45 protein-coding genes and 2 tRNA genes are annotated in these 57,231 nt (G+C 54.2%); 12 read left to right on the forward strand and 35 right to left on the reverse strand.

The window, feature by feature from the left end:
• The first annotated feature begins 329 nt into the window (after window positions 1–329).
• Window positions 330–1,208: a hypothetical protein gene (locus BOW52_RS06345; protein ID WP_078483254.1), complete on the forward strand. Its 879-nt coding sequence runs from the start codon at window positions 330–332 to the stop codon at window positions 1,206–1,208.
• Window positions 1,209–1,274: 66 nt separating this feature from the next.
• On the opposite strand, the gene BOW52_RS06350 is transcribed toward BOW52_RS06345, so the two are convergent.
• The 12 genes from BOW52_RS06350 to BOW52_RS06405 form a co-directional block, all read right to left on the reverse strand.
• Window positions 1,275–2,525 carry an ATP-binding protein gene (locus BOW52_RS06350; RefSeq protein ID WP_078483255.1) on the reverse strand — a complete coding sequence of 417 codons (1,251 nt, stop codon included), beginning with the start codon at window positions 2,523–2,525 and terminating at the stop codon, window positions 1,275–1,277.
• The gene (locus BOW52_RS06355) at window positions 2,426–3,574 is read right to left on the reverse strand and encodes a PAS domain S-box protein (protein ID WP_172840209.1); all 1,149 of its coding nucleotides are present in this window, start codon (window positions 3,572–3,574) and stop codon (window positions 2,426–2,428) included. Before BOW52_RS06355 ends, BOW52_RS06350 begins: the two co-directional genes overlap by 100 nt.
• A gap of 121 nt (window positions 3,575–3,695) precedes the next feature.
• Window positions 3,696–4,988 (reverse strand): Hpt domain-containing protein, encoded by a 1,293-nt coding sequence (locus BOW52_RS06360; protein WP_078483257.1) that lies wholly within the window; start codon window positions 4,986–4,988, stop codon window positions 3,696–3,698.
• A complete protein-coding gene (locus BOW52_RS06365; RefSeq protein WP_078483258.1) occupies window positions 4,985–7,069 on the reverse strand; it encodes an EAL domain-containing response regulator in 2,085 nt (694 codons plus the stop codon). The genes BOW52_RS06360 and BOW52_RS06365 overlap by 4 nt, the downstream gene beginning before the upstream one ends.
• 12 nt (window positions 7,070–7,081) lie before the next feature.
• On the reverse strand, window positions 7,082–8,347 hold the full coding sequence (locus tag BOW52_RS06370) for an ATP-binding protein (RefSeq protein ID WP_078483259.1): 1,266 nt from the start codon (window positions 8,345–8,347) through the stop codon (window positions 7,082–7,084).
• 124 nt (window positions 8,348–8,471) lie between these two features.
• Window positions 8,472–9,452, reverse strand: coding sequence for a histidine kinase dimerization/phospho-acceptor domain-containing protein (locus tag BOW52_RS17875; RefSeq protein WP_078483260.1), 981 nt, complete (start codon window positions 9,450–9,452; stop codon window positions 8,472–8,474).
• A gap of 207 nt (window positions 9,453–9,659) precedes the next feature.
• A complete protein-coding gene (locus BOW52_RS06380) occupies window positions 9,660–9,893 on the reverse strand; it encodes a hypothetical protein (RefSeq protein WP_078483261.1) in 234 nt (77 codons plus the stop codon).
• An 18-nt stretch (window positions 9,894–9,911) separates the two neighbouring features.
• A complete protein-coding gene (locus tag BOW52_RS06385; RefSeq protein ID WP_078483262.1) occupies window positions 9,912–11,720 on the reverse strand; it encodes a Na/Pi cotransporter family protein in 1,809 nt (602 codons plus the stop codon).
• A 91-nt stretch (window positions 11,721–11,811) separates the two neighbouring features.
• On the reverse strand, window positions 11,812–13,395 hold the full coding sequence (locus BOW52_RS06390; RefSeq protein WP_078483263.1) for an inorganic phosphate transporter: 1,584 nt from the start codon (window positions 13,393–13,395) through the stop codon (window positions 11,812–11,814).
• 179 nt (window positions 13,396–13,574) lie between these two features.
• Entirely contained in the window at window positions 13,575–14,144 is a 570-nt protein-coding gene (locus tag BOW52_RS06395) for a hypothetical protein (protein ID WP_172840211.1), read from the reverse strand.
• Between the two features lie 122 nt (window positions 14,145–14,266).
• Window positions 14,267–16,420, reverse strand: coding sequence for an EAL domain-containing response regulator (locus BOW52_RS06400; protein WP_078483265.1), 2,154 nt, complete (start codon window positions 16,418–16,420; stop codon window positions 14,267–14,269).
• A gap of 48 nt (window positions 16,421–16,468) precedes the next feature.
• Window positions 16,469–18,565, reverse strand: coding sequence for an HDOD domain-containing protein (locus tag BOW52_RS06405; protein WP_078483266.1), 2,097 nt, complete (start codon window positions 18,563–18,565; stop codon window positions 16,469–16,471).
• 197 nt (window positions 18,566–18,762) lie between these two features.
• On the opposite strand from BOW52_RS06405, the gene BOW52_RS06410 reads away from it, so the two are divergent.
• Window positions 18,763–20,196 carry a MinD/ParA family protein gene (locus tag BOW52_RS06410; protein WP_078483267.1) on the forward strand — a complete coding sequence of 478 codons (1,434 nt, stop codon included), beginning with the start codon at window positions 18,763–18,765 and terminating at the stop codon, window positions 20,194–20,196.
• A 4-nt stretch (window positions 20,197–20,200) separates the two neighbouring features.
• On the opposite strand, the gene galU is transcribed toward BOW52_RS06410, so the two are convergent.
• The gene (gene galU, locus BOW52_RS06415) at window positions 20,201–21,025 is read right to left on the reverse strand and encodes a UTP--glucose-1-phosphate uridylyltransferase GalU (protein ID WP_078483268.1); all 825 of its coding nucleotides are present in this window, start codon (window positions 21,023–21,025) and stop codon (window positions 20,201–20,203) included.
• A 349-nt stretch (window positions 21,026–21,374) separates the two neighbouring features.
• Between galU and BOW52_RS16970 the strand changes: the two genes are divergently transcribed.
• The 7 genes from BOW52_RS16970 (at window position 21,375) to BOW52_RS06445 (ending at window position 30,806) form a co-directional block, all read left to right on the forward strand.
• Window positions 21,375–21,566: a hypothetical protein gene (locus tag BOW52_RS16970; protein WP_172840213.1), complete on the forward strand. Its 192-nt coding sequence runs from the start codon at window positions 21,375–21,377 to the stop codon at window positions 21,564–21,566.
• Between the two features lie 145 nt (window positions 21,567–21,711).
• Complete coding sequence (locus tag BOW52_RS06420) at window positions 21,712–23,448, forward strand: PilZ domain-containing protein (RefSeq protein WP_172840215.1); 1,737 nt, start codon at window positions 21,712–21,714, stop codon at window positions 23,446–23,448.
• The gene (locus BOW52_RS06425; RefSeq protein ID WP_078483270.1) at window positions 23,448–23,966 is read left to right on the forward strand and encodes a hypothetical protein; all 519 of its coding nucleotides are present in this window, start codon (window positions 23,448–23,450) and stop codon (window positions 23,964–23,966) included. Before BOW52_RS06420 ends, BOW52_RS06425 begins: the two co-directional genes overlap by 1 nt.
• 82 nt (window positions 23,967–24,048) lie before the next feature.
• The gene (locus BOW52_RS06430; RefSeq protein WP_078483271.1) at window positions 24,049–26,862 is read left to right on the forward strand and encodes a DUF748 domain-containing protein; all 2,814 of its coding nucleotides are present in this window, start codon (window positions 24,049–24,051) and stop codon (window positions 26,860–26,862) included.
• Between the two features lie 81 nt (window positions 26,863–26,943).
• The gene (locus tag BOW52_RS06435; protein WP_078483272.1) at window positions 26,944–27,846 is read left to right on the forward strand and encodes an AAA family ATPase; all 903 of its coding nucleotides are present in this window, start codon (window positions 26,944–26,946) and stop codon (window positions 27,844–27,846) included.
• A gap of 4 nt (window positions 27,847–27,850) precedes the next feature.
• Window positions 27,851–28,840, forward strand: a complete 990-nt coding sequence (locus BOW52_RS06440) for a DUF58 domain-containing protein (RefSeq protein WP_078483273.1) — start codon at window positions 27,851–27,853, stop codon at window positions 28,838–28,840.
• Window positions 28,833–30,806, forward strand: a complete 1,974-nt coding sequence (locus tag BOW52_RS06445; protein WP_078483274.1) for a transglutaminase TgpA family protein — start codon at window positions 28,833–28,835, stop codon at window positions 30,804–30,806. Before BOW52_RS06440 ends, BOW52_RS06445 begins: the two co-directional genes overlap by 8 nt.
• Before the next feature lie 4 nt (window positions 30,807–30,810).
• Here the strand turns inward: BOW52_RS06445 and BOW52_RS06450 are convergent, their stop codons facing one another.
• The 8 genes from BOW52_RS06450 to BOW52_RS06485 all read right to left on the reverse strand — a co-directional run bounded on the left by BOW52_RS06450 (window position 30,811) and on the right by BOW52_RS06485 (window position 42,169).
• Complete coding sequence (locus tag BOW52_RS06450) at window positions 30,811–31,830, reverse strand: 2Fe-2S iron-sulfur cluster-binding protein (protein WP_078483275.1); 1,020 nt, start codon at window positions 31,828–31,830, stop codon at window positions 30,811–30,813.
• Window positions 31,831–32,031: 201 nt separating this feature from the next.
• Window positions 32,032–32,397 (reverse strand): TusE/DsrC/DsvC family sulfur relay protein, encoded by a 366-nt coding sequence (locus tag BOW52_RS06455; RefSeq protein ID WP_078483276.1) that lies wholly within the window; start codon window positions 32,395–32,397, stop codon window positions 32,032–32,034.
• 101 nt (window positions 32,398–32,498) lie between these two features.
• Window positions 32,499–33,194, reverse strand: a complete 696-nt coding sequence (gene narI / locus BOW52_RS06460) for a respiratory nitrate reductase subunit gamma (RefSeq protein WP_078483277.1) — start codon at window positions 33,192–33,194, stop codon at window positions 32,499–32,501.
• 10 nt (window positions 33,195–33,204) lie between these two features.
• Window positions 33,205–33,720, reverse strand: a complete 516-nt coding sequence (gene narJ, locus BOW52_RS06465; RefSeq protein ID WP_078483278.1) for a nitrate reductase molybdenum cofactor assembly chaperone — start codon at window positions 33,718–33,720, stop codon at window positions 33,205–33,207.
• A gap of 14 nt (window positions 33,721–33,734) precedes the next feature.
• Window positions 33,735–35,297: a nitrate reductase subunit beta gene (gene narH, locus BOW52_RS06470; RefSeq protein ID WP_078483279.1), complete on the reverse strand. Its 1,563-nt coding sequence runs from the start codon at window positions 35,295–35,297 to the stop codon at window positions 33,735–33,737.
• Window positions 35,298–35,329: 32 nt separating this feature from the next.
• A complete protein-coding gene (locus BOW52_RS06475; RefSeq protein ID WP_078483280.1) occupies window positions 35,330–39,088 on the reverse strand; it encodes a nitrate reductase subunit alpha in 3,759 nt (1,252 codons plus the stop codon).
• Between the two features lie 160 nt (window positions 39,089–39,248).
• Window positions 39,249–40,853, reverse strand: a complete 1,605-nt coding sequence (locus tag BOW52_RS06480; protein ID WP_078483281.1) for an MFS transporter — start codon at window positions 40,851–40,853, stop codon at window positions 39,249–39,251.
• A gap of 53 nt (window positions 40,854–40,906) precedes the next feature.
• Window positions 40,907–42,169: an MFS transporter gene (locus BOW52_RS06485; RefSeq protein WP_078483282.1), complete on the reverse strand. Its 1,263-nt coding sequence runs from the start codon at window positions 42,167–42,169 to the stop codon at window positions 40,907–40,909.
• 295 nt (window positions 42,170–42,464) lie between these two features.
• On the opposite strand from BOW52_RS06485, the gene BOW52_RS06490 reads away from it, so the two are divergent.
• Both BOW52_RS06490 and narL read left to right on the forward strand, forming a co-directional pair.
• A complete protein-coding gene (locus BOW52_RS06490) occupies window positions 42,465–44,378 on the forward strand; it encodes a type IV pili methyl-accepting chemotaxis transducer N-terminal domain-containing protein (RefSeq protein WP_078483283.1) in 1,914 nt (637 codons plus the stop codon).
• Window positions 44,371–45,030 carry a two-component system response regulator NarL gene (gene narL / locus BOW52_RS06495; protein ID WP_078483284.1) on the forward strand — a complete coding sequence of 220 codons (660 nt, stop codon included), beginning with the start codon at window positions 44,371–44,373 and terminating at the stop codon, window positions 45,028–45,030. The genes BOW52_RS06490 and narL overlap by 8 nt, the downstream gene beginning before the upstream one ends.
• A 63-nt stretch (window positions 45,031–45,093) precedes the next feature.
• Here the strand turns inward: narL and BOW52_RS06500 are convergent.
• From BOW52_RS06500 to BOW52_RS06545, 10 genes are all read right to left on the reverse strand, one after another.
• A tRNA-Glu gene (locus BOW52_RS06500) sits at window positions 45,094–45,169 on the reverse strand.
• Between the two features lie 32 nt (window positions 45,170–45,201).
• Window positions 45,202–45,277: transfer RNA gene (locus BOW52_RS06505), tRNA-Ala, on the reverse strand.
• Window positions 45,278–45,337: 60 nt separating this feature from the next.
• On the reverse strand, window positions 45,338–47,038 hold the full coding sequence (locus BOW52_RS06510; protein ID WP_078483285.1) for a glutamine--tRNA ligase/YqeY domain fusion protein: 1,701 nt from the start codon (window positions 47,036–47,038) through the stop codon (window positions 45,338–45,340).
• Window positions 47,039–47,050: 12 nt separating this feature from the next.
• Window positions 47,051–48,466 carry a glutamate--tRNA ligase gene (gltX, locus tag BOW52_RS06515; RefSeq protein ID WP_078483286.1) on the reverse strand — a complete coding sequence of 472 codons (1,416 nt, stop codon included), beginning with the start codon at window positions 48,464–48,466 and terminating at the stop codon, window positions 47,051–47,053.
• Between the two features lie 115 nt (window positions 48,467–48,581).
• Window positions 48,582–48,836: a hypothetical protein gene (locus BOW52_RS06520; RefSeq protein WP_078483287.1), complete on the reverse strand. Its 255-nt coding sequence runs from the start codon at window positions 48,834–48,836 to the stop codon at window positions 48,582–48,584.
• A gap of 120 nt (window positions 48,837–48,956) precedes the next feature.
• Complete coding sequence (locus BOW52_RS06525) at window positions 48,957–50,405, reverse strand: dynamin family protein (RefSeq protein ID WP_078483288.1); 1,449 nt, start codon at window positions 50,403–50,405, stop codon at window positions 48,957–48,959.
• A 46-nt stretch (window positions 50,406–50,451) separates the two neighbouring features.
• Window positions 50,452–50,949, reverse strand: a complete 498-nt coding sequence (locus tag BOW52_RS06530; RefSeq protein ID WP_078483289.1) for a methyl-accepting chemotaxis domain-containing protein — start codon at window positions 50,947–50,949, stop codon at window positions 50,452–50,454.
• Between the two features lie 97 nt (window positions 50,950–51,046).
• Window positions 51,047–51,925, reverse strand: a complete 879-nt coding sequence (locus BOW52_RS06535) for a tetratricopeptide repeat protein (RefSeq protein WP_078483290.1) — start codon at window positions 51,923–51,925, stop codon at window positions 51,047–51,049.
• Window positions 51,926–51,944: 19 nt separating this feature from the next.
• The gene (locus tag BOW52_RS06540; RefSeq protein ID WP_078483291.1) at window positions 51,945–52,577 is read right to left on the reverse strand and encodes a nucleotide-binding protein; all 633 of its coding nucleotides are present in this window, start codon (window positions 52,575–52,577) and stop codon (window positions 51,945–51,947) included.
• Window positions 52,578–52,652: 75 nt separating this feature from the next.
• On the reverse strand, window positions 52,653–52,964 hold the full coding sequence (locus tag BOW52_RS06545) for a hypothetical protein (RefSeq protein ID WP_135622108.1): 312 nt from the start codon (window positions 52,962–52,964) through the stop codon (window positions 52,653–52,655).
• A 342-nt stretch (window positions 52,965–53,306) separates the two neighbouring features.
• Between BOW52_RS06545 and BOW52_RS06550 the strand changes: the two genes are divergently transcribed.
• Window positions 53,307–53,567, forward strand: coding sequence for a hypothetical protein (locus BOW52_RS06550; RefSeq protein ID WP_135622110.1), 261 nt, complete (start codon window positions 53,307–53,309; stop codon window positions 53,565–53,567).
• 525 nt (window positions 53,568–54,092) lie between these two features.
• On the opposite strand, the gene BOW52_RS06555 is transcribed toward BOW52_RS06550, so the two are convergent.
• The 4 genes from BOW52_RS06555 to BOW52_RS06570 form a co-directional block, all read right to left on the reverse strand.
• Complete coding sequence (locus BOW52_RS06555; RefSeq protein WP_078483292.1) at window positions 54,093–54,875, reverse strand: hypothetical protein; 783 nt, start codon at window positions 54,873–54,875, stop codon at window positions 54,093–54,095.
• Window positions 54,876–54,980: 105 nt separating this feature from the next.
• Window positions 54,981–55,376 carry a sulfur globule family protein gene (locus tag BOW52_RS06560; protein WP_078483293.1) on the reverse strand — a complete coding sequence of 132 codons (396 nt, stop codon included), beginning with the start codon at window positions 55,374–55,376 and terminating at the stop codon, window positions 54,981–54,983.
• A gap of 194 nt (window positions 55,377–55,570) precedes the next feature.
• Entirely contained in the window at window positions 55,571–56,200 is a 630-nt protein-coding gene (locus BOW52_RS06565) for a chromosomal replication initiator protein DnaA (protein WP_078483294.1), read from the reverse strand.
• 685 nt (window positions 56,201–56,885) lie between these two features.
• On the reverse strand, window positions 56,886–57,231 hold a 346-nt coding region (locus BOW52_RS06570), incomplete at its 5' end, for a hypothetical protein (RefSeq protein WP_078483296.1).

The following is a 57,231-nucleotide window of genomic DNA, read 5'->3' on the forward strand; positions in this document are numbered from 1 at the left end:
TTCGTCGTTCGCTCGCGCTCTCAACTACGAATATGCAGACGGCGTCGACTATCGCGGACTAACCGCCTTCGCTTCGCTATCCATGGCGGTCAGCGATGGAGCGCTGTGGCTTTAACCGCTCATTTACTCTAACACCGAATCGATGGCGTGAGTCTATTAGTCGAGCTGTTCTAAAGCCAATGAAATCGGTACCCATGCATATAGATACTAGTCATATGCAACATGCCGTTCTCGACCCACCCACTCGTTCAGCCTCCGTTCAGCACCGCAGGGATAGATTGAAGGCGTGCATGGGGCAGAGTGTCCCGATAACGATAAGGAGGCACGTCATGATCAAGCTACTTCTACCTGCAATGGGTGCGCTGCTGGTGCTCAGCGGCTGCAATGTGAATCCGACCCACTCTGAGGTGCGTGTCTACAAGGAGCAGGCCTACGACTACTACGACACCGAGGTGGTGGATGACTACTACGATCGTTATGCCGATCGCTACGACTACGATGAGCCGCCTGTGGTGGTGCACAGGACGAAGGTGATCCACAACCACATCCACACTCCTCCCCCGGTGAAGAGGGTTGTGAAGGTGGTGCATAAGCATCCGCACCACGGCAAACATACCGATCACCATCATGACAAACACCCCCACGCTGATAAGAAGGGATTCATTCACAAGACGAAGCATCGACACGATGGAAAAGAGCTGAAACGTGCCGTGCATATCGATAAGCGGGGGCCTGTCATTGGTAGCAAGAGCGTCACCCATATTAAGAAGAGATCCACCACACACCCTAAGAAGAGGGCCGTAACAACCAGAACAGTCGTGTCAAAAAAAGCGGTCGATAAACGTGATCACGCTATCAAGAGCAGAAAAGTGGTACGCACTAAACGTGTGATACCCAACCCTATCAAGGGCAAGAAGAGTGTGAAGGTGACTACGACTCAAGCATCGAAGCAGGTAAAGGGTAACGGCCGTGTGGTGAAGAGGAGCGTGAAGGTTGAACGTGAACTGAAGCGCAATGGCACCAGGAAGGTTACCAAGGTTGAGCGCAAGACGGTGAAGAGCAAGCGAGACGCGGAGCGTAAGGCCAGGAAGGCGGCACAACAGAAGAAGCGTCAGGAGAGAAAGGATGGCGGCCTGACGGCGGTCAGTGTCGATGCGGAGCAGATTGATCGTAATGGAAAAAGGGAGCGTCGTTATCGTCACTACTAGTCGTGATGACTAGCGAAGACGCTCTTATCTTTTCAGCCGCTAACAGGGATGTTGCGGCTATTTTTATTAATTCAGCTGCAGCGCCTTTTCAACGACGCCGTAGAAGTGCCGGATATCGAGCGGCTTGGTGAGGTAGTCGGTAAAACCCGCCTCAATACCCCGTTCGATATCCTCCTGCATGGCATTGGCGGTGATGGCGATGATGGGGGTGGTATCGAACTGTAACTTCTCTTGCAGATACTCCATCACCTGATAACCATCCATCTCGGGCAGATTGATATCGAGCAGAATGAGATCGGGCTGATGCTCTATAGCCAGATCGATACCGCGCCTGGGCGCCTCGGCCGTTAGTAGTTTGATGTTTTTACAGCGTGTCAGCAGCTGCTGTATGAACATCAGATTGACCGGATTATCTTCAATGTAGAGCACCGTGCGTGCGCCCACCTTACTCAGAAGTTCCATTTCAATGGGTAAGCTCAGTTTCTGATCGATCTCTTTCTGCTTGCTCACGTCACCTGCGGGCAACTCGAACCAGAAGCTACTCCCTTTGCCGAGTTCACTGACCACATCGAGCGTGCTTCCCATCAACTCAACGATATGGCGCGTCAGGGTAAGACCGATGCCTGAGCCTTCAATGGTACTGTTCTCTGCGCCGAGTCGATTAAAGGGCTGAAACATCAGCTCCAGATCGCCATTGGAGATGCCCGTTCCGGTATCTGCAATTTCTATACGTATCTGCCGCTCACCTCTGCTCTCAACCGTCAGGCGAACCTCTCCCCCCTTGTTGTTATATTTGATCGCGTTGGAGAGCAGATTTAATAAAACTTGTTTAAGGCGTGTCCTATCGCTGAGGACAACCACACCTTTATCACACTGCACATCAAGTGAGATTTGGTACTGCTCTGCCAACGCTCCTACCAGTGCCAGACACTCGTCGAGCACCTCATTCAGCTCAACCTCCTGCAGTGTCATATCGATATTTCCCGATTCGATCTTGGCGATATCGAGCACCTCGTTTATCAGCTCCAGCAGATGGTGGCTGGCACCGAGAATCTCCTCGACATAGTTGCCGTGCATCTCTTCCAGACCACTATCAAGCTTAAGCAGCTGCGCGAAGCCGAGCACCGCATTGAGTGGGGTACGCAGCTCATGACTCATGCGGGAGAGAAACTGGCTCTTCGCCTCATTGGCATGCTCGGCGATAAGCAGTGCGGCATTTAGATCTGCGGCGCGCGCCTCAACCTGGTTCTCAAGCTGCTCATTAAGATCACGCAGCTCCGCTTCAATCTGTTTCTGCGCGGTGAGGTCGATAAGCACATTGGCAAAGGCAGCAGGATTTCTCTCTTCATCCCTGAGTAGGAATACGTTATGGATAGTGGGTGTAAACTGGCCATCCAGCGACCGCAGATCCAGCGACCACGCTCTACCACCTCTGGAATTATGGAGGTTTGCAGCCTGTGAAGGTGCTCTTCACTGTAGAAGTCGTTGAAGGTAAATTGGCTAACATCATCATCCACCCCAATACCCAACATGCGTTTGATCGCCGGATTAAAGTAGCGAACCGATGCGTTCATATCGGCCCAACCGATACCCAGATCGGAGTGGTCTGCGAGCCTTTGTAGCATCTCGGCACGTTCATAGAGCGAACGCTGTTCTGTGATATCGAAGTTGACGCCGATCATACGCACCGGCTGACCGCTCTCATCCCTGATGACCTCGCTGTTGGCCTTGATGTAGCGAACTTCTCCTGCTGGCGTAATAATCCGAAACTCGGAATCAAATTCTTTCTCACCACGCAGTGCAACCTCAACCTCCCCATTCATTCTGTCTCGGTCATCGGGATGAAGCCCCTGCTCCCACGCCTCATAGGCGCCCGTAAAGCTCTCTGGCTCGATCCCATAGAGGCAGAACATCCTGCTATCCCAGATCAGTTCATTGCTGATCAGATCCCATTCCCAGATACCGATACTCGCTGAATTTGCAGCCACACTCATGCGTCGAGAAGCACGCTTTAACTCGCTCTCAGCACGTTTGCGTTTTCCAATATCGTGAGCAAGGGCACAGACGAACTCCTGCCCCTCTTGTTCAAACAGCGAGAGGGTGATCTCCACATCGATCAGTGCACCGCTCTTTTGTCGGCACTGCGTCTCGTAGATCCTCTTCCCCGCACTTCTTAATTCGCGGAAAAAAGAGCCCCACTGTTTAGCGGGAATATTGATATCAAGATCTGAGACTCTAAGAGCAAGTAGCTCTTCATGAGAGTAACCAAGCGCCTGACAGGCGGCGGGATTCGCTTCGACAAAGCAGCCAGACTCGTCAATCCAAAACACCTGCATCGGCGTATTTTCGAGCGCAAACTGTGCCATCTCCTTGTGCAGCATCTGATTTCCTTAGTTTTTTTCTTAATACCAGCAGTGGTCACCAACCAAGTGAATACTAATACAACCATATCCTGACAAATAAGATAAGGTAATCGGTCACACTCTGTTACACCCTACCCCTAATGACACCATCGACGGCCACCCTGGCCTGATCATAGCCCTTGGTCACTACCGCGGCGTGATGCTGCAGCTCCTGCTCTGAGGCGGCCTGTTTGGCGGCTGCTTCGAGGTCTTTAAAGCTCGCAGCAAGTGCCAACAAGCCCAGGTTTCCAGCGCTGCCTTTAAGTTGATGGGTCAGTCGGCCCAATGCGTCATACTCACCCACCGCGATCATGGAGAGAATCTCAGAAACCGTCTCATCTCGTGCATCGAGAAGCTCATAGTAGAGTTCACGCGCATCAGGTCCGATCGTCTCGACCAGCCCATCAAGCACCGTCTTATCAAGAACCTCTGGCCCCACGGCAACACCGCTCGCCGCTACGCCACTGGGTAGATCTTGTGCCGATCGAACAGCCGTCTCCTTGCGTGCATCACGATTTGCACAGCGCATAAACCAGTAGAGTGAGAGCAGCGCCGTCAGTGCATAGATCAAGACAACAACAAACTCAGCACTCATTAGCCGGGGTAACACTCCGACCCCAGGCTCCTTGCTACGAATGGCCAACAGATGCCAACGGGTGTCTGGGATTGCAGCGCGATAGCCGATGCGTGTTAACTCCTGCGCTTCAAGGCGGAAACTTCGTTTGAGTGAAGAGCGCACCCCCCCTGCACCAACCTCGATTAGCTGACTGGCCTCTTCACGGACCAGATAGAGGTTGAAGTCGTGGTGCTGATTGTCAGAGAGGATATTCGCGAAGCGCTGCGGTTTAACGCTGACGAAGACCAGCCCCTGTGCACCATGCTCACCCGCGACGCCCATATCGAATGGCACCATGATATCGATGTGGTACTCACCGGGCCCCGGATGAACATAGGGTGCCGCGCTCTTCTCTCCCTCCATGGTGTGGCGCATATCGATTCGACAGAGATCACCGATCGCCTCTTTAAAGGGATCAAACAGCACCTCACCATCAGGCGGTGCCACTGAGAAGGCGTAGAAGTCAGGGATATAGACCTCAATTCTATTTTTCAGCCGCTTGTAGAGCTCCTCATTGCCACTCTCCGTCATCAGCTGGATGATCTCTTCACGATACTCTTCAGAGAAGAGTCTGACGTGACGGCGCAACTGCTTGAGCTCACGATTAATCTGACTTGAAGCCGCCTCGCCCATATGGTGAATCACCATTTTGGCAGCCGTCTCTTCTCGCTGTTTCTCTTCGGCGTTAATCCAGTAAACCACCAGCGCTACCGTTACCACACCGAGGATATGAATGAGTGATAGCAGTAACAGTCGACTCACGAAGCTTGCTCCTGCATGGTTCTGATCAGATCTTCAATCGGCATCGGACGTCCCATCAAGTACCCCTGCCCCTCATCACATTCGAGCTGCTTGAGGTGGCTCATCTGCTCTTCACTCTCGATACCCTCTGCCAATACGTTAAGATCGATACTCTTGCACATGGCGATAATTGCCTTAACCAGCGACCAGTTGGTGCTCTCGATATCTGAGCCACCGAGGAAGGAGCGATCGATCTTGATACCGGCAATCGGCAGCTTCTGAATATAGGCAAGCGAACAGTAACCGGTACCAAAATCATCAATCACTGTGCCGATACCGATTCCCTTCAGCGCCAGCAACACGCGTGTGGTCAGTGCAATATCGTGCATCGCCTGGGTTTCGGTGATCTCCACTTCAATCAGCTCGGAGCGAAGTCCCGCCGCCTTGGTGGCGGCGTGCAGCATCGGCACCAGCTCAGGATCAGTGAACTGCATCGCAGAGACATTGATCGCCAGACGTAGTTCGGTGCCGGTCTCACGACTGAGCTTCGCCCAGCGGCGCATCGACTCCTCAGCCACCCACTGTCCCAGCTGACCGATCAGGCCGCACTCCTCAGCGATGTGCACATACTCGGGCGGTGGAATGTAACCCAGCTCAGAATGGGTCCAGCGCAGTAGTGCCTCGGCACCAACCACGGCACCCGACTCGATATCGATCTGCGGCTGGAAGTGGAGATCGAGTCCGATCTGCTCGATGACCTTGTGCAGTTCCTTGTGCAGTTCTTTCTCGATGGTGAGGCGACGCTGAATCTTGCTCACCACATCGTCAGCGTAGTAGCCGAGCTGGTTACCACCTTGGGTCTTGGCCAGCGAGAGCGCTGCCTCCGCCTTTTGTAGCAGCACATCATCGCTCTCTGCATCAAACGGATAGAAGACGACGCCGATACTGACCGTCACCATATACTGCTCTTTGCCGAGTGGATAACCGCCACCCAGCTGCTGACGTAGCGCCTCCAGCGCGCTATGGGCCGCCTCGGCACTCTCCCAACTGCTACAGACCACAGCAAACAGACCCGCATCGATACGTGCCACCATATCGACCTCTGCCTCCAGATTGCGCAGGCGGTTAGCCATCGCCTTCTCTAACCCCTCGCCCATGCGCCGGCCGAGGCCTTCGTGAATCTGCTTCAACTGATCAACGCCGATATAGGCGACACTGATCATCCCATCGTTCTCAATGTAGCTCTCAACCAGCTGTGCAATGTGTGTATCAAACAGAGTACGGTTGGCCAGCCCGGTGACGTGATCGTGGTTACGCTGAAACTCCACCAGCATCTCGGCCTGTTTCTGTGCGGTGATGTCCTGCAGTGTTCCGGCCACACCGATGATACGGTTCTGTCGATCGTGCATCGCCTCGCCGTGCTGCTGCACAATCAGCACCGAACCGTCATCGAGAATCAGTCGGCCGGTATGCACAAAGGTGCCACCACTCTCACCCAGACTTTCGAGCCGCTGACGGAAGTCGTCACGATCGACCTCATCCAGCAGACCGATAAAGCGTTCCACCTCGATACTGTCGTCCTCCTTTGGCCCCAGCAGCAGTCCAGCCAGATCACCCGCACAGACCACGCGACCTGTTTCGAAGTTGTACTCCCAGTAACCGAGTCGGGCCAGTAGCTGCGCGTGGGCAAGGCGTTTCTGTTGCAGTTGCAGTTTGTCTAGTAGTTGGGCTGAACGCAGCGCATAGCGCACCCGCTGGCTGAGCAGCGCGTAGTTGATCGGTTTGGTAATAAAATCGGTAGCGCCTGCATCGAAGGCTCGCCCCACGGCAGCAACATCATTAAGGCTGGTGAGCATAATCACGGGTACCCGATCACCGTAGCGGCTTCGCAGCTCGGCACAGATATCGATACCATCACGCCCCGGCATCATCACATCCATCAGCACAAGATCGGGCTCAAGTTCGGTGAAGAGATCGAGCACCCGTTCACCCGTATCGACATCCGTGATTTGATAGCCCTCACTCTGCAGCACCTTGGTCACGGTCTTGCGAGTGATCGCATCATCATCGGCCACCAGGATCGTGCTCTCTCTCTGACTCACGCCACCACCTCTCTACGCCAGCTCACTATCCTGCCCTCTCTTCTCAAGCCAGAAGAGCGCCTTACGCTGCAACTCATCTGGTGCATAGGGTTTACCGATATAGTCGTTCATACCAGCCGACAGACAGCGGCTACGCTCTCGTGCTGAGACATTGGCCGTCAGTGCTATCACCGGCACCTTGGCAATCTTTCCCGCCAGACGGCGAATCGCACGGGTCGCCTCATAACCGTCGAGCACCGGCATCTGACAATCCATCAATACCAGGTCGTAATGTCCGACCGAGGCACTGGTCAACGCCTCCTGACCATTATTGGCTACATCGACCGCAAAGCCGAGGTACTGCAAGATACCGGTGGCCACCTTCTGATTGATCGCATTGTCTTCGACAACCAGCACCGACCACTTCTCACCGTCGGGTCGCCTGGTCGTTTCGCGCGCAGAGAGATCGATCGTCTCACTACTGACACCGTCAAGAATTTCAGCCAGGCGTTCGAACAGTTCTGAGAAGTTAATCGGTTTATTGATGCAGAGCTCTATATCGAGACGCTCTTTTTCACAGCCACCAGCGCAACAACCTGAACCACTCATTAGTACGATATGACTACCTGTCGCCAGCCCCTGTGAGTGAAGGGCATGGAGAAACATCCGATCACTATCGGTACTGGTCATATCTGCGATGATGACGTCGTAGTGGGTTCCATGCGACTCGGCATCGACCACCTTCTGCTGTGCATCCTCCACACTCACCGCTGAGTCGCAGAGACCGCCCCATGCCGTGATGTGTTCGGCCAGCACGTTGCGTGCGGTCTGATTCTCCTCCACCAGCAGGAATCGGTAGCTCCCTTTCAGATGATGACTCGATAGTTTTTTATCCGTTGCATCGGCCGTTTTCAGCGGCAGCCTGACCCAGAAGGTACTACCCTCACCCGGTGTCGATTCAACACCAATCTCACCACCCAGCAGTTCAACCAGCTGCTTGCAGATCGCCAGGCCTAAGCCGGTACCGCCATAGCGGCGAGTTATGGTTGAGTCCTCTTGAGCAAACGAATCGAACATACGGCCCTGCTGCTCTGGCGCAATACCGATACCGGTATCGGTCACCTCAATACAGATCACATAGTCTCTCTCTCGCTCAGTTTCGAGCCTAGCACGAACCACCACCTCGCCGTGATCGGTGAACTTGACCGCATTGCTGGTCAGGTTGCCAACGACCTGTCGTAGCCGGACCTGATCACCACTGATCTGTAGTGGCATCTCCTCGGCGATATCGAGAATCAACTCAACCCCTTTCTCCTGCCCGGGGAGTCGCTATTTTTGCGGAAGCTTGTTTTGGGCATCCAAGCCCAAGCAAGCGGCAAATACTTAACGCGACCGTTTATGCCTACGGCGCCCCGTCGCTTCGCTATCCATGGCGGTCAGCGGCGGTATTGGAGAAGAGCGCCACGGTATCGGCAAGGGCTCTGTTTAAATCGAATGATTGATACTCGACACTCATCTTGCCTGCTTCGATCTTCGAGTAGTCGAGCACATCATTGATAACCGAGAGCAGAATTTCACCGGAGACATAGGCGGTGGTTAGATAGTCACGCTGCGGTTCTGAGAGTGGTGTCTGCTTGAGCAGATTGAGCATGCCAAGCACACCATTCATCGGTGTGCGAATCTCATGACTCATGTTGGCCAGGAACTCGCTCTTTGCCTCGGAGGCCTGCTCCGCCTCCTCTTTCGCATCACGCAGGTCTCGCTCGATCGTCGAGGTGCGGCGAATCGCAACCGTGGCCACCATCACTGAGAGCATCACCACACCAAAGGAGATTGCGGTGTAGGCGATACGTGCATTCTCATAGCTACGCCGCACCTCGGCCACTGCCTGCTCGGTCGCTCGCTCCTGATACTCCACCAACTGACTCAGACTGTGCAGCACCTTGTTCTGTGCCGGTAGTGCGAGACTGAGCTGGAGACGGTTCGCCTCTTCGAAGCGATCCTCAAACAGTGCATCGAGTAGTTTCTGCTGCGCGGTCGCGCCTTGCGCGGCCATCTCACGGGCGAAGTCGATGTAGGAGCGCTCTTCAGAGGAGAGCGGCATCTGTTCAAGTTGATCGCGTGCCGCCATAAATTCACTGGCCGCCTCATGAAAACGCATGCGCAGATCATCGCGAAGGAAGGGATCCTTCTCATCCAGCATCATGAAGGTAAAGATGGAACGTTCACGGGCTTTGTGGCGCATGGTAGAGACGAGGGAGACCTTAACGTTGCGCTCTCCAACGATATATTCGAGCCGATCGTCCAGGCGCTGCATCTCCGTCAGGCCGATCACGCCGAGCGCAAAGATCAGCAGGACGATAATGCCAAAGCCCAGAGCGAGCCTGAATTCTGATGCATTCACTATTATTCTTACCGCACCATTTGGGTCACACGATTCATACCGAAGATATCTACCCGCTTCCAGCCCTCGAGTAAATTTCTTAGCACTTCCAATATATTATGTAGCACACTTCGTAGTGCACCATTACCCACTTGCGTAAGGGTTTATTACCGAATGGAACTTCGGCGTGGAAAAATAGAACGGGGAGAATGAGGGAAATATAAAAGGTTAATCTTCGATCAGCCTCTCGGCCTTTTTACGCTGGGCGTGCAGCACCTTAATCTGTTTTTGCAGCAGTTTAACCTCATCTTCCTCGGTCGCAACAGCGAGCTTACCGTTTAGCTTCTGCTCCTTAGCTGCCAGTCGTGCAATCACCCCCTGCAACGACGCCTCTTTCTTCAGTTTCTTTCTGAATCCCTTGCTGAAGTAAGCCTTGAGCTTTTTGATGATCTCGTCTTGCACGTCAACTCTCCCACCGCTTCAGCGGCTATCACCTTCATCAAGAATATCGTCGATTTCTTCATCACTGAGCGCCACATCGCGTTCGGCCTCTGCCACATCCTCATCACGATGAACAAACAGTGTCTCACCCATCTCCAACAGATTGCGACAGGCATCCAGTGCATAACCACTGTCATTCATTAGTGAGGTTGCCATCGCAGGCGTTATCCGCTCATCACGCAGTAGACCCACCAGTCGTTCGTTGAGCTGATCGTCACTCTCCTCGACCATCAGTTTGAGCGCATCGATAGAGAGCAGCGGCATCTCATCACCCTCGGCACGACGTGCCAGATCAAGTTCGCGCAGTACCGAGGCGACTAATACACGTAGGCGATTATATTCACCACGAATCGTTGCATTATCGGTAACGATAAAGCGCAGCAGGTTTTTACGCAGATGTTTTATATCCTTAATCGAATCGACGATATTTCGATTGGCGTTGCGCAGCCAGTGGATCTTTCCAGTCTGCTCCATCTCCCAGCTAAAGGTTGCCTGACTGGTAAAGGAGACGATCTCGCTATAGATCCCCTTGATGCTGCGCTCGTAGAGATCATCAATATCGACCTCAATAATCCGCGCCTGCCGCGCCACCGCCTTGTCCAGGGCTCTATCTGAGAAGATCAACTCTCGCGGCATACTGATACCGTTGGCGATCAGTTTCACGGCGTTATCGTAGATGTGCAGCGTTTCGTTGCGTACCGCCTCGAGTGCCGTTTCGGGGAAATCGACCGAGGCATCATTGAGATATTTTACGCCCAGTATCGAGGGCTCACGGGTCTTGATAAACCACTCGAAGAACTGCACCAGCTTGCCGATGAAGGGTAGCATCACCAACACACCGACCAGGTTAAAGAGGGTGTGGAAAACGGCGAGCTTAAGCGTGTAGTCGGCATCCCGGATACCGACCCAGAGTGAGATAGTATCAACGGCACGAACAAACTCGGCAATGAAGATGATCGCTATCAATCCGGTCACCACATTGAAGACCAGATGGGCACCGGCCAGTCGCTTGCCCTGTTCGTTGGCACTGAGTGACCCGATGATGGCGGTAATGGTGGTGCCGACGTTGGCACCAATAGCAAGCGCCAGGGCGTTCTCATAGGTAATCTGCCCCGCCGCCAGGGCAGTAATAATCAGCACCAGGGTGGCGTGACTCGACTGCATGATCACCGTAGCCGCGATGCCAATCAGGGCGAACAGGAATAGTCCGGGATAACCGCCGACGGCATATTCGGCCAGATCGATCGTCTCACGGAATGCCTCAAAACCCTCCTTCATATGGTGAATACCGAGGAACAGGAAGCCGAGGCCAGCCAGCACGTAACCGAGCCCCTTCACTACCTTAGGTTTCTGGAACAGCATGATCACACCGAAGACCAACATCGGCATCGCGTAGGAGGATATCTTTACCTTGAGTCCCAGACCCGCCACTAGCCAGGCACCCGTGGTAGTGCCGAGATTGGCGCCAAAGATGATTCCGATACCCTCAGAGAGTCCAAGCAGACCGGCGCTTAAGAAGGAAATGGTGATGACCGAGACCAGTGAGCTCGACTGCATCAGGGTGGTGCTCAGCACACCAAAGCTGACGCTCTTCCACAGTCGATCGGTTGAGAATTTAAGAATACGTTCGAGGATACCGCCGGTGAAGGCGCGAAAGCCCTCCTCCAGCGAGAGCATGCCGAAGAGGAAGATTGCCACACCGGCAGCAATCTCTTTGAAGTCAGGGCTAATCCAGAAACCGTAGCCGAGAACGACAAAGATTGTGGGTAGAAATATCTTTCTTAGCACCGGATAACCTTTCCCACCTTTTATCGGAGGCGTTCATCCACAGTGCAGATGCAGACCGGGATGATTATCACCCCCGCCTCGCGGATGAACCTTACGGAAGCATTATGCCGCGTATCATGAAGAATATCATTGCGGCGATTGCGGCTGAGACCGGCACGGTAATAATCCAGGCCGCAGCAATTTTCAGCAAATGAGAACGCTTCACCAGCTCCTGACGATAGACCTTGCGCAGATCCTTGCGCTCACGTTTGGTCAGATGTGCGGGATCGGTCTGCTCCTTGGCCCGCTGTTTCAGTTCCGCCAGCATACGTCCCTTCTCATCGACCGAGGCATCCTTAAAGTCGATCAGGAACGCCTCGATAGCCGCCTGATCACCATCGGGATGGTGCGCCTTGATATCCTCAACCATGCGCGCATAGGAGGCCTTTATGTACTCCCGCAGGAAGCCGACACCAAATACGCCACCGACAGCAATGTGCGTTGATGAGACCGGCAGCCCCATCTGCGTGGCGATAATCACGGTGATCGCGGCCGCCATTGCGATGCAGTAGGCGCGCATCTGATCCATTTCGGTAATTTCAGTACCAACGGTACGAATCAGCTTGGGACCATAGAGGGCGAGACCAACGGCGATGCCGATCGCACCAACCATCATCACCCACAGCGGAATTGCCGCCTTCGTTGACACCTCGGCACCGCCGTGTGAAATAACATCGTAGATCGCAGCCAGCGGACCGACCGCATTGGCGACATCGTTGGCGCCATGGGCGAAGCTAAGCAGCGCTGCCGCGAAGATCAGTGGCAGGGTGAAGAGTCGGTTAACACTACTCTTCTCATTCGGGTAGAGCTCTGCAGCACGAGCAACCAGTGGACGAACAACAACGATGGCCAGGACGGCGATCGCCAGACCGATGGAGAATGCCGTGACAAAATCGACCTTCCAGATCTTCTTCAAACCCTTGAGGATCAGGTAGGTGGAGAAGGCCCAGACCATAACGCCAACCAGCAGCGGCACCATTCGCTTGGCCGCGACGAGCATCTCCTTTTTATAGGTAATTGTTCGTTTGACCAGAAGCAGGAAGGCAGCAGCAATCAGGCCTCCCATCAGCGGTGAGATTATCCAGCTCGCAGCAATCGCGCCGACCTTACCCCAATCAGCGATTCCCCAGCCGCCAGCCGCAATACCGGCTCCCAGAACACCACCAACGATTGAATGGGTGGTGGAGACAGGTGCACCCATAACGGTCGCCACATTGAGCCACAGCGCACCGGCCAGCAGCGCGGCCATCATCAACCAGACAAAGGTATTGGGATCACTGATCAGCGCCGGGTCGATAATCCCCTTACGGATGGTACCGACCACCTCGCCACCTGCGATCAGCGCACCAGAGGCCTCGAAAATGGCTGCGATGACAATGGCACCTGTCAGGGTCAGCGCCTTGGAACCAACCGCAGGGCCGACATTATTGGCGACATCGTTGGCACCGATATTCATCGCCATGTAACCGCCGATCATTGCGGCGATCACCAGCATGTAGTTGACCGGTGCCTCACCTCGCACGCCGGTATAGAGCATTACACCAACAATAAACAGCAATGCCGTACCTAGTCTGAAGAACTCACCCCGACTTTCAGTGGTTGCCGCTTCTATCTTGTTGATGTTCTTCAGTTCCATAACCCGCCCCATTGCTGTCACAAAAATGTATTTCAACCGTCATATTTCGATGCGGAATGTACCACAGGCAGAGACTTCGGTGGAATTTAGAATCAGTCAAGCCAAAAAGACTTGTAGCGACGCGCTTTACACCCCACAGGGGGGTGATATCGGTATGTGGAAAACGGCTTTTGCGCCGATTAGCGGGTGTGTCTCTGGTAGGAGAGGTTGAGCAGGAAGCGTTGTGGTTCGCGGGTATCGTTACACGACATCTCAACCTGAACATTGCCAAAGTTGAGCGAGCGACGCAGCACGCGCCTGATGGTGCGATTGGTGTTGTTCTCGACCTGATTCTCGGTGAATTCACCGTGCTTTCGCGACATCTCAGTGGTGAGCTGTCCCATTACGATCATGCAGGCCGCCATACTCTCGTAGTCACCCTTGGCGGTGATACGGGCAATCGAGTCATCCTTGTGGTCGATATTGAGAAAGTAGTGTTCGAAATAGTAGATCGGCTGCGGCGGGACGACCTCAATCAGACGGGTACCCGGCATATGATCGACCCCCATCGCAACCTCCTCAAGCACAACCACTCCGGAGCCGGCCAGCGGCCCAAAGTGAATGCCGTAGGCCCCATCAAGTTCCAGAATCTTGGCCGCCTGAACGGACAGCACGAATAGAGAGAGGAGAAACAGGGAGAGAGCAAGTGGACGTATCGTCATATGGAAACCTGTTAGCGAAATCGAAGATCGGTTACGACTACTTTCCATAATAGACGCAAGCGATTAGTTGTCACCCAGACTAACAGTCGATTCAGCACCGGGACAAGCCTTCTGGGGAGTGTCTTTCAGGCTACCGGAGCAGTCCCCGGCACGCCAGAGACCGCCGCTGCTCAGGCCCGCTTCTTTACACTATTTAACAGAATCTCGGTGACCTCAGCAGACGGTACCGGCTTGGAGAAGAGGAAACCCTGCAGCTCCTCACAACCAACCTGCGCCAGATAACTGCGCTGAATATCGGTCTCTACTCCCTCGGCAATCACCTCCATGCCAAGACCACTCGCCATTGAGACGATCGCATTGATAATAGAACTCTCAGTTTCGGTCTCACCGATCACCCTGACAAAGGCGCGGTCGATCTTGATACGCTGAATCGGCAGGCTGTGCAGATAGCTAAGCGAAGAGTAACCGGTACCAAAGTCATCAATGGCGACCGTCACCCCCTCTTTCACCAGCACGCCGAGCTTCTCTGAGACGCTATCCATGTCGCTCATCAATACATTCTCGGTGATCTCCACCTCAAACATCTCACCCGGTAGATTGTGACGATTGAGGGCAATGAGGATCTTCTCCGCAAAGTCACTCTGAGCAACCTGGATTGAGGAGAAGTTGATCGCCATTCGAACCTGATTAAAACCGAGTTCACGCCACTCGACCATGGCAAGACACGCCTGTTCCAACACCCAGTCACCGAGCATGATAATCAGCCCCGACTCCTCGGCGACCGGTACAAATTCAGAGGGCGGCACATTACCGAATTCAGGATGGTTCCAGCGCACCAGCGCCTCGACACCGATCAGACGGTTGCCATGCTCACTGCTGACCTGAGGTTGGAAGCAGAGCGAGAACTGGCCGCTATCGAGACCGGTGCGGATACCGCGCTCGATCGCAAGGTGACGGGAGAACTCACCGTCCATATCGGTGCTGTAGATACCGTAGCTACCACGCGCCAGATCACGACCGTGATACATGGCGATATCGGCATGGGTCAACAGCGCATCCACGGTAAGACCATGCTCGGGACAGATCGCAATACCCATGCTGACACTGGCAAACAGTTCATGTTCACCCAGACGCACAGGCTCTTTGAGGATCTCGATGATTTTCTCTGCCACCCGTTTGGCATCCTCAACACCGGAGACCTTGGGTAGCAGCACGCCAAACTCATCACCACCAATACGTGCCAGCGTATCACTCTCACGCAGGCACGCCTTGAGGCGTGTCGCCAGGGTACAGAGCATCTCATCACCGTAGAGGTGGCCGAGCTGATCATTGACAATCTTTAAACGATCGACATCGACATAGATCACCGCCAGGCGATCATCCTGATCCTGAATCCGGCGTAGTGCCGCTTCAAGATACTCTTTAAATTGGGTCCGATTGGGCAGCTGAGTGAGCAGATCGTGATAGGCCTGGAAACGGATCGTCTCCTCGGCCTGTTTACGTCCAGAGATATCGCGCGCGATGCCGTAGGTACCGACAAAGCGACGATCGCCATCCTCAGGGGAGGAGTACATGCCCCAGGCGTTGAGCTCAACCTGAATCGCCGAGTTCTCAACCACCACCGGATTTGCGCCCCCCTGCTTACAGCGCAGCGTCATCTCCACGCTTTTACTGCGACGGCTATCGCCACGACGTTCATCGAAACGGTCCTTAGCCGGCACCTCGCCCTCAGGGAGCAGTGCCGTATGGTGCTTACCGATCAACTCACGCGGAGAGAAACCAAGCAGGCTCTCAACACGATCATTAATGAATTTAAAACGCCCTTCGGAATCGAGCAGATAGATGATATCGGGTGACTTGTTAACCATATAACGATGCAGCTGTTCGGAGCGCTCCATACGACGCTGCATCTGCTCCCGCTCCTGCCCAAGACGACGCTGCTCAAGCGCATTCTCAACCGCATGCAGCAGCACCTCAGGTGCATAGGGTTTACGCACAAAGTCGTAGGCGCCGGCACGCAGCACCTCAATCGCCACATCGACCGAGCTGTCACCACTAACGACGATCACCGAGGTGTCGATATCGCGCTCTCGCAGTCGGCGCATCACGCCAAAACCGTCCAGATCGGGCATCATCAGATCGAGCATCGCAACATCGAAGTGCTGTCGCTCCAGCCACTCCTGTGCCTGCACACCGCCGTCGGCAAGTTCTACTTCATAGCCATGTGCCTCCAGTAGTGCGGCGAGGCTCTTGCGCATCCGTTCATTGTCATCGACGACCAGAATTCTGGCGCTATCGCTCTTAATTGTATTTGAGGCAACCATCTTGCACTCCCGGCTTACTACGCTAATAGGTTTGGGACTCCGCCCGATCTAACACTCCAACTCCCTTGGTAGAAGAATCTGAAATTCGGTACCACCCTGTCCACTGCGACAGCTGATCTTGCCACCCAGCTCATCAACAAGGTTTTTCACAATAGAGAGCCCCAACCCTGCATGCCCCCCACCCTTGGTGCTATCAACCGGCTGGAACAGATTGGCCAACACATGCGGAGGCAGGCCACTGCCACTGTCGATCACCTTCAACTCAACAAAGGCCTTATCGTCGAAGTAGACATAGTCACGACTGGTAATCATCAGACGACCGGTGCTACCCATCGCCTCAATCGCATTTTTACTCAGGTTGAGCAGAATCTGTTTGAGCGCATTGATACTGGTCAGCAGCGGCGGTATCGCCTCATCAAGCTCTGTCACCAGTTCAATCGAGCGGTTGGTCAGCATGCCGTTCTCGATCAGGCGCAGCAGATTTTTCACCACCGTGTTCACCTCAACCGCACCACTCTCCTGCTCCTGAGCACCACTGACATCGGGAAGAGTGGCAATAATTCCAGCGACTCGATCGATCTCCTCACGGATGATTTTCAACTCCTCCTGAGCATCGGCCACAGGATCGAGTTTGGTGCCGAGCAGCGCCAGGTAGTTGCGCATAATCGCCAGCGGATTGTTCGCCTCGTGTACCACCTTGCGGGCATGGAGATTATAGCGGGCGGCATGCTCCTCCTCGAAGGTCTCTTTACTGCGCCGACGTTGTCGCAGGGCATGCCAATGGGCGGAGAAGTCACGGGCGAAGTCGATCAGTAGCGACTGGCTTCTGTTTAGACGTTCGGCCTGAACAGGTGTCACGCCGATGACCAACACACCAATGGTCTCATCGGTAGCAATCAGTGGCACAAATAGCGCAGCCGGTCGGCCCAGCATGCGTACGATCTGACGATCAAGCACATTGGCATCGGTATCTGCACCGCTCTCAATCACTGAACGGGTCAGTAGCGCCTGAATCAGCTGGCTCCTACCCGCCTCGACAGGCAACTCAAGCTCTTCGATACGCTGTACACCATTTCTTGAAGAGCGGCCACGCAGGCGACGGGTGTTGTGATCAAAATCGAATAGCAGCGCCCGATCGGCGTCGAAGACGATATTAATACTGCGAAGAATCGCATCAACCACCTCGCCCTCGTCGGCACCGTCACGGAACTGCTCATTAACCGTGTTACGTAGCGCCTCGCCCATCACCTGTTCGGCCAGCGGACTCTGCACGGCGGCAGCACCATCATCCGTAGCCTCTGGGGAGAGTTCGATGCCCAGTGCTGTGAGGGTGTTATTTACCTCGATCAGTGCACTACTGCGCAGCTCATCGAACATATCAACAGTAAAACCAAACAGGTTGGCCGCACCGGCCGTCTCTTCACTACCTGATTGATAATTGTGTTGTGCCGCGATGTTGGCCAGCCATGTGATCTTCACCAGATGGTGGGCATCCTGAAGTGTTGAGACCGGTTCGTGATGGTAACGAACCGCATCGACTATAAAGGTTGGCAATCCCCAACTCTCCAGCACGTGGGCGCCCACCTGATCGTGCGAGATATCCAGTCGCTGCTGCTCAAGGACAATCAGGTCTCGACCACCCTGCGCCTGATCGGCTATCTCGCGATACTCCGCACTGTGGCTAAGTGCCAGTACCATCTTGCCGAGATCGTGAAACAGACCAGCCATATAGGCCTCATCGGGCTCGGCATAACCACTCACCTTGGCCAACGAACGAGCCACCACGGCCGTGGTAAGCGCATGTTGCCAGAGGCGGTTGAGCTGATGTGGCGGAATCGCCTTAATGCCATAGAAATACTGGTAGACAGAGGCGGTCACCGAGATCGATTTGACCGTCTTCATGCCAAGCGTGATCAGTGCCCGTTTGAGCGAATTGAAGTTACCGCTACGGTAGTAGAAAGGTGAGTTGGCAACGGCCACCACCTTGGCGCAGAGCGCCGCATCCCGCTCGATCAGGCTCGCGAGCTCATCGAAACTCGCCTCATCACCCGCAAACGCCTCAATCAGCTTCTGCAGCACAACGGGAGGCGATGGCAGTCGACTTACCTGAATCTCTTCCAGAGCTTTATTAGGATTAGTTGTCATCTACTTAATTTATATGGATTTATGAGACAAAAGTAGCAGAGTTACCCCATCGACACAAGATTCGTCTGCCCTCTCCTATCAACAGACGGGAATAAGCACCGATCGCGAACCCTGCCTCAGCAGCGACTCTGCTATGATCAGCAGCTATTCGGTTGCACCGCGAGCAACCTGTTGAGAGAAAAGAAAATAGAGCATTGATGAGCCAATCCACCTCTCCAGCACACAAAACCGAGGTCATCGTCATCGCCATTACCAGTGGCAAGGGTGGCGTCGGAAAGACCAGCGTCAGCACCAACCTCGGCATCGCCCTCGCCTCACGCGGTCAACGCGTCTGTATCTTCGACGCCGACACCGGCATGGCCAACATTAACGTTCTGCTTGGGAAGAGCCCCGAACTGACCCTGGAGCACCTGCTCAGCGGTGAGCACACGATTGATGAGATCTTGATCGAAGGTCCACATGGGGTACAGATCGTGCCGGCCGCCTCCGGTATCGCCGATTGCGCACAGCTCAACCACAGCCAGCATCAACGATTGATTGAGGCGCTACGCGAGCTGGAGTCACGTTTCGATTATCTGCTGATCGACACCGCTGCGGGTGCCAGTGACACCGTGCTGGAGTTTCTACGCGCGGCCCAACAGATGGTAGTGGTGATTACTCCCGATCCCACCTCGATGACCAACGCCTTCTCGCTGCTGAAGATCGCCAAGAATCGTCACATCGACACCCCGGCCTACATTCTTACCAACCAGGTACCGAATCATCAGAAGAGTCTGGAGATTTTTCAGCGCTTTCAGGATGCCACTAAAAAGTATCTGAAGGTCGACACCTACTACCTGGGCCACATCCTTCAGGACGAGACACTGGTACGGGCGATTCGCCTGCAACGGCCACTGATCCTGCTCGACCATGAGGCCCCCGCCAGTCGCTGCTTCTATGCCCTCTCCGAGGCGGTCACCAACCACCTCGGCAGTGCAGAAGAGAGCGGTGGTTTCAGCAGCTACTGGGCAAAACGTACCGAGAGTGCGAAAGCACCCAGCCAGATCTCAGCGAACACAACGCAACCTGCAACGCCTGTGGAACTCCTTGAGCAACTCACTGCGATGATCGAGAAGTCAGCCTTCGGCGAACAGCAGATCCGCCCCGCCCTGGCCACACTGCTTGAGCGCTACAACAACCGTTTCGGCTCGATACCCTTTAACGAGCAACGCGCCCTGCTGCGTTGGTTGGAGCGTAACGACTTCCCCGCGCAGGAGACGTTGACCCTGTCGCTGACCCTCGAGGAGTTGTTTGAAAAGCAGCACCGACAGCCGCTACACGACAACGAACGTCTGCTCGCCAAACTGGTCGCACAAAACCGCGACAGCGCTTCCGCAGTCGAGTCACTGCTGCATGGACTGATCAACGCCTATCAATCCCACAACAACCGACCACTGGATAATCTACAGGCCCCGCTACAGAACTCGCTGCTGAACGGGAGTTTGAGTGAAGCAGACGCACGCGATGCGATCGCATCACTGACGGAGAGTTTTAGGGATCGTTTTGGACGTTCACCCTTTGAGCGTGAAGAGTCAGCATCAGTAAGCCATATCGACTCGGCAAGACTCGCCAGCCACGACGAGTCAAATTAGCGGCCTATTCGCCCTTCGTCTGTTCGTAGAAATAGTTGGTCGCCTCGACAAAGCCGTCGATGCTACCGCAGTCGAAACGCTTCCCTCGAAACTTACACCCCACCACCATGTTCTCACTCGCCTGGGTCTGCAACGCATCGGTAATCTGCAGCTCACCATTTTTTCCAGTCGGAGTACGACGCAGCACATCGAAGATATCGGGAGTCAGGATATAGCGGCCAATCACCGCCAGATTACTCGGCGCCTCCTTTGGCGAGGGCTTCTCCATCATTGAGGAGACCATATAGGTGTCTTCATCGATCGCACTACCTCCGATCACACCATACTTATCGACCTCACTCTGATCGACCTCCTGGATCGCAACCACGCTACAGCGATACTTCTCATAGGTTTTGAGCATCTGCTTCATCACCTCGTCACCGTCACCGACACAGAGGTCATCGGCAAGAATCACCCCAAACGGTTCATTACCGATCAGCGTCTCACCGGTGAGGATCGCATCACCCAGACCACGCATCTCAATCTGACGGGTGTAGGAGAAGGTGCACTCCTTGATGATCTTGCGGATCTCGGTGAGATGGTTCTCCTTATCGGTACCGCTAATCTGATGTTCCAGTTCATAGCTGATATCGAAGTGATCCTCGATGGCACGTTTGCTACGACCGGTAATAATCGCGATATCGTACATACCCGCATTAAGCGCCTCTTCGACACCGTACTGAATCAACGGTTTGTTGACGATCGGCAACATCTCCTTCGGCATCGACTTGGTCGCAGGCAGGAAACGGGTACCGTATCCGGCAGCTGGGAAGAGGCATTTACGAATCATGATTCTCGAATCCTTGTAATAAATCCTGAACGGGATGTTACCGCAATAGTATTAAAGGTACAGACGCCATCCACCGATAATTGGCCTGATTCCAATCAGGCCGCTGCCGCGCACCACTACCGCACACTTTTTCTGAATCAGCACAAAACACCCGCTATTCACACGCAGCAGCAGCTGATATATGCTCAAGCACAACATATACTTACATTCGCCATGGATTATGTCCGCCCACAGCTTGGGGACATCGGCTGACAATAATAATGATTGCCTAGTCACTGATGAGCGCCAACGTCCTGCTAAAAAAAGAAACAGAGTATACGACTGCCCCACTTCTCGTGGAGCCTCACCTATGAGCAGTGCTTCTCAAAACCGCGTCATCTGGCACTACATGCGCACCGCGCCCAGCGACGGCAGTCAGGAACTGGTGGCGGAGCATGTTGAAGAGGGTTCCAAGACCGACCAATTTATTCAACGCGCTGAAAAGCGGAGACGCTCACAGGAGTGCCACCGCGGCATCGATATGCGCGGCAAGACCAAATAGGGGAGTCGCTATTTTTGCGAGAGTTTGTTTTGGGCATCCAAGCCCAAGCAAACAGCAAAAACTTCACGCGACCGTTTATGCCTGCGGCGCCCCGCCATGGCGGTCAGCGGAGGAGTGTCGTGCCTACCTCTATCGCAACCTCTCGATGCACCTCGACCGTGATACCTACCAGGCCTTCGTCGAGGCGTTAAAAAAGAACAACGGTCTTTTCACTGTCGGCATGTATGAAGATATCCAGGCTCGCCATAAAAAGGGGAGCGAGAAACGTGCTGCTGCGAAAAAACCGGCGGTTGCCAAACCACGCCAGCTCACTGGCACATCCGCTGCAACCGAACTGACCGCAGAAGAGATTGAGCAGATGATGCTCGAGCAGTGGCGCACCCTCGATATTGATCAACCCGAACCGCTCTCGATGCAGTACTTCTCTGAACGCACCGAGGCGCGTCTAGAGATGTCCACAGCCGCACTACTGCATCATGATGAGGGTGGCGTGGAGCTGACCACACGCGACATCTCTCCCAGCGGTCTCTGTGCCATCACCCGCACGCCGATCTTCTTAGATGAAGGCAGCGTGGTCGATATCGAGATTCCCGCCATTGAGGGCAAGATCGGCACAGTACGCTCGGGCTACACCATCCTCAACGTCGACCACACCAAGGCGGGAATCCAGCTACGGCTGCAGCATAGTGAGAGTGATCCAGACCATCGCAAAGCGATCGATGCCTTTATCGATGCCAATAATTCACGCTACCGGGTCGATGTCAGTGATGAGCTGCTGACTGCCAATGCACTTCTCACCGAACGGCTCTACACCCTCTCCAGCGCTCTGCTGCCACTCTTCTTCTGCGGTGACACCGACGGAGCACGGGTCGGTCTGGTTGGCGTGAGTGATGGTAACCGGGCCATGCTCGAACAGTTTAAGAAGGGTGAGAGTGGTTTCGACCTCAGTCCCTTTATGCAGCCACACCGACTCCAACACTTCTTGAGTTGTAACACGGAACAGAGCTGTCCCGAACCGCTGATGATGATCTATCGCGACGCCGCCAGTGGATCACTGATTTCAGCTACCGATTTTGAGTTTGCCACTCGTAGTGATTGGGTAAACTTTGTTATCTCTCACCAGAAACACCCCGGCTTTCAGCTCTTAAAACTGGTGATATCCCCTTACCACAAACCCTCCTGTCGCAAGATGATCGCCTGCCTGAATCAGGTGGCAGAGAATAACTACGACAGCGCTGAGAACATCCTGAAGATGGTCGATGAAATCAGTGCGGTCGGCATCGTCTCCGACATGACCGAGGTCGCTGAACAGTGGATGTTCAGTGATGCGATCCCTGACGCGGTTACCATACCCAACAAAGTGCTAGAGCTCGGTCAGGGTGAGTTACCCAATCAGCCCGAGATTGTCACCCTCGGCCGCGATATTCAGCGCCGAGAACCGCGATACCTGATCAAAACCAGCGTGGTACTCACCATTGGTGAACAGCGCATTGAATCCAATACCGTCAATCTATCGGTTGGTGGTGTCAGCATTGCACTTGATGAGCACGAACTCGAGATTAATCCACGACAGATCGTTGAGATAAGCTTCCAGCGTTACGCTGAGCAGACAGGCAAAAACTTTCTCAAGCACGTTAGCTACCAGGTTGTCAGCCTCAGCGGAAATCCCCGTTGCCTACACCTCAGCCGCCTCTTTGATCGCGACAGCAACGCCGCCGTCGATCAAGTCGACAAGTCGACAAGTCGGTCACCGACTTTTTCCGCAACGTTTTCAAACGCAATGCCGAAAAGCTGCAGGTCGACTATAGCGACACCATCTCCACCGCTCAGACCCGCACCCTGGAGGCGATCGCAACCGCCAGCACCTCGACCATTCCGTTGATGATTGGCAAAAACGCACAGGGTGCGATGCGCCTAAGTCAGATCGTGATGCCCGATGATGACGAGGGATTAATTCGCTTCTTCGAGGTCGCTCCAGGTGAATTCGACTTCTCACCCATCGCCGAACATCGCCGCATTGCGCGTATCGGAAATGAGCTTCGTAGCAGTGCCCAGGCCAGCCTGCCAATCTACATGTTCAAGCAACCGATCATCGATGAACCGGGGCGTTTTGAGATCCTCTCCGCCACCGATGCCGAATTTAAAAACGAGACCGAGCGACGCCGCTTTTTTGAACACGCCATGCTGCAGGAGCAGTGCAGTGTAAAAATAGTTATCTCCAAGGCCGCAAAACTCCCCATCCACTTTGTCGACAGTGTCACCGACAAACTGCAGCAGCACTCCTCACACCGTGCCCACAAGCTGCGTGAAGCAATTGGTGACATCGAATTCATCGGTGACATGGTCAATATCACCCGCGAATCGACCGAAATGTTTATCGACCAGATCAACCGCCGTTAAACAGATTAAATAGCACCCTCCTACCAGCGCCCCTTGCTAACCATTTCGTTTATCATGCTCCTCTGATTGATAGGAGTCCCCAATGAACGACACCGCTGTTGCACCTGAGTCCAAATCGCCCCCCATCTGGCAGCGCCGATGGCTGCAGATCACCGCAGCCATCGTGTTGCTGGTTGCACTCATGCTGGCAGCTCTCCCCTTCGCTCTCGGCCATAGTCTCGAATCGTGGTTGAAGGATCAGGGGGCGTCCACAGCAACCGTTGAGAACATCGATCTCAATCTTTTTACCGGCCAATTGAGGATCGACCAGCTCAACTACCAGTTTAGCGATGGTGCACCACAGCACCTTGAGCAGCTAACCACCACCCTTAATGTTCGTGACCTATGGCAGCGGCTAATCCACATCGAGTCACTCACCATCAACAACAGTTCGATTGCACTCTCGGTCGATAGTGAGGGCAGATTAACCGTCGCCTCACTTGCACTACCAGCAACCAAGAGTGACGCTAGCACCCAGCAGCAGAACCCATGGGGTTTCACTCTCGACCAGTTAATTCTGGATAGCGCCTCTATCAGCTACAGCAGTAGTCAGCTCAACGGCCAGCTCACCCTCGAGCAGCTGAAACTTGAACACCTCTCTAACCGTAATCTTGATCGAGCGGCAAACCTCACCCTTACCGCCACACTCAACGACACTCCACTACAACTGGCTGCTGAGCTACGCCCCTTCAATGAGACGCAACGCTTCGAGACCCAGTTACAGCTTGAGCAGTTCGATCTGCAGAGCATCGCCCCACTACTGAACAAGCAACTAACGGCCCTAAGTGGTGCGCTCTCCGCGCAGACCACACTGATAGTCGAGATCGATGCAAAAGAGCTGCGTGCCAGCCAACTGGGTGAAATTAACTTAGGCGGCCTCTCCCTCGCCAACGACACACTATCCACCACACTGGCCAAGGGACGCTTTGGTGGTCGCATCGACTTCAACCTCGACCTGAATACCAAACAACCCTCAGTCGATCTCATCGGCACCTTGACGACCGAGCAACTGGCGACAACGATTGGAACCGAGACCAAGAGCGGCATTGATCAGCTGACGATCGATAGCACCACCAGCCTCAGTCACTCCGAGGTTGGTGCAATGAAACTCGATTTTGACGGCACCATTGATGCCAGGGGGGCGCGTTATCGGAGAGCCGATATCGCCTACCGAAACCAGCAGCTCACCTATAAGGGTAATGCACAAATCACTCTGCCAGTGGAACACTCACCCAGCGTCGTGATCAATGGTGACATTAGCCACAAGCAGCTCGCCCTTGCACTCGCCGAGAACCATCTCAATGTGTCACAGCAACAGGGGGCGTGGTCGGGCAACATCTACGTTAAAGAGAACAAGCCATCAGCAACCGGTTCGCTGAGCAGCGGAACCACCCAAATCGATGACAGCAACAAACAACTTACCCTGGCGCGTTATCACCATTTGAACGCAAAAGAGATCGAACTCAGGGCCATTGATGATCTCACCATCGGCTCACTCCGCAGCGAACAACTTACACTGTTAAAGCCACATACAACCAACAGCGATGAGAAGAGTGAGCAACTCTTTAATAGCGGCTCCCTCACACTCGATAACCTTCACTATCAAGCCGATCAGATAACCGCGATCAACTCGATTACGCTCGATAACATGGCGCTACTATTACGCCGTACAGCAAAGGGTGAGATTGCCTTAATCAATCAGTTACAGAGCGGCAAATCGGACAAGTCAGATCCCGGCAGCAAGCAGCAGATACCGATCAAGATCCAACAGATCAAGGTAACTGGTAAGAGTCATCTCGACTTCGTCGACGAGGCGATCACACCAAACTATAAAAACCGAATCACTTTAAAGCAGCTTGCGGTTAATCAGATCGACAGCAGTACACCCAGCACGGGTAGTCCCTTCGAGCTTAAGGCCAATATCGGTAGCTATACACACCTCGCCTTCGGCGGTGAACTCTACCCCTTCGCCGAACACCCCACTCTCAAACTGAAGGGTGATATCGACACCCTCGACCTGCCACCGCTCTCCCCCTACACCATCCAGTCACTCGGATATGAGCTGACCAGTGGCCACGCCAGCGCTGAGATCGAACTCGAGATCGACGCCGGCAAACTCAAGGGTGAGAACAGGGTAAAACTCAACAACCTCGAGGTCGATGCCGCCGACCCGGAGAAGATGGAACACCTGTCCAATCAGCTCTCGATGCCTCTAGATTCGGCCCTCTCGCTGCTGCGTGATGATGAGAACAACATCAAACTGAAACTACCTCTAGGCGGCGATCTTGCCCATCCCGAGTTCAGTCTCGCCAACACCATTAATCAGGCGCTCGGCAAGGCGATGAAGACCACCGCCATGACCTACCTGAAATACTACTTCCAACCCTATGGCACCCTGATCGCCATCGCTGAGCTAGCAGAAGCGGCAGCCTCGGCGGTACGACTCGATCCAATCACCTACCCAGCCACGATCTCTTCGCTTAACCCTGAGCAGATCAAATACCTGGAGAAGGTCGGCAAGCTGATGCAGGAGCACAAGCAGATCCGTGTGCGTCTCTGCGGCAAGGCCAACGAAAGTGAGATAAAAGCGCTCCTGGCGGCTAAACAGAAGGCAGCCGCTAAGGAGAGTGGGGAGCCATCAGCTGCCAAAACAGCCGAAGAGAAACAGCCTGTCGTTGCACCGCAGATGACGCCTGAACTGGAACAGCAGCTGACCGAAGTTGCCCGAGCGCGTGCCGAGACGATCCAGAAACACCTGATGGAACACTACCAGATCGAGGCCGAGCGGCTGTTTGTCTGCAATCCCAAGATTGAAACGGATAGCGACGAGAAGCCTCGGGTTGAACTACTGATATAGGCGCTGAATGAGAAGGGTTTCACACCGGCGTTAATTCGTTCTCTGCTAGAGTGCAGTGAAGAATCATTATCAAGGGATGTTATGAAGCAGACCATCGACACCATCGTCGCTCAGGCGAGTGAGGTTATCCTCGGTAAGCAGGCGCAGATCCGCCTTGCCCTCGCCTGCCTGCTGGCACGCGGCCACCTGCTGATCGAGGATCTGCCCGGTATGGGCAAGACCACCCTCTCCCATCTACTCGCACAGCTACTCGGCCTCTCATTTCAGCGCATTCAGTTCACCAGCGATCTACTCCCGGCCGATATTCTCGGCATCTCCATCTACGACCGTGAACAGGGCAGCTTCACCTTCCACCCCGGCCCGATCTTCTCGCAATTCATCCTTGCCGATGAGGTCAACCGCGCCACACCCAAGACCCAGAGCGCCCTGCTCGAGGCGATGGAGGAGCACCAGGTGACCACAGAGGGCGAGACACGCAAATTGGCTGAGCCCTTCTTTGTCATCGCCACGCAGAATCCCGGCCACCATATCGGCACCTTCCCACTGCCCGAGTCGCAGCTAGACCGCTTTTTGATGCGTATCGATATGGGTTATCCCGATCGCGAGGCCGAGCGCGCCCTACTGCGCGGTGAGAGTCGTCGTGATCTGCTCACCGCCATTCAACCGGTCACCACCGCCGAAGAGCTGCAGGCAATGCAGCGTCGGGTTCCCGAGATCCACGTATCAGATGCACTGCTCGACTACCTGCAGGCGCTGGTCGAGTTCTCACGTGAAGCACCACAGTTTGAGAACGGTCTCTCACCTCGCGCCTCGCTGGCCCTGTTGCGCGCCTCACAGGCGTGGGCATTGATCGATGGCCGTGACTACGTCATCCCCGAAGATATTCAGAGCGTACTGCCCGCCGTTGCCGGTCACCGTCTCAGTGGTGGCGATCCGGCCCTTTCGGCGAGCGAACTGCTGCTCACCTCCGTGGCTATTCCCTGAGCCGATGCTCGGCGAAAAGCTGCTCAACTCCGGCTACTTCTCCGACCGCTTTATTAATCGCGGTAGCGATCCCGATGCGGTCGAGATCGACAACCGTCATCTCTATATCCTGCCGACCCGCCACGGGGTACTGTTCGCTGGCGTGCTGCTGGTGATGCTGATCGGCTCGATCAACTACAGCAACAACATGGGCTTTATGCTCACCTTCCTACTCGGCAGCCTCGCCACCGCCTCGATCCTGCACACCTACAGCAACCTGAAAAACATCACCGTGCGTAGCGGTCGACTGCAACCGGTCTTTGCCGGTGAGCAGGTGGAATTCATCTTCCACCTCGACAATCCGGGTAGAAAATCGCGTCACCTGATCCTACTCAACTGCAACCAATATGACGGCGATGTTGAGGAGATCGAACCGGGCAAACACAACACTATCAATCTACTCATGCCAACCGAGCTGCGTGGCTGGCGCTATCCCGGCAGAATCAAGGTCGAGACCACCTATCCACTCGGTCTGTTCCGCGCCTGGAGCTGGATCGAGCTGCGCAGCCGCTGCCTGGTCTACCCCAAACCGGAACACAATCCGCCCCTGCCGCCGCTTGAGGCGGGTGAGGCAGAGCACGGCGCCCGGCAGGGTGAGGGAATGGAGGACTTTGCCGGCTTTCGTAACTACCACAGCGGCGACCCGCTGCGTCACGTCGCCTGGAAGGTGGTGGCACGGGGTCAACCGATGATGCTCAAGCAGTTCTCCGGCAGTGCCGGCGGTAGTGTCTGGTTCGAGTGGGAAGAGATGGTGGGTCTCAGCACCGAACAGCGCCTCTCCCGCCTCTGCCGCTGGGTGGTCGATGCCGATCGTGAAGGCGTTGAGTATGGACTGAAAATGCCCGATCGCCACTTCGCCCCGGCCAGCGGTGAGCGCCATCGTCGCCAGATCCTCGAGCACCTCGCCCTCTACGGTCTTGACGACTCCGACGGGCGCTTAGCTGAGCATGCGTAACTACCACTCGCCGATCCACCACGCCACCATCGCCTGGCTGATGCTCTCATTGGTGCTGGTAATCGCTCCACACACGACCCGGTTACCAATCTGGATACCGCTGGTTGGCCTCGGCTTCGGTCTGTGGCGTTGGCTCGCAGCCAAGCGACGACTGCCGTTACCGGGCACCCTGTTACGCGTGATCATGTTGGTGGCAATCGCGGTGGGCGTCTTTCTCAGTTACGGCCGTCTCTTCGGTCGCGATGCCGGTACCGCCTGGCTGATAATTCTCATCGCCCTGAAGCTAATCGAACTACGCACCCACCGTGATGCGGTGATCGTGGTACTGCTAGCCTACTTCCTGGTAATCACTAACTTCCTGTTTACTCAATCAATTCCAACCGCGATCTATATGATATTAATTGTAATCGTGATCACCTCGACACTGATTGCGATCAACTACATGGAGCGCGATCCGCTGCCGATCAAGCGGCGCCTACGTATCTCCGCCACCCTGTTGGCCCAGGCGGTACCGATGATGCTGGTGCTGTTTGTACTCTTTCCCCGCGTGCCGGGCCCCCTCTGGAGCCTGCCTAAGGATGCCCACAGCAGCCTCAGCGGGCTGGATGATTCGATGAGTCCCGGCTCGATCAGTGAGTTGATCCAGTCGGGTGGCACCGCCTTTCGCGTTGAGTTCATCGACCCAGCTCCGCCGAGCGAGCTGCGCTACTGGCGCGGACCGGTGCTGTGGCACTTCGACGGCCGACGCTGGAGCGGCGGTTTCAGTAAACGTGATCTGCCACACGATGACTTCACCCCGGTCGGTGACCCAGTGCGTTACAGCGTCACCCTCGAGCCCCACAACCGGCGTTGGCTCTTCGCACTGGAACTCCCCGACACACTTCCGCTCAATAGCAGCCTCAGTGGTGACTATCGACTGCTGGCCGCTTCCCCGGTTCGGGAACGGCTGCGTTATCAGCTCAGCTCCTATCCCGCCTTCAAGTTTGGTGAACTGATCAGCCACGAGGCGAAACTAGCCGCACTGCAGCTACCCGATAACGGTATCAGCCGCAGCCGCGCACTGGCTGCGCAGTGGCGAGCCGCCTCGAGATCTGATCGCGAAGTCGTCAATCGTGCCCTCAACCACTTCAATCAACAGCCCTTTGTCTACACCCTGCGTCCACCGCTGCTCGGTAACCGCCCGGTCGATCAGTTCCTGTTCGATAGCCAGCGCGGTTTCTGTGAACACTACGCCGGTGCCTTCACCGTGTTGATGCGTGCCGCCAGCATTCCGGCTCGGGTGGTTACTGGCTACCTGGGCGGTGAGCGGAATCCGCTCGATGAGTTCTACACCGTACGCAACTCCGATGCCCACGCCTGGTCGGAGGTGTGGCTTGAAGGTGAAGGTTGGCGACGCATCGATCCAACCGGCGCCGTGGCCCCCGAACGCGTCGAAGAGGGCATTGAGGCCTCACTGCCCGATGACGCCCCCCTGCCGATTCTGCTACGCAGCAACAATACCCTGTTGAAGCAGTTCCGATTCTCGATTGATGCGCTCAACAACGGCTGGAATCAGTGGGTACTCGGTTACGGCGATAAGACACAACGCGAGTTTCTGGCGAAGCTCGGCATTGGACTCGATAGCTGGGAGGGAATGGCGATTGGGCTACTCACCTCGATGGGAACACTCTTTGCCATCATCACTGCGCTGATGCTCTGGCGTCACGGGCGCCAGCATCACGTCACTCCACTGCAACGCCTCTATCGGCGTTTTTGCGCAAAACTAGCCAAGGCAGGTATCAACCGGAATCCCTATGAGGGTCCGGAAGATTTTGCTCAACGAGTGATCAAGCAGCGCCCCGATCTTCGTCAGGCTGTCAGGTCGATTACCAAACGCTATATTCAGCTCAACTATGCGGGCAGTAGCGATGCGTCACAGTTAAAGGCGTTACAGATAGCGGTGACTCGCTTCTCCGCTAGCCGATAATCGATCAACTCACTAATGCAGCGTTGATTTCGCCTCGCGGTTCTCTTCTCCACTGCAGCACACGGATCGCATCCTGTTCACCTCGTCGTACGAGAATCGATTTAACCAACAGTTCAGCATGCACCTCATCCATGGCGACATAGATATCGTAAGCCTCGTCAGTAGCGAGCTGCATGAGCAGCTCTAAAGATAGATCGATGCCGTTGCCGTCATGGGTTGTTATCGGTTGGTAACTAAAGTGGTCTAGCGTCTGCACCCAGGAGCGACAGTAGTTATCGAGGTAGTGACCCTGTTCACCCTCTGCCAGCCAATAGAGCCATATGGACTGTGTCATATCGAGATTGATCGCCTGCTCGATCAGACTCTTGATCGGCGCGAAGTTGGTTCCTTCAGCAATCAAGACAATCGGACGATCCGAATCACCATCAAGCGTCACCTCCCCGAAGGGGCCGTTGATCTCGATTCGGTCGGAACTACCCAGTTGCTCAAAGATAAATTCATAAAAGGGATCACCCTCTCTTCGCTGCAGATGAAACTGAAGCACCATGCCGTTACAGGGACAACTGCCGATAGCGAGATCACGCTGCAATCCGTTCGGTAGTTTGAGTGATATATGTTGCCCAGGAAGAAACTGTAGACGCTGCGTACGCGGCGTGCGCAGCTGCAGCAGAATGATCTCATCTCCAATCCGCTCGATCTTAGATACCTTAGTCGCGACTCGCTGTAACGGCACCTCGCCGGTATCGATAATCTCAGCGGCATCAAGCAGCAGATCACTTCCTGCCGAAGCCCTGCAGAGCAGTACCGTGTTCTCTTTAAGTTCAGCCTCGCTGAGGCGGTAGTCGTGGTGTTTTATCTCGGCCAACTCGCCCGACAATAGCCGTGCCTTACATTCACCGCAGTTACCGCTGCTACAACCAAAATGGAGATGGATACCTGAACGCAATGCAGCATCGAGTAGCGAGTCGCCAAATTCAGCCACAAACTGATGACTACTATTAGCCAGCTTTACCGAGTAACCCATAAATATCACCCTTCATGACCTGCACACAGAGAAGCGTCATTAGGGTGAATATAGCCAGCAGTGCAGAGTAATACTATTTACCACAGTGCCCACACTGACATTGTCGATCGACTCGACAAATAGAGATTCGATAAAAAAAGGCCCGTATCGAAAACTCGATACGGGCCCTGTTTTTTACCGTGTAAATATAAGGATTGGCGGTTAATGCTCACCCTTGGTACGACGGATTCCTGCCAGACGGTTGCCCTGTTTCTGTGGGCCGCCGTAGGGAAAGAGGTCGTGCAGATGATGGTTATTACCACGCTCTGGTCCCCATAACTTGGCAAAGTACTTGATCATCTTTCGTACCTCTGCCTGGACGCAGTGTTCTTCGTAGTAATCGCGGATATAGCGAATCACATCCCAGTGCTCATCAGTCAGTTCCAGCCCCTCTTTAGCGGCCTGCGCCACTGCAAAAGACTCTGACCAATCATCCATATTCTGGATGTAACCCTCTTGATCGGTGATGATCTCCTGACCATCAACTATCAACTTCTCATCACGAATTGCAAACGGATTAGTTCTCATCACTCACCTTTATGAAAAATTATTTCGATTTCCATCCCATAAGGGTTATCAACGCTAATCTTCTGCACCATCCCGCCTGTATGACGGGATGGTGCATCCGATTAATTATTTGATACGTGTTTACGACGTACGACCTGATAGGCACGGCCGAGATAGCCAATCGGCACACTCCACACATGGACCAGACGGGTGAACGGGAAGAGCAGGAACACCGTCATACCGAGGAAGATGTGCAGCTTGAAGACCGGCTCCACACCTGCGAGCAGACTTGGATCTACCTGCAGTGTCGCGACGCTCTGTACCCACTGGGTCAGTGCAATCATTACATCGGCGTTGCCGTGGCTGGCATGGCCGTAGGAGACGATGGTAGTGCTCAGACCTACGATCACGGTGACCAGCAACCAACCGATGATGAAGGTATCACGGGTACGCCCAGCCGCCTTGACCCGTTCATTGGTGAGGCGACGCAGGAACAGCATCAACGCACCAACGAAGCACATGGAGCCAAAGATCAGTCCAGCGTAGATGGCAACGTATTGATGCGCCACATCCGAGACACCCATCGCCAGGAACCAGCTATGGGGAGTCAACAGACCGACCATGTGGCCGAAGAAAATCGCGATAATGCCCACATGGAACAGATTACTCGCCACCCGCATACCCTTGTTACTGAGTAGCTGGCTGGAGTCGGTTTTCCAGGTGTACTGCTCGCGGTCGTACCTGATCCAGTTACCGAGTAGGAAGATGGTTCCTGCCAGGTAGGGATAGGCGCCAAATATAAAATCGTGCAGTGTCATGACTCTCTCCTCAGGCTGCTTGGGCCAGACGGCCACGGTTTTCGATAATCCGCATCAGGCTGGCGTAGTTGCTGCCAGCCTTCTCCAGATTCTCAGCCAATACAGTGATTACCTTGGCCGCATCTCCAAGGAAGATGGTGGCCTGCATCTCATCGAGCGTGGAGACGTACTCGAGAATCAACGGTAGGAAATCGGGGATCTCCTTGCCGTCGAAATCAAGTCCCGCCGCCTTGTAGTGCTCGGAGAGATCAACCAGTGCCGGACCGCGCCCCCGGTCATCACCGAAGAGGTGATGGGTCAGGTGCAGATCGTGTTCCGGAACCATATCGAAGGTATTCACATAGAGCTGCTGTAGCCCGATCAGATCGTGCAACTGCAGCCAGGCAATTACGCTACCCAACTCGGTGCGCTCCTGTTCGGAGAGCATCGGGTCGTCAGCAACGAGTGTTGCCATCTCTGGCAGGTGCTCGATCAGCTCCTCGGTTGGATAATCGAGGATGCGAGCCATTATTTTGTAGATACGCATATTGATATCCTCCCTTAGGACTGTTTGTTACCGCGTGGATGCGGGAACGCCTGCTGCGGCGAGGCAGAGTTCTGGCGACGTGACGGGAACAGTGTGAAGCCCTGCCCCGACTCGGAACCGTGACCACTGGTATTGCCGGGTCCGAAGCCGTTCTGACCCTGGAACGCGTAAGGGTCTTCGTGACGAAGCTCCTCGTGCGAGGTAGGGATCACGAAACGATCTTCGTAGTTGGCGATACCGAGCATCTGATACATCGCATCCGACTCTGCCTCGGTCATACCAACGGCATCGAGTGCTGCGGTATTAGACTCGCCATCGACCGCCTTGGAACGCTGGTTACTACGCATCGCCATTAGACGATTGAGCGCCGAGATAATCGGTGCGGTATCGCCTGCGGTGAGCAGGTTGGCCAGGTACTGTGCCGGGAAGCGCAGCGCATCGGCCTTCGGTATTACACCGTCAGCTTCAGTTGGCAGATTGCCCTGATCGATCTGGCTCTGTACTGGCGAGAGCGGTGGTACGTACCACATCATCGGCAGGGTGCGGAACTCAGGATGGATTGGGAAGGCAATCTTCCACTCCATCGCCATCTTGTAGACCGGCGACTCCTGTGCAGCTTCTAGCCAGGTATCGGGTACACCGTCCTTACGTGCCTGTTCAATGACGGCAGGATCGTTAGGATCGAGGAAGATATCCATCTGTGCGTTGTAGAGGCCCTTATCGTCGGTCGCAGCAGTTTCACTGATGCGATCGGCGTCGTAGAGCATTACACCGACGTAGCGGATACGACCTACACACGACTCGGCACAGGCCATCGGCATGCCCGACTCGATACGAGGGTAACAGGCGATGCACTTCTCAGACTTGCCCGACTCCCAGTTGTAGTAGATCTTCTTGTAAGGACAGCCACTGACACACATGCGCCAGCCGCGGCACTTATCCTGATCGATCAGAACGATGCCATCCTCGTTACGCTTGTAGATCGCACCCGATGGGCAGGAGGCGACACAGGCAGGATTGAGACAGTGGTTACAGAGTCTCGGCAGATACATATGGAAGGTGTTCTCGAACTCCTTGTAGATATGTTTCTGGATACCGTCGAAGTTCTTATCCTTGGAACGATGTTCGAACTCGCCCGCCAGATCATCCTCCCAGTTCGGTCCCCAGTGGATCTTCTCCATCCGCTTACCGGTAATCTGCGATACCGGACGTGCAGTCGGGGCCGCTTCGGAAAGCGGTTTGTTCTGCAGCTTGGCGTAGTCGAAATCGAACGGCTCGTAGTAGTCGTCGATCTCAGGCATGTCGGGGTTGGCGAAGATGTTGAGCAGCTTGCTCATGCGGCCACCGGCCTTGAGCTCGATGCCACCGTTCTTCTTCTCCCAGCCGCCTTTCCATTTATCCTGGTTCTCCCACTCCTTAGGGAAACCGACACCCGGCTTACTCTCAACGTTGTTGAACCATGCGTACTCGACGCCCTTTCGGTTGGTCCAGATGTTTTTGCAGGTTACTGAACAGGTATGACAACCGATACATTTATCCAGGTTCAGAACCATTGCGATTTGTGCGCGAACTTTCATAAAAATCTCCTCAAATCTCGGTTAGGACCCAATCAGTTGTTGATTCCGGGTGGGTTGAGCTGTGCTTCGCGCTCAGGTGTTAGCGGACCTTCCAGCCAATCGACATCAGCATCTTCGATCTTGTGAACGATGACGAATTCGTCACGCTGCGACCCTACCGTACCGTAGTAGTTGAAGGCGTATGAGAGCTGCGCATAACCACCGATCATGTTGGTCGGCTTGACCACCACCTTGGTGACCGAGTTAAGAATACCGCCACGTTTACCGGTGGTGTTCGAACCCGGTACGTTCACGTTCTTCTCCTGGGCGTGGTACATGATCGCCATGCCCGTCGGTACACGCTGACTGACAACCACTCGGGCAACAGTCGCGCCGTTGGCGTTAACCGCCTCGACCCAGTCGTTATCCTTCAGGCCGATGGTCTTCGCTTCATCCTCATTGACCCAGAAGTAAGGACCACCGCGGAACAGCGTCAGCATGCGTAGGTTGTCCTGATAGCTGGAGTGGATACCCCACTTGGAGTGCGGTGTGATCCAGTTCAGGGTCAGGGTCTTCTTGCCTTCGAGCTTGCCGGCCAGTGTCTTCGGCAGGTTCTTGTGTGCACCCATATCCTGTGGAGGACGGTAGCAGCAGAGACCTTCACCAAAGTCGAGCATCCACTCATGATCGAGATAGAACGAGGCACGACCGGTCAGGGTACGGAACGGAATGTGCTCGTGGATGTTGGTGTAGCAGGCGTTGTAGCTAACCTCTTCAGATTCGATACCCGACCAGGTAGGCGCGGTAATGATCTTACGCGGCTGTGCCTGAATGTCGCGGTAGCGGATCTTCTCTTCGTGACGACCTTCGTAGAGGTGGCTGTGATCGATACCGGTCTTCTTGCTGAGTGCCGACCAGGACTTGTGAGCAACCTCACCGTTAGTCTCTGGCGCCATCTGCAGAACGGTATCGCAGACCGCGATATCCTCTTCGAGTGAGGGACGTCCCTTGGAGACACCCTCATCGGTAATCACACCGTTGAGCTCGCAAAGCTGGTCGATCTCAAGATCGGTATTCCAGTCGAGGCCCTTGATGTTATTGCCCAGCTTGTTCATCAGCGGGCCAACCGAGGCGTACTTCTTGTAGGTGTTGGGGTAGTCACGTTCGACCACCTTGAACAGCGGTGCGGTCTTACCAGGAATCAGGTCACACTCACCGCGTTTCCAATCCTTAACCTCACCAAACGCCTGTCCCATTGCCATCGGGCTATCGTGCTGCATCGGCAGTGATACGACATCCTTCTGTACACCCAGATGAGTCTCAGCCAACTCAGAGAACTTCTTGGCAATGACCTTGAAGATCTGCCAATCGGTCTTAGATTCGAAGGCCGGATCGATCGCCGCATCGAGAGGATGGACGAAGGGGTGCATGTCGGTGGTGTTCAGATCCGACTTCTCATACCAGGTAGCGGTCGGCATGATGATATCGGAGTAGGCACCGGTCGAGTTGAGACGGAAGTTGATGTCGACCATCAGATCGAGCTTTCCTGATGGTGACTTCTCGCGCCACTTGATCTCCTTCGAGTTGGCACCCTCTGTACCCTCCTGCATAACGCCGTTCTGTGCGCCGACCAGATGCTTGAGGAAGTACTCATGGCCCTTGGCCGAACAACCGAGCAGGTTGGCACGCCAGACGAAGAGGTTACGAGGATGATTCTCTTCGGCATCGATATCTTCACAGGCAAAGGCCATATCGCCGCTCTTGAGCTGCTCAGACATATACTGCGAGACACCCGCCTCATCGGTCGCACCGGCCGCCTCGGCCGCCTTGACGATATCGAGAGGGTTCTTGTTGAAGTGCGGCGCTGAAGGCAGCCAACCGAGACGCTGTGAGACGACGTTGTAGTCGGCCAGCATGTGTCCCTTGTACTTACCCTTAGCAGTCGGTGACATGATGCTATCGGCATCGACCTTCTCATAGCGCCACTGATCGGTATGGAAATACCAGTAGGTGGTCGAGTTCATGTGACGTGGTGGACGATGCCAATCGAGTGCAAACGCGATGGGTGCCCAACCGGCCTGTGGACGCAGTTTCTCCTGACCCACGTAGTGAGCCCAGCCACCGCCGGTCTGACCGATACAGCCACAGATGTGCAGCATGTTCATGATGCTGCGATAGGCCATATCGTTGTGGTACCAGTGGTTGATCGCCGCGCCCATGATGACCATTGACTTACCCTTGGTCTTGGAGGCGTTCTCGGCAAACTCGCGACCGGTACGTTCCAAGTCAGCGGCCTTGATACCGGTGTGCTTCTCGCCCCACGCTGGGGTATAGGCACAGGATGCGTCGTCATAACCCTTGGCGGTGTTATCGCCGAGGCCACGATCGATACCGTACTGTGCAATCTGCATATCATAGACCGAGGTGACGTAGGTCTCCTCACCATCGATAGAGATTCTGCGTGCAGGAACGTTGCGCAGGATCACATCATCTTCACCCGGAGAGAAGTGAGGGAAGGCCATGGTCACAACCTCGTCACGGCTATCCATGCAGGAGAGCTCCGCATCGATATCGGACTGGTCAGCGGCGTTCTTCTGCAGCGTGTTCCACTTGCCCTCCTCGCCCCAGCGGAAGCCGAGTGAGCCGTTCGGGCAGACAAAGCTGCTGCTCTTCGAATCGTAGACCACCGTCTTCCACTCGGGGTTGTTCTCCTGCCTCATATTGCTGTCGAAGTCAGAGGCGCGTAGGAAACGATCCGAAACGTAACGATCACCATCCTTACGCAGCATCACCTGCATCGGCATATCGGTGTAGTTCTTGGCGTATTCAGTGAAGTACGGGTCCTGCTGTTTAATATGGAATTCGTTCAGTGCTACATGTGTCATCGACATGAAGGCAGCTGCATCCGTTCCCTGACGAACTGGCATCCAGAGATCGGCAAACTTAACGAACTCTGCATAGTCAGGTGCCATTGAAACAATCTTGGTGCCGTTATAACGCGACTCGATTGCAAAATGAGCATCGGGGGTACGGGTCATCGGCAGGTTAGCGCCGGTGATAATAATGTACTTGGAGTTGTACCAGTCGGCCGCTTCCGGTACGTCGGTCTGCTCACCCCACACCTGAGGAGATGCGGCAGGTAGATCACAATACCAATCGTAGAAGGAACCACAGGCACCACCGATCAGTGACAGGTAACGCGAACCGGCCGCGTAGCTGATCATCGACATGGCAGGAATGGGAGAGAAACCGTAGATACGATCCGGGCCCCACTTCTTGATGGTGTAGACGTTGGCCGCTGCGGTGATCTCGGTAATCTCATCCCAGGTGGTGCGAATGAAGCCGCCAAGGCCACGAACTGCCACATATTTCTTGCGCTTCTCGGGATCAGACTGAATCGCCTCCCAAGCCTCTACCGGATCTTTACCGGTTGCGCGTTCTTTACGATACATCTCAGCCAGACGACCACGTACCAGCGGGTACTTGATGCGGTGTGGGCTATAGAGGTACCAGGAGAAACTGGCGCCACGCTGACAACCACGAGGTTCATGGTTTGGCAGATCGGGACGGGTACGCGGATAGTCAGTCTGCTGCATCTCAAATGCGACCAGACCGTTTTTGACATGAATCTTCCATGAACAACCACCGGTGCAGTTAACACCATGTGTAGACCGGACTACCTTGTCGAAACGCCAGCGGTTTCGATAGGCATCCTCCCACTGTCGATCATCGGTGGTCACGATACCGTGACCCTTCGAGAACGACTCTTCCGACTTGGTAAAAAACTTTAACCGGTCGAGAAAATGACTCATTGCTCTTCTCCTAACTCACCGAACTTCTAAAAATTAAAGGCGGGACGACTTTGCAGCTGTCTGTAAGCACCACGGTGGAAGCGACGTAGAGAGGTGTGGTGCACCCAAACTTTTACAAAGCCACCCCGACATTTTTCAAAGGGGCAACTTACTCTGTTGCCTAAGGATTCTTGATTTCCGCCTTTGGACCGAGGTAGTACCACCAGTTGAGCACCAGACAGACCGCGTAGAAGACTGCGAAGCCGTAGAGTGCATTCTCTGGAGTGGTTGCCTTGATCTGCTCACCAAACACCTTAGGAATAATGAAGGCGCCGTAGGCCGCTACCGCTGAAGTCCAGCCGAGTACAGGACCCGCCTGCTCTTTAGGGAAGACCATCGCGATGGTGCGGAAGGTAGAGCCGTTACCGATACCGGTAGCAGCAAACAGAACCAGGAACAGTACAAAGAAGGGTACAAAGAACTCTTCAGGGGTTGCCGACTGGTAGGCCGCCTTGAGGAAGTGCGCAACACCAAAGGCGCTGGCAATCATCACAATCGCAACAACCTGAGTTACCTTGGCACCACCCACCTTATCGGAGATCCAACCACCCACTGGGCGAATCAGCGCACCGATAAATGGACCCATCCAGGCGTACATCAGAGCCGAAGGACCATTCGGATTAGCCAGGTCATGGGTCATCAGGCCGTTAATCTCAACATGCTGGAAGCCAAACACTACCTTGATAGCCAGGGCGAAACCGGCCGAGTAACCGATGAAGCTACCGAAGGTCATGGTGTAGATAATGCTCATAACCCAGGTGTGTTTGTTACCGAAGATCTTGAACTGACGCTGCAGATTAGGCTTGATGTCGCCCGGGATCATCTTCATCAACATAACAGTGGTGAAGAGGATACCGGCAATAACAGGCCACTTGGCCCAACCCGGCGCTCCAAGACCCGTAGGTGCTGGCAGGATGATGTAGAGACCAATCGCTGCAGTGACGAAACCAATCATCAGCATACCGGCGATCTTCGACATCGCACCAATCGGTGAACCGATGTGTGGTGAGACCTCTTCAGTACGCAGGTTGTTCATACCGAACCAGCCAGCGAATGCGAGCGGTATCAGCAGCAGCAACCAGACGAAACCGGCGTTGTGGATATAGGTCTCGGTACCGGCAGGGATCTTACCGATCAGGGTGCCTGAGGTGTTCTCCAGGATCATCGCCTCACCGCCAAAGATACCGAAGGTCATTACCAGAGGAACCACGATCTGCATGGTGGTTACACCGGCATTACCCAGACCTGCATTCAGACCCAGCGCCAGACCCTGCATCCGCTTCGGAAAGAAGAAACTGATGTTGGACATCGAAGAGGCGAAGTTACCGCCACCGAAGCCGGAGAGGAAGGCGAGGATCTGGAACACCCACAGCGGCGTGTTCTTATCCTGCAGTGCGATACCAGCACCGATGGCTGGAATCATCAGCAGTGCGGTTGTAAAGAAGATGGTATTTCGACCACCCGCGATACGGATAAAGAAGCTATTAGGTATACGTAGCGTTGCACCGGTCAGACCGGCGATCGCAGCCAGCGTAAAGAGCTCAGCCTTGGCAAACGGGAAGCCCAGATTTAGCATCTGTACAGTAATGATGCCCCAGTAGAGCCAGACCGCAAAGCCACTCAACAGGCTTGGGATCGAGATCCACAAATTTCGATTGGCAATACTCTTGCCTTTCGATTCCCAGAAGCCATCATCTTCTGGGTTCCACTCTCTTATATCAGCCATATTTTATATCCTCAATTTATGAAAGGAACTTTTGTTACTTACCAAACACCCGGTTATTCCATAACGTCCGGGCCAAACTGTTTACGCATCTCACGATCACGCTGCGATTCACCCGACCACTGCATCCACATGATCGAGACCATGGTGATACCGTAGAGCAGCATGAAGGCGGTTGTACCTACACCGGTGTAGTCGAGCATCACACCGAACAGGATTGGCAGGGTGAAGCCACCCATACCACCGGCCAGACCGACCACACCCGACATCACGCCGATCCTGTCGGGATACTCATCGGAGAGATACTTAAAGACAGACGCCTTACCGAAGCCCCATGCGATACCCACCACAAACAGCAGCGCGGTGAAGACATACTCATTCACACCGAGGGTCATAGTGATCGGATCACCATCACGGGTCGCGATCGAGATTTCGGTGAGGGGATAGGACATGAAGAAGAGGCAGATCGCCGACGACCACATTACCCAGTAGGTCACCTTGTGGGCACCAAACTTATCTGAGAGCCAGCCACCCAGCGCACGAATGATGCCCGACGGCAGGACAAAGATTGCTGCCAATAGTGCTGCATCCTGAATGCCGTGGCCGTACTCAGTCATGTAGTACTTGGTCATCCACAGCGAGAGCGCAACGAAGCCACCAAACACCAGCGAGTAGTACTGGCAATATTTCCAGACCACCGGGTCTTTCAGCATTCGCAGCTGATCCATTACCGTGACTGATGACTCCACCTTGTGGCTCTCATCGGAGTAGGTAAACATCCAGAAAAGGATGACAACGAGCGTCATCGCAATGGCGTAGATAACTGGCACCATTTCCCACCCGTAAGCAACCAGGATGGTGGGAGCGACAAACTTGGTCAGTGCTGCACCAGCGTTACCGGCACCGAATATACCCATCGCAAAACCAGCAGTCTCACGGGTAAACCAGCGAGAGGTGTAGGCAATACCGACCGAGAAGGAGGCACCAGCGACACCGACAAAGAGACCGAGAACCAGGAACTGCCAGTACTCAGTGGCCTTTGAGATCAGGAACAGTGGGATAATGATCGAGGCCATCAACCAGAAGTAGACAGGGCGACCACCATATTTATCGGTCATCATTCCGAGCGGTAGACGCAGCACGGAGCCGGTCAGGATCGGCGTTGCAGCTAGCAGGCCGAATTGGGTATCACTCAAACTAAGACCGGTCTTGATCGGTATACCTATAACCGAGAACATCACCCATACGGCAAAACAAGCCGTAAAGCCGACGGTGTTCATAGTAAGGACCGATAATTGTTGTTTTCTATAACTCGCCATCTTCTTCCTCCTCCAAAATCCTTGTTGAACTCACCACGCAAAAAGATTTGTCAGGTACGGAGTCTATGCCTCTAGGAGATCTGAACAAGGGAGCAAATACTTGATTAAATTGGAAGAGATACCACTAATTGGGTAGAGTAGTTAACGGGTTAACCTGTTGATTACTCGGTAATTCATTAAATTAGATTTTGCTAATAAATAAGCTTTATATCTGGTCAAGATAATAGGTGGTATCACCACTGCCCTTCTCGATTAAAAACGCTATTATTCAGCATCAAATAGACGATGAAGTTCGATGCGAGAAAAAGCTAAAAAGTCACTGTTATTGCGGATCGGGCTGGCGATGGCCACGATTACCCTACTAGCTTTTGTGGGTATGTTGAGCTCAGTCATCATCGCCGACACTACCGAGGGCGAGGCTGCAGCCATAAATCAGGCTGGCACGCTGCGTATGCAGTCCTACCGAATCGCCAGCAGCCTCACCCTCTCCTCCCAGAGTCGCATCGATGGCAGTGCTGGCCACACCCTAGACCTTATCAGTGGGTTTGAGCAGCGCCTCAACAGCCCACGTCTGACCGGCATACTCAGAAGTGAGTCCGATAACACCATCACCAACACCTATAGATTGGTAGAGCAGCAGTGGCATCAACGCATCAAGCCGATGTTATTGGGGCGCATTCAATACGGCAGTAAGGCTCTGACACCGACCACCCTTGCCACCATCGATCTGTTTGTGGAGAAGATCGACAAACTGGTTGGATTGCTGGAGGAGGCTACCGAGTCACGCATCCAGTTCCTGCGTCTGATCCAGGTGGTATCGCTGTTTCTCACCCTGATGGTCGCTTTCTACACCATGTATTTAATGAACACCGATGTGCTCAACCCGTTACGCGCCCTGCTCAACTTCACCCAGCACGTCGGCCAACGAGATTTCACCATTCGCGTTAGACACAATTCAGGGGATGAATTGGGTCAGCTGGGTGAGGCCTTCAACGTCATGGCCGAAGATCTTTCACAACAGTACGATGATCTTGAGAGCCTGGTACAGACCAAGACCGCCGATCTGGAACGCACCAACCGTTCACTTGAACTGCTCTATAACACCACCCGAACCATCAACACTTCGACTCCCACCGAGTCGACCTATAACACCCTGTTAAGTGATATCGCTGAGATGATGGGGGTCAGTTCCGGCACCATCTGTCTGGCCGACCCGGAAGATGTGGCAAAATTTGAGTATGGCAAACGAGGTGCCTATAAGATTGCCACCACACGCGATCCTAACAGCGTCGACCTTGGTACCTGTACCCCTCCCAACTGCGGCTCCTGTTTTGGCAACTGTGACACCCACTTTATTGAACTGGCCAAAGAGAACCCGCAGAGCGACAACATCATCTCTATCCCCATTCTCGACAAGGGCACTCAATACGGCGTACTGCTGTTCGAGATCCCAAAAGAGAAACATGTTGAAGAGTGGGAGAAACGCCTGCTCGAGTCGATCGCCAGCCATATCGCCATCGCGATCAATATCGCACGCAGCACTAATCAGGATCGTCGTCTCTCGCTACTGGAAGAGCGCACCGTTATCGCCCGCGAGCTACATGACTCACTGGCACAGTCGCTCTCCTATATGAAAATCCAGGTCAGCCGTCTTGATCATGAGATCAGTAATAACAGCTCGGGTGAATCACAGGGAAAAATCGTTAGTGAACTGCGTCAGGGACTCAATAGCGCCTATCGAGAACTGCGTGAACTCCTGACCACTTTCCGACTCAGCATTGTCGACACCGATCTCGCACACGCGCTGGAGGATACGACCAATGAGTTCTCTGAGCGTGGCGCTACCTCCATCATGCTCAACAACCAGCTCGGCGGCTGCAGCCTCACCGCCAATGAAGAGGTCAACCTGCTGCAGATTATTCGTGAGGCACTCTCTAATGTCGTACAGCACGCCAATGCCAGCCATGCCGATGTTAATCTACAGCACGACACCTACGGTTACGTTACAGTACAGATCAACGACAACGGCGTCGGTATTAACGCCTCGGGCAAACGCCACCACTACGGCCTTGCGATCATGAAAGAACGTGCACGCAGCCTCGGCGGTAAACTACGCATTATTCCACGCGGCAGCGGCGGTACTCGCGTTGAGCTAATATTCACCCCATCACATCGAGCCACAGCAAATCAGGTATCCAACTATGAGTGAAAACGGCCTCCACACTATTCTGACCATCGACGACCACCCGCTCTTCAGGCAGGGCGTCGCCGATCTGATCTCAATGGATGACTCCCTGGAGTTGATCGGTGAGGCAGCCTCTGGTGAGGAGGGTTTGGAGAAGGCCAGAGCCTTACAACCAGAGCTGATTCTGCTCGACCTGAATATGAAGGGAATGGACGGCATCATGACCCTAAAGGCGATCAAGGCGGATGAGTCTCTTGATACCCGCGTGGTGATGCTGACCGTTTCCGATCATGAAGATAACGTGGTCGCTGCCCTAAGGGCTGGTGCAGACGGTTATCTACTAAAGGACATGGAGCCGGAGGACATCCTCAAGCAGCTCAGTGTGGCGGGTCAGGGACGTCTGGCAATCAGCCCCCAACTTACTGAGCTGCTCGCCCAGGCACTGCGCGAAGACACCCAACCCAACGATCCCAACGAGGCGGGACTGACTGAGCGCGAAAAGGAGATTCTGGAGCTGATTGCCAAGGGGCTGAGTAACAAGCTGATCGCCCGTGAGCTCGGCATCACCGATGGCACCGTCAAGGTGCACGTCAAACATCTACTGAAAAAGCTCAACCTGCGCTCACGAGTTGAAGCGGCGGTCTGGGCAGTCGAAAACAATCGTAAGAAGCCCTGAACTGAGGGCAGTTTATTTGAGGCAAAGAAAAAGGGCTACGCAGATGCGTAGCCCTTTTTTGTATGGCGTCCCCTAGGGGAGTCGAACCCCTGTCGTCGCCGTGAAAGGGCGATGTCCTAGGCCTCTAGACGAAGGGGACGAATCCTTCTGGCACTGCCTTGTTGCTTCGTTTGGTGGAGCTAGGCGGGATCGAACCGCCGACCCCTTGCATGCCATGCAAGTGCTCTCCCAGCTGAGCTATAGCCCCAAACGGAGCGGGAATTCTGCGGAAAAGCGGCGTCCATGTCAAGCGTAATTCACAACCCGTTTATCTTCCCTGCCCCTCAATCTTCGCCCACGAGTCACGCAGCGTGACGGTGCGGTTAAATACCAGACCACCATTGGCTGATTGTTGCGTATCGAGACAGTAGTAACCCTCGCGTTCAAACTGCACGGGAACACCAGCTTCGGACTCTGCAAGGCTGGGTTCAACATAGCAGTGGGTCAAGGTACGCAATGAATCGGCGTTGAGGTAGTCGGTGAAGGACTTACCCTCCTCCTTGCTGCTGTCAGGTGTCGGATGACTAAAGAGACGATCATAGAGGCGAATCTCCGCCGGTACGCCATGAGTGGCCGAAACCCAGTGGATCACGCCCTTCACCTTGCGCCCCTCGGGGTTGGCACCAAGAGTATCGGGGTCGTAACTACAACGCAGTTCAATGATCTCACCTGCATCATCCTTGATCACCTCATCACAACGGATCACGTAGGCGTTACGCAGACGCACCTCACCGCCTGTCACCAGGCGTTTAAACTTCTTGTTGGGTGCAACCTCGAGAAAGTCGTTGCGGTCGATATAGAGTTCACGGGTAAAGGGAATCTTACGACTGCCTTTCGCCTCGTTTTGTGGATGGTTGGCTGCCTCCATCTGCTCCTCCTGCCCCTCGGCAAGATTCTCGATCACCACCTTGAGCGGATGTAGCACTGCCATGCGGCGCTCGGCATTGGTGTTGAGGTCGTCGCGGATGCAGCTCTCCAGCACCCCCATTTCAACGCTGTTATCGGACTTGGTGATGCCGATACGGTCGCAGAAGTCACGAATCGATATCGGGGTAAAACCACGGCGACGCATACCAGCAATAGTCGGCATACGCGGATCGTCCCACCCCTCCACAAATCCTTCATCGACCAGCTGTGTCAGCTTGCGCTTACTCATAACACAGTACTGCAGATTCAGGCGTGAGAATTCGATCTGCTGTGGATGGCACTCGATCGAGATGTTATCAAGCACCCAGTCGTAAAGCGGACGGTGGTCCTCAAACTCCAGTGTACAGAGTGAGTGGGTAATTCCCTCCAGTGCATCGGAGATCGGGTGGGTGTAGTCGTACATTGGATAGAGACACCACTCACTACCGGTCTGGTGGTGCACGACACCGTGGCGAATCCGGTAAAGAGTCGGATCACGCATATTCATATTGGGCGATGCCATATCGATCTTGGCACGCAGCACCTTACTACCATCTTCAAACTCGCCCGCACGCATACGGACAAACAGATCAAGACTCTCATCCACTGTGCGATCACGGTATGGACTCTCACGACCCGGCTCTTTCAGGTTGCCGCGATACTCACGCATCTCTTCAGCATTCTGATCACAAACATAGGCCTTACCCACCTTGATCAGCTCAACCGCGAATTCGTAGAGCTTCTCGAAATAGTCGGAGGCGTAGTAGTGCTGCTCACCCCACTCGAAACCGAGCCAGCGCACATCCTTCTGGATCGACTCAACGAACTCGATATTCTCTTTGTGTGGATTGGTGTCGTCGAAGCGCAGGTTGCAACGCCCCTGATAATCTTCAGCCACACCAAAGTTGAGACAGATCGACTTGGCGTGCCCGATATGGAGATAGCCGTTTGGCTCGGGTGGAAAACGGGTAACAACCTTGCCACCATTTTTACCGGCGGTGATATCGTCATCTATGATATGGCGAATAAAGTTGCTCGGTGTCGAGGTTTCACTACTGCTCATCTTACTCGTCTCCTAACCCTGAGTTTCAGCGGCACGCTGCGCAATAAACTCAAGCGCACGATCGATACGACGCAGGGTCGCCGCTTTGCCGACCAGTTCCAGCGTCACATCGATACCCGGCGATGCAGCACGACCCACCACCGCCACTCGCAGTGGCTGCGCCACCTTACCCATCTTCAGTTCAAGCGCTTCCGAGGCCTGCTCAACACAGGCGTGCAGCGCCTCGCCCTGCCACTCCTGTTGTGCTGCTAGTAACTCACGTACCTTGCGTAGCGGCTCCGCAGCCACGGGGCGTAGATGTTTCTTTGCCGCCTTCTCCTCGTACTCATCGAAGTCACGATAGATAAAGGCGCTGATCTCCGCCATCTCAACCAGTGTATTGGCTCGCTCCTGCTGCGCCTTCACCACTTCGACCAGCGAGGGGCCTGTAGTCGGGTCGATGCCGATCTCACCCATATGGTAGCTGAGCAGATGAGCGATGCGGGCGGGATCATCATTTTTTATATAGTGCTGGTTGATCCACAACAGCTTGTCGGTATTGAAGCTGGAAGCGGACTTGTTAACATCTTCGATATTGAACAGCTCAACCATCTGATCAATGCTGAAAAGCTCCTCATCACCATGCGACCAACCAAGACGTACCAGATAGTTGAGCAGCGCCTCGGGGAGGATGCCCATCTCGCGATATTGCATCACACTTACGGCACCGTGGCGCTTGGAGAGACGTGCGCCATCATCACCGAGAATCATCGGCACGTGGGCGTACTGAGGAGGCTCTGCATCCAAAGCGTTGAGGATATTGATCTGGCGCGGGGTATTATTGAGGTGATCATCACCGCGAATCACCTGTGTGATGCCCATATCGAGATCGTCGACCACTACTGTCATGTTGTAGGTGGGAGAACCGTCGGTACGTCTGATAATCAGATCATCAAGCTCAGTATTGCTATAGACCACCCGACCACGAATCAGATCATTAACCACCACATCTCCGTCATCGGGATTACGGAAACGGATAACGTGTGGCTCGTTGGGATCGATAGTTTTATCGCGGCAGTGACCGTCGTAACGAGGCTTCTCCTTGAGCCGCATCTGCTCTTCGCGAATCGCATCGATACGTTCACGCGAACAGTTACATCGGTAGGCGAGCCCCTTATCCATCAAGCCCTGAATCACCTCTTCGTAGCGTTCAAAGCGGTGGGTCTGATGAATCGGCCCTTCATCATACTCAAGACCGAGCCAGGTCATCCCCTCAAGGATCGCATTGACCGACTCGATGGTAGAGCGCTCCAGATCGGTATCTTCGATACGCAACACAAAGCGGCCACCATGCTTGCGCGCATGGAGCCAGGAGAAGAGTGCTGTGCGGGCACCACCGACGTGGAGGTAGCCGGTTGGGCTGGGGGCAAAACGGGTTTTGACGCTCATAACAGCTGCAATTTCCAATCTGGTAAAAGCGGCTATTCTAGCAGAACTGCCGCGACATTCCGGCAGTTAGAGTCCTCCTACAGCGATAATTTCACCACCGCCGCATGAGTAGAGCTTACTCCTCTGCAGCTGGTTCCTGACGCTGACCATCAACATCATCAACAACGCGCTTAATGAAGCCGCTGAGCTGGTCAATATAGGCCTGCTTCTCCTCTTCGGTGGCGGGGCGGTTGCCGAGGATAATGCCAATAATAGCGGCCAGATACTGCATGGTTGCACTCGGATCGTGCGCACGAGGGTCGGCCTTGGAAATCACGGACTGAACATCGTTGACCAGCTGAGAAGAGATTTGGAGAGGGATATCGCTCATTGCTTGCTACTCAAAAAGAAATGGAGTCGTCATTCTACATGCGCACTGAGGCATGTCCATTTCACGCACCTGACACAGGGGGAAGGCACTAACTCAGAAGGAAACAGCACACCTTTCGACTCAGTCGCGATCGCCACCTGAGGGATTGGTAAAGCGATCGTTAAGGCTCTGTACGTAGCGATCAGCCTCTTCATGAATGGTGCGCATCCGTTTTTTGCTTAACCAGCCCCACCCCATCGGCTCAGGCGAGAAGATACTACGCCAGGGACGGGTGTTTGCACGGAAGGCACGCAGCAGCCGTTCACTGGAGATACCGCTGCCGAGCTTACGTGCAAAACGTTTATAGAGGTATTTGAATGAGAGGTGACGCGATAGGAAGTGCGTGCCAACCACGACAGTGACGCCCAGCGCAAAGACGACGATCTGCCAGGCAGTCGAAGTCGTGAACGATTCCAGCCACGGCGGTGCAAACGTGAAACCATTCCAGTAACCCGCCTTAATGGTGCCACTCAGGAGTATCGCAATCGTCGTGAGATAGAGACCAAGATCCCACCACAGCACATGTCGCGCCCAGAGTTTGATCTGCTCACGCAGTTTAGGCACCACCGTATCTTCGATCTCGTAGGCAGTGTTCTCAAGCGCACCGATAATTCGATAGGCACGCTCAACACCAACCTGACGCATTCTTTCATGCATATCGGCCAGATCATGGTCTCGCTTCTCTTCAAAGCGTTTGCGTGTATCGTCATCCTCGATAGCAACCGCTGCATCGGGATTGTAGATGGTAAAGAAGCGACCGGCGGTCAGACCTTCCGTAGCCAGCGCGCGCTGCCAGGAAGCGACCACCTCTTCAGGGTTATCCTCACGCGCAGTGGCATCAATCTGGTTGAGCACATAGACAAACTTACTTGAATCGGCACGATTAACCGTACTGGCAACCAGATGTTTTAGCGTGTCACGCATCGCACCGGGCTCAGGATGACGGGCATCAAAAAAGACCAGCACCAGATCGGAGAGACTGACGATGTGATCAGTGATGCGCAGGATGCCGGTGCGCTGCGCATCGGCATCAAATCCGGGTGAATCGATCAGAATCATGCCATTCATTACATCGGCAGGCGAGGTCTTGAGCTGCAGATAGGCATCAACGCGGCGCCCCTCGCCCTCTTCAACCTTATCGAGCTCTTCGCTGAACTGATAGAAGGGGAAACGCGGATCGGCATCGAGTGCGACACCTGGTAGCTCATGTGAGGCGTTATCACGGCTGTAGCAGATAACCGTAAAACGATCATCAACTGCCTGATTACCAGTCGACTGCAGGCGATGACCTAGATAGTGGTTGATGAAAGTCGATTTGCCAGCCGAGAAGGTACCGAGGATCGAGATCAGCGGCCACCAGGGAATCTGGGTAGTGAAGGAGTCATCGGCATCAAGCAGCCCCATCGCATAACCAACACTGTCGAGCTGGCGGTAACTCTTGACCGCCGAGACCAACATTGGATTTTCTTGCTTAAGGTGTTGCTCGAGGCTCTTGAGACGTTTTCTGACTTTCTTACTCGCACCAAACATGCGCAATATCCCCGCCGTTAATAACTACGAATCTAACTGTCACCTGCTACCAGGGAACAAAGTTATTCATAAAGTTCATGGGCTTAGATACATTGTAATTCATTGAGCCGATATCACGACGCATTAGATCAACCGAGCCGGTCATTAACCGCATCGTATGATTCATCTGCGACATATGCGTTACCACATCGTCCATTGAATTCGCCTGACGATCAATTGTGCCGCGGATTTCATGCATATTGTCGGAAACTGCCTGCATGTGCACGGTCACAACCTTCATGTTATTTGAAATCGCATTCATGTTAGCAGCAACAGTCTGTACATCACGCGTCAGACTATAAATCAGGTAGAAGCCATAACCTGCAAGAATCACAAAGGCGATCAGTGCTGGATAGACGATGACCTCCCAGCGATGTGCACTTGCCTCGAATATACCAGTGAGTCTTTCAACACTGGTTGCCATACAGTTTTCACAATCCGCCGGTCCTTTCAGTGCGGGTCCCGGTACATCTACCTCTACGCCTTCTGCTAGCTCATTGGCCATGGGTATCTACCCCTAAAAAATTCGTTCGTTTATCACTTTATTGCTCAATACAGAGCCTCGCCCCGTGCGCTCCGACTCAATGCAGTCCGGTTAAGCGCTAATTATTATCACCCTTCTTGACCCGATCCATGAGCCGCTGTTCGAGATCCTTCGCCTTTTCAGGGGCCAACCCATACAGCACTTTCACCAAGTGCATGGCCTGTCCCATGTGTCCTATCTCTGCCAGTCGATCGGCCGCCTTACTGTAAGCAGCTGCCTCCTCTTCATAGCGCCCTTGTGCGAAGTATAGATTACCCAGTTCGCCGATAGCATCTGGGTTTCTCGGTTGCTGTTCTGCAAGGCGTCTGTAACTCTCTTCAGCCTGTTCATATTCACCCTGCCAGAAGGCGTTCCGAGCACCCTGCAAGGAGGCTATCCCTGGTTGCGTATTTTGCTTCTCCTCACCACCGGGAACGCTCTCAATCTCTACCGTCGACACGACTGCATCATCGACCTTTGCCTCAGATGACGCCTCGATCAGAGGTGTGGCTTGCGCCTCGGATTGAGACTCAACCAGCTGATCTACTGGGCTCTTTACCTCAATAACAGGCGGTTCAACATCAGGCTCATCTGTAACAGTCTCAGTCGCCGCTGGTTTCAGATCACTGCTGACCTCTTCAACGTTTGCCACCTCAGGAACTGCCGGTTGCTCAAGCAGCGTCACTGCCGTCGCTTTAACTTCATTTGAGGCGGATACCTTTTCAGATGATACCTTATCTACCCCTTCACTACCCGTTATTACGGTCTCAGAGCTATCAGACTCCCCTGCCACCTCATTGAGCGCCTCTACCTGCTGTTGTACCTGCTCATCTATCGCCTCAAATCCCTTTTGTAGCTCGGGATAGAGCTCTTCACGATAGAAATAGCCCACAATGCCTGCAATTAGCAGTGCCGCAAGAAAAGTATAATTCAACATATAGCGAAAAAATTTCATCATTTGGGGCTCTTTCTCTCTATCAGGCAAACTGCGGGTAGAGTGCGGTCGCCAGCTCCTCAAACTCAACGGCTGATTTACAACCAGGCATCAATTCAAACACTGCCAATCCTTCACTGAAGGAGCGGCGGAAGATCGTACGCTGCCTCAAGCGGTGCTCCATCACCTCAATACCCGGGAGCATTCTCAACGCCTCAGCCGTCTCATCCGACTCTCGTACCGCATGGTGGGTATCGGCGCGGTTAACAAAGGCGAGAATCTCCGTGGCGTGGTTTGCCTCAGTCTCATTCAAAATATTGAGAAAACGCTGCGTGGCCCAGACATCGGCCTGACTCGGCGGTACCGGAATCACAATTCTGTTAGCAGTGATCAGCGCCTCTTTCATCGCATCAAGATTGGCGGCACCCACATCGACCAGCACCTCACCATTGTGGTGACGAAGGTTGTCAGTGATGTTGCTCTCTGTCTGGTAGACCTGAAAGGGTGGTGCATGGCCATCTTCACGCCGCACCTCTGCCACATCCAGCAAGGTACATTGAGGGTCTAGATCATATGCAACCACTGGCTGTCCCTTGGTAGCCAGCCAGATACCAAGATTAAATGTGATCGTGCTCTTACCAGAGCCGCCTTTAAGATTAGCAATTACCGTTATCATTATCGTTTGCTACCTTTTTCCTCAAGCCTTAGGGCTTCGACTCCATCCATCCAAACCCCACCAAACTGCTGTAACTTAATAACCTTGTAGCGCTGAGTAGAGCATCAACTCATTCATCAACGTCGAAAGCGAACCACTCACCGTGATATTCACCCAGAAATCACCGTTGGGATTTACCGCGCCGCGCATCGATCCCCACGGTCCGTAATAGTTCACTGGACTCCAAGGCTGTCGCCACGGACTCATACCCCTGACACTGTTCGGATACCCCCAACGCGGATAACCCATCTGCGCCGGGTAGGGATTCACCACCCCCCCTCTATAGGCGGGCATGTAGGGGTAGTTCGGCACCCCCTGCCAGGCTTCAACACCCGTCGAAAGAAGCAACAAAAGACCCAACAAGTTAATTCGCCAGCGCCTCAATCCTCTCCCCCACTACAACATCAGAAGTTTGCCCTTAATTACCACCCCAACCGCTATAAGGGTTGCGATTCCAGCGACTAATCGTCGGAAATGATCTTGGTGCATAACTATTAGTATTTGCAGCTACCAACGTGGGCTGATAACGATTTACCTGTTCGACAACCGGTTTTCTCTGATGAACTGCTGCCGTGCGGCGCCATTGGCTTGGTGCAGAGGCACGATTCTGCTGCCAACGGGGGGGCAGCGGCCGGCGGTAGGCTGTCATAGCGGGTTGGCGCCAAGTCGGTTGAGGCGCTGCAATATAGCGTGGCTGAGAGACTGGCCAAGGTGCATATCGTTGTCCTGCAGGACGTGGGTACGGATTATTCATACCCCAATTTCTACTCGGCTGCGAGAAGCGGGCCTGCTGAAAACTACTTCTCTGCAAGGGACGATAGACCGCTTGCTGAGCAGGTGCCGGGTAGCGATTCGCCCTCTGCCAAGGGTTGGCATAGCGCGGCTGGGCCAGAGGAGCTCTTGCCTGCCTCTGCCAGGCGGGACGATTCCAGCCGCTCACAGTGCGATTAGGCTGTGCCGGTGGATATTTGGCCATTCTTGATACCGGAGGCGCACCGAAGAAGTGCATGGGCTGCGGAGGCATCTGTGCCATCTGCGGTGCAGGACGCACCGGCCATGGCGCTTTCTGATAGGAGGTAGGTGGGTAGTTCACACGGCCGTATGAATGCGAGGGCCGACCCTGAGCCATATAGCTGCCACGAGGAGGTTGTGAAAAACGCGATCGGTAACGCGGCATCGGCTGCTGTACCCACTGGGGTGCACGAAAGGCGATGGGGTTATGCATCATAGGTGCTGCAAAAGGGGCTGGCGCACTAATCTGTGGCGTCATGAAACGTGGAGGCATCGGAGGAGGTGGTGGTTGCATTTGGTAGGTATGCGGCATCGGCGGTACGGGTGGGTAACCCGATGCAGCGGCTTCAACCGAGCAGAGAATGGGAAGTACCGCTACTGCACCCATCACCTTGACTATTAAGCTTTTCACTTCAAATATTTCCTCGTTATCTGTCGCTGGTTGCGACATGCGCAAACTCGTTATCACGACTTTGGCTTTGTAATCTTCGTAAATCCTGCTGGAATCTCAAACAGCTCAACTGGCTGCGGCCCAACCTTGATGTCGCGGAGTTCACGTATGTAACCCCCCTCCATCTCCTCACGGATAGAAATCTTTAATTCGAGATCGAACCACTGAAAGGAGTGACTCGTCTGGCCGTCAGAACGGGTCACGGTCAGCTTCCACTTCTCAGTTTCACGACCATTTAGATCCTCGTTTTTGAGCAGCCGAAGTTCAGAGACTGTACCATCCGGATAGATCTGGCGTAACGGCATCATTCGCAACTCATCTAGCCACATCAGTGTACGTTCGACGGTCCCTTTATTGTTTGAAATCAGCTCCCACTTGACACTACTACGTCCATGCACCGACTCGCGGCCTAATGGCTTACAAGCAACATTCTCAACATCCTGACACGGATTATCATTTGAAGAGCGCTGCGCGATCGCTGAGGGAACATTTCCACCCTTGCGTTCCATGTAGGACTTCTGCGCAGTAAGCAACATAACCCTGCGCCCCTCCTTCACATAGGAGATATCAGCAACACTCTCACCGCTTGCGGAGAGATACTCGCTTCGAACCTTATCACTGCCAACATACATCTTCGCCCGCATCTCGGGACGCTGCGGTATTACCTGTACCGCCTCGGCCGAGAACTCAATGCTCTCCGCCGCAAATAGGGGGCCTGAAACAGACCAGAAAAGTAGCGGTGCAACACACTGCAGAACACCCGCCAATAAACTTTTTGATAACTTTTCGATATTCATCTCAACCTGCTTACAGGGTGAATTTTCTTCAAAAACAGGGTCCCGGTCAGACCAGGAGATTAGAATGACTGCATCGCACCTAGATGCGATGCAGCTTCAGGCCACTTATTGTGCAGGCGCTGCCGGTGCAGCAGCCGCGACAGGAGCGCCGTAGCCGTAAGGAGCACCATATGGAGCGCCATAACCGTAAGGAGCACCATAGCCATAAGGAGCATAACCACCGTTATAACCGTTATAACCGTTATAACCGTTATAGCCGTTATACATATTGCTATTACCACGACCGCTGCCACTCATTGAGAATGACATGTCACCACTACCGGAACCATCACCATAGCCGTTACCGTTGCCCCAGCCATTGTTATTGTTGTTCCAGCCGTTGTTACCCCAGCCGTTGTTATTCCATGGACCACCGCCCCACCATGCATTCGCAGATGAAAGAGGGGCAGCAGCTGCGCCGATCAGACCCGCCAGGACGAGTGCTTTAGTCAGGTTTTTCATTTCCATTCTCCAAACATATAAGTTGAGTTTTAACAGGATCATCCTGTCTCTACCTACCCCCTATCGTGCTTAAAGCTAATGAACGCAGGAGGCCTCTCGCTCATCATCATCAGGATAAGCCGTGAAATAAACACGACACTTATCCAAATCCTACTCAAACTCCTGTTAAACCCATTACTTTGCAAACAAGAGCATCAAAAACCCATAAACGGCCAATCGCCGTTTCCATTACCCCAGGGGAAACTATTTCCAGAACCACTCCAGGGCGACCACATTCCGTTGGAGAATGGGTTCCCCGTCTCCCAACTATTTCCTGAATAGGGGTACTGCATTGCATAACCTGGATTTGAATAGCCTCGGTTTGCATAGCCCCAACTTGGAGCCGGATTGTAATTTTGCATCACTCTGGGTTGGGATCTCTCAGGAACGCTACGCTCGGTCCGCTTTTCATCACGCCAATCACTTTTGGGTGTTGGAGGGAGCTCTCCCCAGGGACGTGACTGTTTCGGTTGCTGAGACTCAACAGGACGCCTCTTTACAGACCAGGGGTTCACGCCTGTTTCATCCAGCTCTTGAGGGAAATATGGGGCAGACTGAGGCTGTTTAGGCTGATACTGGCTTGGTCGCTCAACGGGCACCCCCTTCCAGCCGCGAGTTCCACCGATGACCTGCCAAACCGGCGCAGGCTGTGCCTGCTTAGGCGCAGCCTTTTTCTCAGGCTCCGGCTCGCTACCCCAACCCAGTACCGTATCGACGATGAAGAACGAGCCAATAATGGCCAGCAATCCAACGCCTCTCTTTTTGATCAGTTCTCCGTTCATCATCTAGTAGTCGGCAAATCAATTAAGATTAATAACCGTTCCCATACCCTCTCTGAGGAATACGATAGCCATACGGCATCGGCGGCATCATATAGTTTCTAGCTGGCATTGCCCTACGCACAGCTCCCCACTGATTAGGGATAACATAGGACGGACGCGGACCACTCCACATTGGCGGATAGCGCATCCAACGTGGATCGGGGGCCACCCCCCGATTATAGCGGGCGATCTCTCTAGCTGGCGTTCGATAACCTCCACACTGAGGAATCACACCCTCCTCTTGTACTGCCTGACTCATACCCTCCCCTGCTCTTTCACCAGCAGTCGTCACAGGTGATGTGGCTGGAGCGGCACGGTTAGCAACTACACCTGGAGACTGCGCTTCTGGCACATAGCCAGAGGGCACATCCAGTGGGCGATACGTAGCGCTGGGAACAGCTTCACCGCCAAGAGAAATGGAACGATAGGGTCCTGGAGGAGGCATGACCCCATCGTATTGAGTCGAGGCATCTGAATGCCCATCCACAGCATCCGAGCTAACCGGTGTGCCATCAACCGCCGCAGAGAGGGGTAGCGAAAGTGAAACCATCGCTGCAGCAATCACAATCCTCTTTATTCTATTAAGCGTCATAACAGCACCACCCAACAGCCCCTTGCATCGTCCAGAAGAAGAGTCCGTAAACCAGAATTATTTGAGACGGATACCACGTCTTCTCCTCTGCCCGGCCGACTTTGTTTCACTCTTCTTTGGTGCCGCCTTTTTGGCTGGGGCTTTTTTGGCTGGAGCCTTCTTTGCAGCTGCTTTTTTAACCGGTGTCTTCTTGGCAGCACTCTTCTTCGGAGCAGCTTTCTTCGGAGCGGCCTTCTTGATAGCGGGCTTTGCAATTTCGACTGATTCAGTAGCTACCTTGTCCGCTTCCGCTTTCTCTGCTTCGGCCTTCTCTGCTGCAGCCTTCTCTGCTGCAGCCTTCTCTGCTGCAGCCTTCTCTGCTGCAGCCTTCTCTGCTGCAGCCTTCTCTGCTGCAGCCTTCTCT

This window comes from Solemya pervernicosa gill symbiont, assembly GCF_002020875.1.
In the GTDB taxonomy this organism is placed as follows: domain Bacteria; phylum Pseudomonadota; class Gammaproteobacteria.

Coding starts and splice junctions, on each gene's coding strand:
- BOW52_RS06345 (WP_078483254.1), top strand. CDS start 330: ATGATCAAGCTACTTCTACCTGCAATGGGTGCGCTGCTGGTGCTCAGC.
- BOW52_RS06355 (WP_172840209.1), bottom strand. CDS start 3,574: ATGGCACAGTTTGCGCTCGAAAATACGCCGATGCAGGTGTTTTGGATT.
- BOW52_RS06390 (WP_078483263.1), bottom strand. CDS start 13,395: ATGGAACTGAAGAACATCAACAAGATAGAAGCGGCAACCACTGAAAGT.
- BOW52_RS06395 (WP_172840211.1), bottom strand. CDS start 14,144: ATGGAAAGTAGTCGTAACCGATCTTCGATTTCGCTAACAGGTTTCCAT.
- BOW52_RS06400 (WP_078483265.1), bottom strand. CDS start 16,420: ATGGTTGCCTCAAATACAATTAAGAGCGATAGCGCCAGAATTCTGGTC.
- BOW52_RS06405 (WP_078483266.1), bottom strand. CDS start 18,565: ATGACAACTAATCCTAATAAAGCTCTGGAAGAGATTCAGGTAAGTCGA.
- BOW52_RS06410 (WP_078483267.1), top strand. CDS start 18,763: ATGAGCCAATCCACCTCTCCAGCACACAAAACCGAGGTCATCGTCATC.
- galU (WP_078483268.1), bottom strand. CDS start 21,025: ATGATTCGTAAATGCCTCTTCCCAGCTGCCGGATACGGTACCCGTTTC.
- BOW52_RS16970 (WP_172840213.1), top strand. CDS start 21,375: ATGAGCAGTGCTTCTCAAAACCGCGTCATCTGGCACTACATGCGCACC.
- BOW52_RS06420 (WP_172840215.1), top strand. CDS start 21,712: ATGCACCTCGACCGTGATACCTACCAGGCCTTCGTCGAGGCGTTAAAA.
- BOW52_RS06425 (WP_078483270.1), top strand. CDS start 23,448: ATGATTGGCAAAAACGCACAGGGTGCGATGCGCCTAAGTCAGATCGTG.
- BOW52_RS06430 (WP_078483271.1), top strand. CDS start 24,049: ATGAACGACACCGCTGTTGCACCTGAGTCCAAATCGCCCCCCATCTGG.
- BOW52_RS06435 (WP_078483272.1), top strand. CDS start 26,944: ATGAAGCAGACCATCGACACCATCGTCGCTCAGGCGAGTGAGGTTATC.
- BOW52_RS06440 (WP_078483273.1), top strand. CDS start 27,851: ATGCTCGGCGAAAAGCTGCTCAACTCCGGCTACTTCTCCGACCGCTTT.
- BOW52_RS06445 (WP_078483274.1), top strand. CDS start 28,833: ATGCGTAACTACCACTCGCCGATCCACCACGCCACCATCGCCTGGCTG.
- BOW52_RS06450 (WP_078483275.1), bottom strand. CDS start 31,830: ATGGGTTACTCGGTAAAGCTGGCTAATAGTAGTCATCAGTTTGTGGCT.
- BOW52_RS06455 (WP_078483276.1), bottom strand. CDS start 32,397: ATGAGAACTAATCCGTTTGCAATTCGTGATGAGAAGTTGATAGTTGAT.
- narI (WP_078483277.1), bottom strand. CDS start 33,194: ATGACACTGCACGATTTTATATTTGGCGCCTATCCCTACCTGGCAGGA.
- narJ (WP_078483278.1), bottom strand. CDS start 33,720: ATGCGTATCTACAAAATAATGGCTCGCATCCTCGATTATCCAACCGAG.
- narH (WP_078483279.1), bottom strand. CDS start 35,297: ATGAAAGTTCGCGCACAAATCGCAATGGTTCTGAACCTGGATAAATGT.
- BOW52_RS06475 (WP_078483280.1), bottom strand. CDS start 39,088: ATGAGTCATTTTCTCGACCGGTTAAAGTTTTTTACCAAGTCGGAAGAG.
- BOW52_RS06480 (WP_078483281.1), bottom strand. CDS start 40,853: ATGGCTGATATAAGAGAGTGGAACCCAGAAGATGATGGCTTCTGGGAA.
- BOW52_RS06485 (WP_078483282.1), bottom strand. CDS start 42,169: ATGGCGAGTTATAGAAAACAACAATTATCGGTCCTTACTATGAACACC.
- BOW52_RS06490 (WP_078483283.1), top strand. CDS start 42,465: ATGCGAGAAAAAGCTAAAAAGTCACTGTTATTGCGGATCGGGCTGGCG.
- narL (WP_078483284.1), top strand. CDS start 44,371: ATGAGTGAAAACGGCCTCCACACTATTCTGACCATCGACGACCACCCG.
- BOW52_RS06510 (WP_078483285.1), bottom strand. CDS start 47,038: ATGAGCAGTAGTGAAACCTCGACACCGAGCAACTTTATTCGCCATATC.
- gltX (WP_078483286.1), bottom strand. CDS start 48,466: ATGAGCGTCAAAACCCGTTTTGCCCCCAGCCCAACCGGCTACCTCCAC.
- BOW52_RS06520 (WP_078483287.1), bottom strand. CDS start 48,836: ATGAGCGATATCCCTCTCCAAATCTCTTCTCAGCTGGTCAACGATGTT.
- BOW52_RS06525 (WP_078483288.1), bottom strand. CDS start 50,405: ATGTTTGGTGCGAGTAAGAAAGTCAGAAAACGTCTCAAGAGCCTCGAG.
- BOW52_RS06530 (WP_078483289.1), bottom strand. CDS start 50,949: ATGGCCAATGAGCTAGCAGAAGGCGTAGAGGTAGATGTACCGGGACCC.
- BOW52_RS06535 (WP_078483290.1), bottom strand. CDS start 51,925: ATGATGAAATTTTTTCGCTATATGTTGAATTATACTTTTCTTGCGGCA.
- BOW52_RS06540 (WP_078483291.1), bottom strand. CDS start 52,577: ATGATAACGGTAATTGCTAATCTTAAAGGCGGCTCTGGTAAGAGCACG.
- BOW52_RS06555 (WP_078483292.1), bottom strand. CDS start 54,875: ATGAATATCGAAAAGTTATCAAAAAGTTTATTGGCGGGTGTTCTGCAG.
- BOW52_RS06560 (WP_078483293.1), bottom strand. CDS start 55,376: ATGAAAAACCTGACTAAAGCACTCGTCCTGGCGGGTCTGATCGGCGCA.
- BOW52_RS06565 (WP_078483294.1), bottom strand. CDS start 56,200: ATGATGAACGGAGAACTGATCAAAAAGAGAGGCGTTGGATTGCTGGCC.